Origin of the sequence: Candidatus Dormiibacter sp., from assembly GCF_050999135.1 — a bacterium.
Taxonomy (GTDB): domain Bacteria; phylum Chloroflexota; class Dormibacteria; order Dormibacterales; family Dormibacteraceae; genus Dormiibacter; species Dormiibacter spiritus.
In genome coordinates, this window is sequence record NZ_JBPCPN010000034.1 from 1 (window position 1) to 52,542 (window position 52,542).

Annotated in this window: 60 protein-coding genes, 1 rRNA gene and 2 pseudogenes (1 of these 63 only partly in view); 26 read left to right on the forward strand and 37 right to left on the reverse strand. The window is 67.0% G+C overall.

Features of this window, described 5'->3' with window-relative positions; all coding sequences use genetic code 11:
• A pseudogene (locus ACR2MZ_RS08640) lies at positions 1–182 on the forward strand (hypothetical protein); the annotation flags it as partial.
• A gap of 216 nt (positions 183–398) precedes the next feature.
• Here the strand turns inward: ACR2MZ_RS08640 and ACR2MZ_RS08645 are convergent.
• Both ACR2MZ_RS08645 and ACR2MZ_RS08650 read right to left on the reverse strand, forming a co-directional pair.
• The gene (locus tag ACR2MZ_RS08645; protein ID WP_434004651.1) at positions 399–839 is read right to left on the reverse strand and encodes a DUF3995 domain-containing protein; all 441 of its coding nucleotides are present in this window, start codon (positions 837–839) and stop codon (positions 399–401) included.
• 164 nt (positions 840–1,003) lie between these two features.
• Entirely contained in the window at positions 1,004–1,729 is a 726-nt protein-coding gene (locus tag ACR2MZ_RS08650; protein WP_434004652.1) for a TetR/AcrR family transcriptional regulator, read from the reverse strand.
• Between the two features lie 86 nt (positions 1,730–1,815).
• Between ACR2MZ_RS08650 and ACR2MZ_RS08655 the strand changes: the two genes are divergently transcribed.
• The 5 genes from ACR2MZ_RS08655 (at position 1,816) to ACR2MZ_RS08675 (ending at position 6,871) form a co-directional block, all read left to right on the forward strand.
• A complete protein-coding gene (locus ACR2MZ_RS08655) occupies positions 1,816–2,673 on the forward strand; it encodes an NmrA family NAD(P)-binding protein (RefSeq protein ID WP_434004653.1) in 858 nt (285 codons plus the stop codon).
• 174 nt (positions 2,674–2,847) lie between these two features.
• On the forward strand, positions 2,848–3,276 hold the full coding sequence (locus ACR2MZ_RS08660; protein WP_434004654.1) for an ester cyclase: 429 nt from the start codon (positions 2,848–2,850) through the stop codon (positions 3,274–3,276).
• A 1,081-nt stretch (positions 3,277–4,357) separates the two neighbouring features.
• Entirely contained in the window at positions 4,358–4,765 is a 408-nt protein-coding gene (locus tag ACR2MZ_RS08665) for a cupredoxin domain-containing protein (protein ID WP_434004655.1), read from the forward strand.
• Positions 4,766–4,968: 203 nt separating this feature from the next.
• Positions 4,969–6,243 (forward strand): DNA polymerase IV, encoded by a 1,275-nt coding sequence (gene dinB, locus ACR2MZ_RS08670; RefSeq protein ID WP_434004656.1) that lies wholly within the window; start codon positions 4,969–4,971, stop codon positions 6,241–6,243.
• 157 nt (positions 6,244–6,400) lie between these two features.
• On the forward strand, positions 6,401–6,871 hold the full coding sequence (locus ACR2MZ_RS08675; RefSeq protein WP_434004657.1) for a hypothetical protein: 471 nt from the start codon (positions 6,401–6,403) through the stop codon (positions 6,869–6,871).
• A gap of 147 nt (positions 6,872–7,018) precedes the next feature.
• On the opposite strand, the gene ACR2MZ_RS08680 is transcribed toward ACR2MZ_RS08675, so the two are convergent.
• The 3 genes from ACR2MZ_RS08680 to ACR2MZ_RS08690 form a co-directional block, all read right to left on the reverse strand.
• The gene (locus ACR2MZ_RS08680; protein ID WP_434004658.1) at positions 7,019–7,447 is read right to left on the reverse strand and encodes a hypothetical protein; all 429 of its coding nucleotides are present in this window, start codon (positions 7,445–7,447) and stop codon (positions 7,019–7,021) included.
• Positions 7,448–7,576: 129 nt separating this feature from the next.
• Positions 7,577–9,133 carry a sialidase family protein gene (locus ACR2MZ_RS08685; RefSeq protein ID WP_434004659.1) on the reverse strand — a complete coding sequence of 519 codons (1,557 nt, stop codon included), beginning with the start codon at positions 9,131–9,133 and terminating at the stop codon, positions 7,577–7,579.
• A gap of 810 nt (positions 9,134–9,943) precedes the next feature.
• Positions 9,944–10,276: a hypothetical protein gene (locus tag ACR2MZ_RS08690; RefSeq protein WP_434004660.1), complete on the reverse strand. Its 333-nt coding sequence runs from the start codon at positions 10,274–10,276 to the stop codon at positions 9,944–9,946.
• Between the two features lie 220 nt (positions 10,277–10,496).
• Between ACR2MZ_RS08690 and ACR2MZ_RS08695 the strand changes: the two genes are divergently transcribed.
• Positions 10,497–11,102 carry a hypothetical protein gene (locus tag ACR2MZ_RS08695; protein WP_434004661.1) on the forward strand — a complete coding sequence of 202 codons (606 nt, stop codon included), beginning with the start codon at positions 10,497–10,499 and terminating at the stop codon, positions 11,100–11,102.
• 369 nt (positions 11,103–11,471) lie between these two features.
• Here the strand turns inward: ACR2MZ_RS08695 and ACR2MZ_RS08700 are convergent, their stop codons facing one another.
• Positions 11,472–12,398, reverse strand: coding sequence for a choice-of-anchor P family protein (locus tag ACR2MZ_RS08700; RefSeq protein WP_434004662.1), 927 nt, complete (start codon positions 12,396–12,398; stop codon positions 11,472–11,474).
• Between the two features lie 414 nt (positions 12,399–12,812).
• A complete protein-coding gene (locus ACR2MZ_RS08705) occupies positions 12,813–13,730 on the reverse strand; it encodes a proline dehydrogenase family protein (protein WP_434004663.1) in 918 nt (305 codons plus the stop codon).
• A gap of 133 nt (positions 13,731–13,863) precedes the next feature.
• Here ACR2MZ_RS08705 and rpsU point away from each other — a divergent pair, with 133 nt between their 5' ends.
• Together rpsU and rrf are read left to right on the forward strand one after the other, a co-directional pair.
• A complete protein-coding gene (rpsU, locus tag ACR2MZ_RS08710; RefSeq protein WP_338180933.1) occupies positions 13,864–14,037 on the forward strand; it encodes a 30S ribosomal protein S21 in 174 nt (57 codons plus the stop codon).
• A 42-nt stretch (positions 14,038–14,079) separates the two neighbouring features.
• Positions 14,080–14,196 (forward strand): 5S ribosomal RNA (rrf, locus tag ACR2MZ_RS08715).
• Positions 14,197–14,272: 76 nt separating this feature from the next.
• On the opposite strand, the gene ACR2MZ_RS08720 is transcribed toward rrf, so the two are convergent.
• Positions 14,273–15,586: a lipopolysaccharide biosynthesis protein gene (locus ACR2MZ_RS08720; protein WP_434004664.1), complete on the reverse strand. Its 1,314-nt coding sequence runs from the start codon at positions 15,584–15,586 to the stop codon at positions 14,273–14,275.
• A gap of 67 nt (positions 15,587–15,653) precedes the next feature.
• On the opposite strand from ACR2MZ_RS08720, the gene ACR2MZ_RS08725 reads away from it, so the two are divergent.
• On the forward strand, positions 15,654–16,994 hold the full coding sequence (locus tag ACR2MZ_RS08725) for a glycosyltransferase family 2 protein (protein WP_434004665.1): 1,341 nt from the start codon (positions 15,654–15,656) through the stop codon (positions 16,992–16,994).
• 51 nt (positions 16,995–17,045) lie between these two features.
• Here the strand turns inward: ACR2MZ_RS08725 and ACR2MZ_RS08730 are convergent, their stop codons facing one another.
• Genes ACR2MZ_RS08730 through moaA form a run of 4 tightly spaced genes read right to left on the reverse strand, consistent with a single transcriptional unit; the run spans position 17,046 to position 20,367 of the window.
• On the reverse strand, positions 17,046–17,471 hold the full coding sequence (locus ACR2MZ_RS08730) for a VOC family protein (RefSeq protein WP_434004666.1): 426 nt from the start codon (positions 17,469–17,471) through the stop codon (positions 17,046–17,048).
• Positions 17,472–17,524: 53 nt separating this feature from the next.
• The gene (xseB, locus tag ACR2MZ_RS08735; protein WP_434004667.1) at positions 17,525–17,752 is read right to left on the reverse strand and encodes an exodeoxyribonuclease VII small subunit; all 228 of its coding nucleotides are present in this window, start codon (positions 17,750–17,752) and stop codon (positions 17,525–17,527) included.
• Complete coding sequence (gene xseA, locus ACR2MZ_RS08740; protein ID WP_434004668.1) at positions 17,749–19,341, reverse strand: exodeoxyribonuclease VII large subunit; 1,593 nt, start codon at positions 19,339–19,341, stop codon at positions 17,749–17,751. The genes xseB and xseA overlap by 4 nt, the downstream gene beginning before the upstream one ends.
• Positions 19,342–19,365: 24 nt before the next feature.
• Positions 19,366–20,367: a GTP 3',8-cyclase MoaA gene (moaA, locus tag ACR2MZ_RS08745; protein ID WP_434004669.1), complete on the reverse strand. Its 1,002-nt coding sequence runs from the start codon at positions 20,365–20,367 to the stop codon at positions 19,366–19,368.
• Between the two features lie 63 nt (positions 20,368–20,430).
• On the opposite strand from moaA, the gene ACR2MZ_RS08750 reads away from it, so the two are divergent.
• Genes ACR2MZ_RS08750 through ACR2MZ_RS08760 form a run of 3 tightly spaced genes read left to right on the forward strand, consistent with a single transcriptional unit; the run spans position 20,431 to position 23,197 of the window.
• Complete coding sequence (locus ACR2MZ_RS08750) at positions 20,431–21,204, forward strand: enoyl-CoA hydratase-related protein (protein ID WP_434004670.1); 774 nt, start codon at positions 20,431–20,433, stop codon at positions 21,202–21,204.
• Positions 21,205–21,208: 4 nt separating this feature from the next.
• Positions 21,209–21,982, forward strand: a complete 774-nt coding sequence (locus tag ACR2MZ_RS08755) for an enoyl-CoA hydratase/isomerase family protein (protein WP_434004671.1) — start codon at positions 21,209–21,211, stop codon at positions 21,980–21,982.
• A gap of 12 nt (positions 21,983–21,994) precedes the next feature.
• A complete protein-coding gene (locus tag ACR2MZ_RS08760; RefSeq protein ID WP_434004714.1) occupies positions 21,995–23,197 on the forward strand; it encodes a thiolase family protein in 1,203 nt (400 codons plus the stop codon).
• Positions 23,198–23,308: 111 nt separating this feature from the next.
• Here the strand turns inward: ACR2MZ_RS08760 and ACR2MZ_RS08765 are convergent, their stop codons facing one another.
• From ACR2MZ_RS08765 to ACR2MZ_RS08775, 3 genes are read right to left on the reverse strand one after another with little or no spacing between them, the layout of a single operon-like run.
• On the reverse strand, positions 23,309–24,445 hold the full coding sequence (locus tag ACR2MZ_RS08765; RefSeq protein WP_434004672.1) for a CapA family protein: 1,137 nt from the start codon (positions 24,443–24,445) through the stop codon (positions 23,309–23,311).
• 40 nt (positions 24,446–24,485) lie between these two features.
• Positions 24,486–24,902, reverse strand: a complete 417-nt coding sequence (locus tag ACR2MZ_RS08770) for a type II toxin-antitoxin system VapC family toxin (RefSeq protein ID WP_434004673.1) — start codon at positions 24,900–24,902, stop codon at positions 24,486–24,488.
• Positions 24,865–25,152: a type II toxin-antitoxin system CcdA family antitoxin gene (locus ACR2MZ_RS08775; RefSeq protein ID WP_434004715.1), complete on the reverse strand. Its 288-nt coding sequence runs from the start codon at positions 25,150–25,152 to the stop codon at positions 24,865–24,867. Before ACR2MZ_RS08775 ends, ACR2MZ_RS08770 begins: the two co-directional genes overlap by 38 nt.
• An 84-nt stretch (positions 25,153–25,236) precedes the next feature.
• On the opposite strand from ACR2MZ_RS08775, the gene ACR2MZ_RS08780 reads away from it, so the two are divergent.
• Positions 25,237–25,920: a ubiquinone/menaquinone biosynthesis methyltransferase gene (locus ACR2MZ_RS08780; RefSeq protein ID WP_434004674.1), complete on the forward strand. Its 684-nt coding sequence runs from the start codon at positions 25,237–25,239 to the stop codon at positions 25,918–25,920.
• Positions 25,921–25,949: 29 nt separating this feature from the next.
• On the opposite strand, the gene ACR2MZ_RS08785 is transcribed toward ACR2MZ_RS08780, so the two are convergent.
• The 6 genes from ACR2MZ_RS08785 to ACR2MZ_RS08810 form a co-directional block, all read right to left on the reverse strand.
• On the reverse strand, positions 25,950–27,335 hold the full coding sequence (locus ACR2MZ_RS08785; RefSeq protein ID WP_434004675.1) for a secondary thiamine-phosphate synthase enzyme YjbQ: 1,386 nt from the start codon (positions 27,333–27,335) through the stop codon (positions 25,950–25,952).
• Positions 27,332–27,703, reverse strand: a complete 372-nt coding sequence (locus ACR2MZ_RS08790) for a hypothetical protein (protein WP_434004676.1) — start codon at positions 27,701–27,703, stop codon at positions 27,332–27,334. The genes ACR2MZ_RS08785 and ACR2MZ_RS08790 overlap by 4 nt, the downstream gene beginning before the upstream one ends.
• Positions 27,700–28,338 carry a TetR/AcrR family transcriptional regulator gene (locus tag ACR2MZ_RS08795; protein WP_434004677.1) on the reverse strand — a complete coding sequence of 213 codons (639 nt, stop codon included), beginning with the start codon at positions 28,336–28,338 and terminating at the stop codon, positions 27,700–27,702. The genes ACR2MZ_RS08790 and ACR2MZ_RS08795 overlap by 4 nt, the downstream gene beginning before the upstream one ends.
• A 37-nt stretch (positions 28,339–28,375) precedes the next feature.
• A complete protein-coding gene (locus tag ACR2MZ_RS08800; protein WP_434004678.1) occupies positions 28,376–29,404 on the reverse strand; it encodes an SDR family NAD(P)-dependent oxidoreductase in 1,029 nt (342 codons plus the stop codon).
• Positions 29,397–29,537 carry a hypothetical protein gene (locus ACR2MZ_RS08805; RefSeq protein WP_434004716.1) on the reverse strand — a complete coding sequence of 47 codons (141 nt, stop codon included), beginning with the start codon at positions 29,535–29,537 and terminating at the stop codon, positions 29,397–29,399. Before ACR2MZ_RS08805 ends, ACR2MZ_RS08800 begins: the two co-directional genes overlap by 8 nt.
• Before the next feature lie 101 nt (positions 29,538–29,638).
• Positions 29,639–30,433, reverse strand: a complete 795-nt coding sequence (locus ACR2MZ_RS08810; RefSeq protein ID WP_434004679.1) for an LLM class F420-dependent oxidoreductase — start codon at positions 30,431–30,433, stop codon at positions 29,639–29,641.
• Positions 30,434–30,519: 86 nt separating this feature from the next.
• Here ACR2MZ_RS08810 and ACR2MZ_RS08815 point away from each other — a divergent pair.
• Positions 30,520–30,928 (forward strand): annotated as a pseudogene (locus ACR2MZ_RS08815) (ChaB family protein).
• 9 nt (positions 30,929–30,937) lie between these two features.
• Here ACR2MZ_RS08815 and ACR2MZ_RS08820 read toward each other — a convergent pair.
• Both ACR2MZ_RS08820 and ACR2MZ_RS08825 read right to left on the reverse strand, forming a co-directional pair.
• Positions 30,938–31,546 carry a UdgX family uracil-DNA binding protein gene (locus ACR2MZ_RS08820; RefSeq protein WP_434004680.1) on the reverse strand — a complete coding sequence of 203 codons (609 nt, stop codon included), beginning with the start codon at positions 31,544–31,546 and terminating at the stop codon, positions 30,938–30,940.
• Positions 31,547–31,599: 53 nt separating this feature from the next.
• Positions 31,600–31,770: a hypothetical protein gene (locus tag ACR2MZ_RS08825; protein WP_338180864.1), complete on the reverse strand. Its 171-nt coding sequence runs from the start codon at positions 31,768–31,770 to the stop codon at positions 31,600–31,602.
• Between the two features lie 266 nt (positions 31,771–32,036).
• Here ACR2MZ_RS08825 and ACR2MZ_RS08830 point away from each other — a divergent pair, with 266 nt between their 5' ends.
• Positions 32,037–32,582, forward strand: coding sequence for a hypothetical protein (locus ACR2MZ_RS08830; RefSeq protein WP_434004681.1), 546 nt, complete (start codon positions 32,037–32,039; stop codon positions 32,580–32,582).
• Positions 32,583–32,591: 9 nt separating this feature from the next.
• Positions 32,592–32,930 (forward strand): hypothetical protein, encoded by a 339-nt coding sequence (locus tag ACR2MZ_RS08835; protein ID WP_434004682.1) that lies wholly within the window; start codon positions 32,592–32,594, stop codon positions 32,928–32,930.
• Between the two features lie 9 nt (positions 32,931–32,939).
• Here ACR2MZ_RS08835 and ACR2MZ_RS08840 read toward each other — a convergent pair whose 3' ends face one another.
• Complete coding sequence (locus ACR2MZ_RS08840) at positions 32,940–33,623, reverse strand: HAD family hydrolase (RefSeq protein WP_434004683.1); 684 nt, start codon at positions 33,621–33,623, stop codon at positions 32,940–32,942.
• A 1-nt stretch (position 33,624) separates the two neighbouring features.
• Entirely contained in the window at positions 33,625–34,047 is a 423-nt protein-coding gene (locus ACR2MZ_RS08845; protein ID WP_434004684.1) for a CBS domain-containing protein, read from the reverse strand.
• Between the two features lie 74 nt (positions 34,048–34,121).
• Here ACR2MZ_RS08845 and ACR2MZ_RS08850 point away from each other — a divergent pair, with 74 nt between their 5' ends.
• A complete protein-coding gene (locus ACR2MZ_RS08850; RefSeq protein ID WP_434004685.1) occupies positions 34,122–34,430 on the forward strand; it encodes a hypothetical protein in 309 nt (102 codons plus the stop codon).
• A 36-nt stretch (positions 34,431–34,466) separates the two neighbouring features.
• Here the strand turns inward: ACR2MZ_RS08850 and ACR2MZ_RS08855 are convergent, their stop codons facing one another.
• The 3 genes from ACR2MZ_RS08855 to ACR2MZ_RS08865 all read right to left on the reverse strand — a co-directional run bounded on the left by ACR2MZ_RS08855 (position 34,467) and on the right by ACR2MZ_RS08865 (position 36,774).
• Positions 34,467–34,817, reverse strand: coding sequence for a hypothetical protein (locus ACR2MZ_RS08855; RefSeq protein ID WP_434004686.1), 351 nt, complete (start codon positions 34,815–34,817; stop codon positions 34,467–34,469).
• Between the two features lie 117 nt (positions 34,818–34,934).
• Complete coding sequence (locus tag ACR2MZ_RS08860; RefSeq protein ID WP_434004687.1) at positions 34,935–35,363, reverse strand: hypothetical protein; 429 nt, start codon at positions 35,361–35,363, stop codon at positions 34,935–34,937.
• A gap of 172 nt (positions 35,364–35,535) precedes the next feature.
• On the reverse strand, positions 35,536–36,774 hold the full coding sequence (locus ACR2MZ_RS08865; RefSeq protein ID WP_434004688.1) for a metal-dependent hydrolase family protein: 1,239 nt from the start codon (positions 36,772–36,774) through the stop codon (positions 35,536–35,538).
• 67 nt (positions 36,775–36,841) lie between these two features.
• On the opposite strand from ACR2MZ_RS08865, the gene ACR2MZ_RS08870 reads away from it, so the two are divergent.
• Positions 36,842–37,354, forward strand: a complete 513-nt coding sequence (locus tag ACR2MZ_RS08870) for a nucleoside/nucleotide kinase family protein (protein ID WP_434004689.1) — start codon at positions 36,842–36,844, stop codon at positions 37,352–37,354.
• Between the two features lies 1 nt (position 37,355).
• On the opposite strand, the gene ACR2MZ_RS08875 is transcribed toward ACR2MZ_RS08870, so the two are convergent.
• The 3 genes from ACR2MZ_RS08875 to ACR2MZ_RS08885 form a co-directional block, all read right to left on the reverse strand.
• Positions 37,356–38,753 carry a pyridoxal phosphate-dependent decarboxylase family protein gene (locus tag ACR2MZ_RS08875; RefSeq protein ID WP_434004690.1) on the reverse strand — a complete coding sequence of 466 codons (1,398 nt, stop codon included), beginning with the start codon at positions 38,751–38,753 and terminating at the stop codon, positions 37,356–37,358.
• 78 nt (positions 38,754–38,831) lie between these two features.
• Positions 38,832–39,227 carry a hypothetical protein gene (locus ACR2MZ_RS08880; protein ID WP_434004691.1) on the reverse strand — a complete coding sequence of 132 codons (396 nt, stop codon included), beginning with the start codon at positions 39,225–39,227 and terminating at the stop codon, positions 38,832–38,834.
• A gap of 82 nt (positions 39,228–39,309) precedes the next feature.
• The gene (locus ACR2MZ_RS08885; RefSeq protein ID WP_434004692.1) at positions 39,310–40,050 is read right to left on the reverse strand and encodes an ATP-binding protein; all 741 of its coding nucleotides are present in this window, start codon (positions 40,048–40,050) and stop codon (positions 39,310–39,312) included.
• Positions 40,051–40,115: 65 nt separating this feature from the next.
• On the opposite strand from ACR2MZ_RS08885, the gene aroC reads away from it, so the two are divergent.
• From aroC to ACR2MZ_RS08905, 4 genes are read left to right on the forward strand one after another with little or no spacing between them, the layout of a single operon-like run.
• A complete protein-coding gene (aroC, locus tag ACR2MZ_RS08890; protein WP_434004693.1) occupies positions 40,116–41,270 on the forward strand; it encodes a chorismate synthase in 1,155 nt (384 codons plus the stop codon).
• Positions 41,271–41,297: 27 nt separating this feature from the next.
• Positions 41,298–42,188 (forward strand): CoA transferase subunit A, encoded by an 891-nt coding sequence (locus ACR2MZ_RS08895; protein WP_434004694.1) that lies wholly within the window; start codon positions 41,298–41,300, stop codon positions 42,186–42,188.
• Positions 42,181–42,957, forward strand: a complete 777-nt coding sequence (locus tag ACR2MZ_RS08900) for a CoA-transferase subunit beta (protein ID WP_434004695.1) — start codon at positions 42,181–42,183, stop codon at positions 42,955–42,957. Before ACR2MZ_RS08895 ends, ACR2MZ_RS08900 begins: the two co-directional genes overlap by 8 nt.
• Positions 42,954–44,174, forward strand: coding sequence for a GNAT family N-acetyltransferase (locus ACR2MZ_RS08905; RefSeq protein WP_434004696.1), 1,221 nt, complete (start codon positions 42,954–42,956; stop codon positions 44,172–44,174). The genes ACR2MZ_RS08900 and ACR2MZ_RS08905 overlap by 4 nt, the downstream gene beginning before the upstream one ends.
• A gap of 31 nt (positions 44,175–44,205) precedes the next feature.
• Here ACR2MZ_RS08905 and ACR2MZ_RS08910 read toward each other — a convergent pair whose 3' ends face one another.
• Positions 44,206–44,982 (reverse strand): enoyl-CoA hydratase/isomerase family protein, encoded by a 777-nt coding sequence (locus tag ACR2MZ_RS08910; RefSeq protein ID WP_434004697.1) that lies wholly within the window; start codon positions 44,980–44,982, stop codon positions 44,206–44,208.
• Positions 44,983–45,022: 40 nt separating this feature from the next.
• On the opposite strand from ACR2MZ_RS08910, the gene ACR2MZ_RS08915 reads away from it, so the two are divergent.
• Complete coding sequence (locus ACR2MZ_RS08915; RefSeq protein WP_434004698.1) at positions 45,023–46,510, forward strand: aldehyde dehydrogenase family protein; 1,488 nt, start codon at positions 45,023–45,025, stop codon at positions 46,508–46,510.
• 522 nt (positions 46,511–47,032) lie between these two features.
• Here the strand turns inward: ACR2MZ_RS08915 and ACR2MZ_RS08920 are convergent.
• Both ACR2MZ_RS08920 and ACR2MZ_RS08925 read right to left on the reverse strand, forming a co-directional pair.
• A complete protein-coding gene (locus ACR2MZ_RS08920; RefSeq protein WP_434004699.1) occupies positions 47,033–47,416 on the reverse strand; it encodes a TraR/DksA C4-type zinc finger protein in 384 nt (127 codons plus the stop codon).
• A 129-nt stretch (positions 47,417–47,545) separates the two neighbouring features.
• Positions 47,546–47,878 (reverse strand): SCP2 sterol-binding domain-containing protein, encoded by a 333-nt coding sequence (locus ACR2MZ_RS08925; protein ID WP_338181760.1) that lies wholly within the window; start codon positions 47,876–47,878, stop codon positions 47,546–47,548.
• Positions 47,879–47,954: 76 nt separating this feature from the next.
• Between ACR2MZ_RS08925 and ACR2MZ_RS08930 the strand changes: the two genes are divergently transcribed.
• A complete protein-coding gene (locus ACR2MZ_RS08930; RefSeq protein WP_434004700.1) occupies positions 47,955–48,941 on the forward strand; it encodes an MBL fold metallo-hydrolase in 987 nt (328 codons plus the stop codon).
• Here ACR2MZ_RS08930 and ACR2MZ_RS08935 read toward each other — a convergent pair.
• From ACR2MZ_RS08935 to ACR2MZ_RS08945, 3 genes are all read right to left on the reverse strand, one after another.
• The gene (locus ACR2MZ_RS08935; protein ID WP_434004701.1) at positions 48,910–49,797 is read right to left on the reverse strand and encodes a DegV family protein; all 888 of its coding nucleotides are present in this window, start codon (positions 49,795–49,797) and stop codon (positions 48,910–48,912) included. The genes ACR2MZ_RS08930 and ACR2MZ_RS08935 overlap by 32 nt on opposite strands.
• Positions 49,794–50,492 (reverse strand): helix-turn-helix domain-containing protein, encoded by a 699-nt coding sequence (locus ACR2MZ_RS08940; protein WP_434004702.1) that lies wholly within the window; start codon positions 50,490–50,492, stop codon positions 49,794–49,796. The genes ACR2MZ_RS08935 and ACR2MZ_RS08940 overlap by 4 nt, the downstream gene beginning before the upstream one ends.
• A 122-nt stretch (positions 50,493–50,614) precedes the next feature.
• On the reverse strand, positions 50,615–51,115 hold the full coding sequence (locus ACR2MZ_RS08945) for a bifunctional nuclease family protein (protein WP_434004703.1): 501 nt from the start codon (positions 51,113–51,115) through the stop codon (positions 50,615–50,617).
• Between the two features lie 162 nt (positions 51,116–51,277).
• Between ACR2MZ_RS08945 and polA the strand changes: the two genes are divergently transcribed.
• Positions 51,278–52,542: the 5' portion of a DNA polymerase I gene (gene polA / locus ACR2MZ_RS08950; RefSeq protein WP_434004704.1), read on the forward strand. 1,426 nt of this gene lie beyond the right edge of the window; the window shows 1,265 of its 2,691 coding nt (coding positions 1–1,265); the start codon lies at positions 51,278–51,280; its stop codon lies off the right edge, out of view.

Consider the following 52,542-nt stretch of genomic DNA (forward strand, 5'->3'; position numbering starts at 1 on the left):
TGGAGGAGTGTTGGCGGCCCACCTTCGCCCGCTCCCTGGTGCCCCGCTACACCGCCCTCCGGCGCGACCTGGCCGACTACCTCGGCTATTACAACTACGAGCGTGCCCACACCGGACGACGAAGCGCCGGCAAGACGCCGGCAGAGTCGATCTATGGTGCTAGGAAGATGTGCCCACGATGAGGTCCACCTGTCGCGTTATCTCGGAAGCTGTTCAGGTTAGCCCACCCTCACCGGGCATTTCATCGGGCGGGTCTTATGGGAATGACTCCTCCGAACCGGCCAGGGACGACAGCCAAGGCCGATCAGTACCGCTAGAGGGTTCCCGCAGCGGGACGGCTCTTATGCGAGGTCAGTGGGCTGCGGTCGCTCTACCGCGTGAGGCGAGCAGACCGATCATCAGGGCCGCACCCCAATCGAGAAACAGCGGATCCCACAGTAGGCGTGGCCAATCATGCCGGGCCGGTCGAAGCCGGACTCGGGTTGGATGACATCGGCGAGCACCAGGTTTCCCACCGCGGTGTTCAGACCACCCCAGCCCATGAGTAGAAGGGCGCCCAGCCAGCACGTCCATCGTGTGACGCGCCGGGCCGGCCAGCCCGACCGGGCCAGCGCGAGCGGAGCCATGGCGGCGACCAGCTTGACCGCGCCAATTGGGGCGAGCAGCCACTCCCGTCCTCGAAAGCCCTCTACCAGGGCTGTCCCCAGCGAGGACACGAGCAACGTCCCACCCGCAGCCCAGTAGAGACTGAACCCCGCATGGATCACCCCGAACGCGCTGGCTGCGACGAAACCTCCGGGCACACGCCTGGTGGTTGAGGCAACGCCACTCATTTTCATGGGCTCATGCTCGCTGACGTAGGTACGCGGGCGGCATCCGGTACCTCCCGGACCCAGACCCTGACCTGCCGACGCAGAATGCCCATGTCTCGTAGCCCGATCCGCTTGCGGCACAGGCGGCATGAGCACCTGGCGTGTCGCGCGCCCGATCGCGCCTGTCGCCGTCAGAGGTTTGCCGACATAGCTTTGATTGCGCGGTCGAGCCACTCGGCCAGGAGTTGGCGTTCGGGGTGGCTGAGCATGTCGAGTTGGGGTGCGATGGCTCGCAAAGCGACTGCGGCCTCGATCGGTGCTTGATGTGCGGGTTCTGGCGTGTCGGCAAGTATTCGGGTGAGTACGGCCTGAAGGATGCTCGGGGCGAGATCGGGATCGCGTTGATCGGGCGGGGTCGACAGCAGCGTGTGGATGGCTCCGATTCCGGCGGCCTGGATGAGGTCGACGGCGTGGTGTTCGCTGACGCGTAGCCGGCCGGTCAGTGCGATCCGGCGGATGCGGGCCTGGAGAACTTGTTTGCCGGATCGGGCCGCCGGCGAGTGCCTCACGCGATCCGGATCGCTCAACAGCCGGAATAGGGCCGGATTGGCGAGGCCGAAGTCAATTTGCATGGTCCAGCCATCGCGCAGCTCCTCGACTGGGTCGACGTCGGCGGCCGAGGCTGCTTCGACGATCTCGGCCTTCGCGGACACGTAGGTGGACATCACGTGTTCAGCCACCGCTTCGAGCAGGCCGTCCTTATCGCCGAACAGCCGGTAGATCGTGGGTGCCTGCACACCCGCACGCTCGGCGACGCCGCGGGTGGTGACCGCCACCGGTCCCTCTTCCTGCAGCAGGCGTGCAGCGACATCGACGATCCGAGCCCGGGTGTCCCGCCTGCTGGTCGCTCTGGTCACTTACCAACGATAACGCATGACTGCTTCCCGTGGTATACCATCGATACGGTGCGATTGATTCCGTCGATAACACAGGAGGTTGACCGATGATCATCATCACTGGCGCAACGGGCGCCTTGAACAGCGCCACCGCCGATCACCTGCTCACTCGCACGCCGGCCAGCGACGTCGCCGTAGCTGTCCGCGACCCAGCCAGGGCCCGCCGCTTCGCTGAGCGTGGCGTCGAGGTGAGGCGCTGCGACTACGCCGACCTCACGTCCCTGCCTGGCGCGTTCGACGGCGCCGACCAGCTGCTGCTCGTGTCCTCGAACGACCCAACGGGGGACACGGTCGAGCTGCACCGCGCCGCGATCGATGCGGCGGTGAAGGCAGACGTCGGACGGATTCTCTACACGAGCCACCAGGGGGCCGCACCCGACACCCCGTTCTTACCGGGGCGTCACCACTTCGCCACCGAGCAGCTGCTCGCCGAGTCCGGCATCGCCTGGACCTCGCTGCGCAACGGGTTCTACGCACACAGCCTGACGTGGCTGGCCGGACCGTGGCGCGAGACCGCTGTAATCGCTGTGCCCGCTGACGGGGCGGTGTCGTGGACCGCGCGCGAGGACGCCGCCGAGGCTGCGGCCGTCATCCTCGAGTCCGACGGCGCCTACAACGGCCCGACGACGATCACCGCGAACGCCGCGCCCACCTTCGACGAGATCGCCACAATGGCGGCCGAGCTGACCGGACAGTCGATCAAGCGAGTGGTGCTCGATCCGGAGGACTGGGTTGCCACGCAAATCGCGGCAGGTCAGCAAGAGTTCATGGCGCGCTTCTCGCTCAGCATGTACCAGGCCGCCAACGAGGGCTTCTTCGCCGCAACCGATCCGCTGCTCGGCACACTCCTCAGCCGCGATCCGCGAACTGTGCTCGACGTGCTCGCCGCACCGATCACCCATTAGACGTACGCACCCGCACGGCCACGCGGGTCCGTCCGACAGGGGGATCCGCTTGCGACGACGATTTGGCGGGTGCCGCCGGGCGCCTGGACGGCTTGATCATTCTCGCAAGCGGATCCGCTTACGGGACTGGCTGCTGCCCGCTGCGGCAGTGTCGGTCAGCATGTAGGGGTGGGGTTGGAGGAGAACAAGGCCTTGGTACGCCGGTACTACAACGAGGTGTTGACCGGCCGGGACCGGAGACTCCTTGCGCAACTGCTCGACCCGTCCTTCGTCAGCCATGTGTCTGGCGGTCCGGTCGTCGGCATTGAGGTCTACACCGCCGCGGTGGAGGCGACCCATGGTGCATTCGCGGACCTCGTGGTGACCGTCGAAGACCAGGTCGCCGAGCGGGACAGAGTCACCACCCGTTGGAGTGCGTCGGCCACCCATACTGGCAGTTTCGCCGGTGTCGCTGCCACCGGACGTCCGGTCACCGTCACGGGCATGCACTTCCATCGCATTGGCCAGGGTCGTATCGTTAAGCACTGGGAGGAACTCGGCCAACTCGGCCTCCTGCGACAGATGGGCGTTCTGGGCTATCCGCACCACCCACGGACGTCGTGAGGCGTGGCACAGATTCAGCCGCGTTTGGGTCTGCCGGGTCGACGTGCCGGCCTGCCGTTGCACCAACGGGGGAGGCCATCTCCAGTTTGTCAGCGCGCCATCACTTAAGGCACTCACAGCGGCGTTGATCCGCCGTCGGCTGACAGCTCGAGACTCCTCATCTACCGTACTGTCAGGCCGCGATGCCACGAGTGCTGATTCTGGGTAGTCCGGGAAGCGGTAAGTCTAGGCTTGCTCGTTCACTGTCAGCCTCAACCGGTGTCCGTGCAACTGACCTTGATGCCGTCGCCGCCATTGCATACAGAACCGGTCTGCGCCCACGACCTGTTGGGCCCCTCGTCCGAGAGGCCGCGCGGCTCGCCGGCCAGGACACCTGGATCGCCGAGGGAGTGTTTATCGGATGGACCGAGGCTCTGCGCGATCGAGCCAGCCAGGTGGTCGTCCTCAAGACGCCTTTAGTGCGCTGTCTCTGGAGGGTCGTTCGTCGCCACCTTGCGGCTGGCCTTCCCAATCAACATGGCGGTGTCGTGAGGCTCTTCCAATTCTGTTTCGAAATCGTGGATTATCACCGGAACCGAAACCCAGACGTTAGCTGGCCGGAGAACCCGGACCGCACGACTCTGGTCGCGACGTTGCGCTTCGCGTCGAAGGCTAATGACCGTCTGGCCGTGTTAGCGACACGGCACGACATTGACGAGTGGATGCGAGACATTACTGCACAGTCGACAGTGGGGCCTTGTTAGCCGTCAAGGGTCCGAGTGCGGCAGCCACGACATCTACGGCTTCCCAACCAGCCGGCCTCGTGGACGAGATCCTGCGTAACAAGGGCGATGGAGCGCTTCGTGGGGCTCTTCCTCGGCTTCTCGGCGATACAGCCGGTCGGCCTCATCCTCTCACCCGCCCCCGGGGGGAGCGAGAACGTGGCGCACTCAGGTCGAAACAGCAGCAAAACAGGGGGACTTATCGCGGAGCGCTGCTAGCACCGCCGAGCTCCGCACCTCGGACGGGGTATGAACTTTCCTGTAACCCCGGCTCGTATGAATAGGCAGACGCTGGCAGCCACCGTATCCAAGGAGTTCTGATGCACCGATTTCTCCTGCTGCCCCTTGCGGTCCTCGTCATTGCCGCATGTGGCAGCGGTTCGTCAGGGTCAGGCACCGCGGGCACCTCGGCGCCGTCCGCAACCACGTCGCCAACGCCCACGGCGCAGGTCGTGACGATCCACGAGTCCGAGTTCAAGCTTGACCCCGCGCTGGTGACCGTCAAAGCCGGCACGGTCACGTTCAACCTGATGGACGACGGCAAGTTCCCGCACGATCTGCACATTGCGCCCAAGGGCACCACTAATGAGGTCGGTGCGGCTCAGCGAATGACGGCTGGGGGCACGACCAGTTTCACCGTCACGCTCCAGGCGGGCAGTTACGATATGTGGTGCGCGGTTGATTCGCACCGGCAACAGGGGATGCAGGGAACCATCACCGTCACCTAAGCTGGGTCGCGGCCGCCACGGTAAGGCAGTCCGGGTCGGGGCGCGCGGCCGGGCCGAGCCACAGGACGAACTCCGGGGGCGGCTCTTCGCGGTCGGGCCGGTCACATGGTCGTCCTCAAGGATGCGCCGAGCGATGGGTTTGCCTCCCAGCGCCGCCCGCTGAACCCTGGTGCTCGAACAAATGTTTGGCTAGACTGCGCGCGATGGCCCGGGCTGGCGAGGCGACGATCCTCCACGCGGACCTCGACGCCTTCTATGCGTCAGTCGAGCAGCTGCTCGACTCCTCGCTGAGCGGCAGACCGGTTGCGGTAGGTGAGGGAGTGGTCCTCGCCGCCTCTTACGAGGCCAAGGCGTTTGGGATTCGAGCCGGGATGCCAGGCTGGATGGCCCGGCGGCTGTGTCCAGACCTGCGCTTCGTCGGCGGCCACTTCGATGAGTACCAGCGCCTCGGCGATCAGGTCATCGACGTTCTCCGCGACTTCACGCCGCTGGTCGAGCGGATCTCGATCGACGAAGCCTTCATGGACGTTGCTGGGACTGAGCACCTGTTCGGCTCGCCCGGGGAGATCGGCGCGGCGATCCGCAGGCGGGTGCGGCGTGAAATCGGGTTGGCCGTGTCTGTCGGCGTGGCGCGAACGAAACACCTCGCCAAGATCGCCTCGCAGACAGCGAAGCCGGATGGTCTGGTCCTGGTTGAGCCCGACCGCGAGCTCGAGTTCATGCGTCCCCTGCCGGTTGAGCTGATGTGGGGCGTCGGGCATGTCACGCTTGCTCGGCTGACCAGCGTGGGCATCCGCACCATCGGCGACCTGGCTGCTACTTCAGATCCCGTGCTGAGGCGCATGCTCGGTCGGGCAGTTGGGAACAAGCTGAGATCGTTGGCCACCAACACAGATCCTCGCCGAATCGAAACCACCCGGCAGGTGGCATCGGTCGGAGCACAGTCTGCGCTTGGCCGCCGGCGGCCCACGTCCGGTCTGCTTCGGTCCACGCTCGGCTACCTCGCCGATCGTGTGGCGGGCCGGCTGAGGGCGGCGGGTCGATCTGGGCGCACCATCACCGTCAGGGTGCGCTTCACGGGGCTGCGCTCGGTCACCCGGTCCCTCACGTTGTCCAGCCCCATTTCCGCTTCACTCACCCTTACCGAGCTGTCCGCCGAACTGGCATGGGCAGCTCTTGCCGACCATCCGCGCGAGCACGAGATCACGCTCCTGGCTGTGTCGGTCTCGCAGCTGGTGGACGATTCCATCCTCCAACTCCAGCTGCCCCTCGGCCTGGGCGTTGATCGAAGCCGGCCGGGAACCGCCTCAGGTTCGGCACGTTGGGCTGTCGACCGAGCGGTGGACGCGATCCGAGACCGGTTCGGGCGGGATGCGGTGGGCTACGCGACTGTCATGTTCTCCGAGGGCGGACGGGTGCCCGAAGCGTTTAGACAGCTGGCCGAGCGGTCGGGCGGCCGTCTGGGTGGCCAGGGCTAGCTGGATCTACATTGGCCAGACTCGCGCCAGCGCGCGAGCGTCGACCCGGCAGACGGCGGGTGTCAGCGATCACCACGACCCGCCACCCAAGGAAAGTGCCCGCAGGGCAGCTCGGGGCTGTGACTCCGTGGACAGGCGGGTCGGCAAAATGAGGGGGATGGACCTACGAGCCAGGGCGCTGGCCTCTGCCAGCCTGTTTGCCCTCCTGGCACTGGTGATGCAGTTCCTGCTGGGCATGGCCGTCAACCTATTCGTGACGATCCCTACCAGCCACCCCGGCGCTAAGCCGCCGGAGTACTTCGGCGGCGTGGTGGCCAGCGTCACCTGGGCAGTGCTGCAGGGGCCGCTGCTGCTCCAACTCCACGCCGGCTTCGGGCTGGTGCTGGTTGTGGGCTCCGTCTACTTGCTGATCCAGGGCATCCTCATGAGGCGGGGGAGCCTGGTGACGGCGACAGTTTTCGGCTTCATCGGCACGCTCGGCGCGGGCTTCAACGGGGGCAGCTTCCTCAATTACAACGAGAACTTCAGCTCGATGTTGATGGCGGCAGGCTTCGCGGTCGCCGTCGTGGCCTACCTGTTCGCTCTCTACCTATCCCTTCAGGTGTCACCGGCTCGGCAGGTGGTCTGAGACCGGCGGGGGCTGCGGGTCTAAGCGCACCAGTCGCACGGTCGCTACCGGTAGATCCAGAAATCGCCCTAGACAAACCGCAAGGATCAGTAGCGGTACCCCATGTCTTCCATCACAGAGGTGCTCGCCCCTGGCCTGGAGGTGGGGCTATTGCTCTGGGTACTGGCCGGGATATTCTCCCAGGTACGCACGCATCACTCCGGGATCGGTCTGGGCCCTCCTCAATGCCTCGACTCCCTGACCCTTGAGTAAACCGATGCGGTAGGTCCGACGACGAATCGCCGCGGGCAGGTTCTCCTGGGGTGTCTGCGGCGCCTGGCTCACACTTGCGGCCGCTCCTGCAATCCGATGGCCCACTGCAGTTGGATCCTCACCCGGCCTGAGGACGACTGTCAGGAACGGGGGCCCATTCGGGTCGGGGGTGGGAGCGCCCGGAGGCACGTAGGGCTGGCTCGAAGGCGCTGAGTTCTGCGAACCAGTCATCCGGCTGGGCGAACCACAGGATGTGGCGGTGACCGCCGCAAGAACCATCAACCAGGCAGCCAACGCCCGCAGCCGCCGCACCGAAGCGGTCACTGATTGCAAGTTAGCCGGCGGGCTATCGCACATGATCGGATCCGCTTGCCCTTCCCCCAAATGCTACGCCTGCGGACGGTGGATGGGCCCCGCCCCTGTGGCGGAGCCCATCCCGAGTCAGAACCCGGTTTACCTGGCTGTAGCCGAAGTGTGCAGGGTCCGAGGGTGCGCGGTCGACGTGTGCGCGATCTGCGGAGCTGCGGATGAGAGCGACCCACCGCGCACTGCTGCGACGTCCTCGGGGACTGTGAACATCGCCTCATGGAAGTTCTGCGGTCCGGTACCCGCCACAGCTCTTGCGAATACAGGGGTTGCGGTGCGGGCAGCAGGTGCGATCGAGGTCGAGATGTAGTCCCCGACCATGCGACCCTGAGTGGTCAGGGGCAGCCAGCTCAGCTTCATCGGGCCAGCCAAAGTCTCTGGCGCACTCCAACTGTCGCCTCCGTTGGTGGAGGTGATGAAGCCGACCTCGAGCTGGCAGGTCGCCTCAGAACAATTGGCCTGGGGGTAGAAGTAGTAAGTCAGCGCCAGGCGGGCGTGGGCGCTGGGCGAGCTGCGGTCTACAGCGAGCCCCGGTATGAAGTAGTCGGCACCGCTGCCGACGCGGTTCGTGGGGACTCTGTGGACGGGTGACCAGACCAGGCCGTTGTCCGAGGTGCTGAAGATGATGTCGCTCGAGGAACACTGGCCCTCGAAACGGCAGTCGGACCACGCTAGGTAGATCCTGCCCGACCCGTCGATCTCCGCAGTCGGCAGCGGCAGGCCGGCGCGAATATTACCGTTCGGCACGTGAAATTCGGCTGCGGAGATGAAGGTCGAACCTCCCCAGCTGAGACCTCCGTCCGTGGAGATGAAGTCGGCCATCACGCCGGCGTTGAGGTTGATGTAGGGAACGACTACCGCGCCGCTCGGCAACACTATCGGTTGGCCGCCGATGCCGCTGGGCTGATCCACCGGGGTCTTGGGTGCGCCCCAAGTCAGCCCCCCATCGGTGGAAGTGCTCATCTGCTCCAGGTCGAGGACGGAGTTGTTGTCGTATTCGGTGTAGCAGTTGCCGAAGAACTGACTGGTTGGAGTGTTGTCGCAAACAGACCAATTCTTGTCCAGGAACTGCTGCGCGGTGGTCCCACGCACGTCCACGGGCACAGGGTTGCTCCAGGTGAGGCCGCCGTCGGTGGAGCGGCTGACCAGGAGATCGACACCTGGGCCGCCGCCGGGGCCCAACAGACCGAGATACGAGATTATCCAGACGTCATCCCGGGAGTCATAGGCGACTGAAGCGTCGCTCACGGAGAAGTACTTACCCCTTGGCGTTGAATTGGCAGTGGTACCCGGCAAGAAGCCGTGCTGCCAGGTCAGTCCGGCGTTGAGGGAGGTGGCCCAACCGATGTTGCTAGCACCCCCGTTGAAGACCCGGCCGACCTGAAAGGTTGAGACGACGGTCTTACCGAAGGCGAAGGTATCCGGTTCAACCTGCGTCCGGTGTTGAGCCTGGGGGTTCGTGTACGGATCACTACTGATCTGGACCAGTTGATCGGCAGCCGCAAACGCGGGGACGACCGACACCAACCCAACGGTGGACAATGCGGCCAACAAACCAAGGGCGCGTCCAGCCCATTTTGGTTTGGCTAAGGCGCCGACGACTTTGAACGAGCGGACCACACCAAGCGTTGGAACTTCAGTCATGCATTCCTCCTCGTCCTGCCACCCGGCCGGCAATGCTTCGCTCGCAGGACTCGTAGGCGACTGGCGGATCCGACCCTGATTGGTGACACCGCCGGCATAGCCCACCCCTCGACTGCGCCGCGGAAGCGGCCCTCCCTGCAACAACTCATATTCTGGCGACCGGATGGCCGGCCGTCAAGCTGCCGCTGCGCTAAGCCGTAGTTCGCCGGGGCCACCGTCTGCGTACGCTGGCGCACGCGCCGGCTCGCCACGACCGGCAACCTCAGTCGACCTGAGCGCCGCAGGTGATGTTGATGCAGTCGCGGTCATTGCCCGAGCCCAGTTCGAGGCCGCGAACATCCCGACATTCCCCAACGTCCTCAAGGGTCGCTGCGCGGTTCAGCATCGTCCGCGCTGGATCGCCTCCGCAATCACCGCTCGCTCAGCCAAGGGTTCCGGGATCGACTCCGGCACGCCGGCGGTCTGCAGTGGCACCATGCGAATGCCATATGGCCCGAGCTCGCAGGCCAGGTTCTTTCGGAGCGCTTCCGGGACCTGCAGGGCCTACACGACGAGTAGATGCCTCAGAGCTGCTGGACGGTCTAGAATTGCGCCTGCATCGACAAGGCTGATCCGACCGTCGTGTGTTTGGCGACTCGCAGCCACATGTGGGATGGCCCAAGCAAGAATAGGAGTACCGATGGCTAAGCAGAATCGAAGGAAGTCGGCTAAGAAATCGACCAGTGGGAACCAGGCCAAGGTAATCGCTCAACTGAGGAAGGAGGTAGACAAGCTCGCGAAGCAGCGCAAACGGGTCGACGAGCTCAGTGCTCAGATCGACCAGCTCAAAGCAGCCGCCATCGCTACAGCTGAGCAGGCCAGCACGCTGGCGGCTGAGGCAACCAAGAGCGCTGGGGCGGCGACGGCCGGATCCGCCGGCTCGACGCCCAGGCGAGGCACCCCCCGCCGAACGGTGGCAGCCCCCAACCGCCAGTCCGCCGATGGAGCCTCGACGGCTGCCGCCGGACGCACACGACGAACTGCGCCGGCTAAAACCGCGACACCCCGCACGGCGCGCCGGCGCACGCCGGTTGCGGCAGCTGGCGGCACAGTGACTCGCAGGCGACGAACTGCCGGGTCAGCGCCGGCGAATCCAGCCGCCACTGCGAGCGAGCCGCAGTCGGCTTCAACCTCCGCAGACCACTTGCCAGGAGGCCTGTAGGCTTCCGTCGATCGGCGGCCAAGGAGTTAGCGACTGACCGCTGAGGCAGCGGCACAACGCGGCAGCGTCAGTGAATGCAGGGTCGCCTCTCCAATTGCGAGCCGTCAGGACTAGCGCTGGGCGGCATTCGTGCGTGCCACGCGCTCTAGATGGGAGGTCAACATGGACCAACAGGGCCGGGAGCAGGCGTTCATGAGCGCGCTCGTGACACAGCATTTCGACCTACGCTCCGCCGCCAGCGCCACCATCAGCGAGAGCAGCAGCCGTGCGTCCCTCTACCTCTTCTCCCTCTCGAGCGCGCTCGTGGCGCTCGGGTTCACTGCTCAGCGGGCGGAGGCATTCACCATATTCGCTGCCGCCGTTCTGCCCGCAGTCTTCGTGCTTGGGCTCTTTACGTTCGTTCGCGTCTGTGACACCGCAGTCGAGAACGTGATTGCCTTGCGCTCGATCGTCCGCATCCGTCGGTTCTATTCGAGCCTGACACCAGAAGCTGGTCGCTACTTCGACGTTGGTTCCCGAGCCGATGACACGGAAGCCGTTATGGACGCCATGGCGACCAATCGGTCCTGGGTCGGAGTCCTGTTCACGACCGGGACGATGATCGCCGCGCTGAACAGCATGGTCGCCGGCGTGGGCGTGACATTGCTTCTAAACGCCACCCTGCAACCCAACTCTTTGTTCATAGCGGTGGGGACCGGCGTCGCGCTGGTGCTGGTCGTCGCTGCCATCGTCTACCAGTGGCGTCGATTTCTCACGCTTTTCGCGTAGTGCCAACTGACTCCGCCGGACAGGAAGACTCTGGGTCAGTTCTTCAGCTCCAGGTCCTGCTCAACGAGGGCCGGCGGGCGGCCTGATCGGCCGCTGGTCCACGCCTACCGGTCCGTCAGTCAACTAGGCGGCCCCCTGCGAGACGTAGCGATACCCTCCGGGAGCTTAGAGCCATTGTGGGTCGGCCAGGGCCTGCCGTGACGCGGAGAAGATGCCGCTCGTCGCATCAGCCCCAACTGGTTGCGCACCAAGCAGCAGTCCGCTGTTGAAGAAAGAGGTCGCGAGCGACCGCAAAAGAGGCCACCGGAGACGAACCGAGCCCAGCAGGCACAAGCCTGCTGGGCCCAGCGGTCATGGCGATTGGGCTGATCAGTCGATCAGATGCGACGACCTGCGGCGCCAGACCAGAAAACCAGTGCTGGTGGCGGACACGAGCAGCAGAACGGCGACAGCCAGCAATGCGGTGCCACCGCCATTGACCGGAGGCTGACCGGGGCCGGCTCCAGTGACCGGGAGACTCGGGGGTGCGGTCGGGGTTGCTGTGGGTGCGGGAGTGGGCGCAGGAGTGGGCGCAGGAGTGGGCGCAGGAGTGGGCGCAGGAGTGGGCGCAGGAGTGGGCGTAGGAGTTGGCGGGGGAGCCGCCGTGCAGGCCTCATCGCTGTGGGCCTGAGAGATGGTGATCGTCCCTCTGATAACAGCGTTCAGCAGGCCGGTGACGGGGAAGTCGACTACGAGAGCGCTGACAGTTCCGGCACTGTCGGTGGGGGGAGTGCCGGATCCTCCCTGGGCGTTCAAGGTCACGGTGGCGATCAGCGCGCCACCGACACCCAGAACAGGAATCACTGTGTTGGGGGCGGGGTTAGTCGGGATGGTCACTGTCACTGTCCCGATGCGGAGCGTGGCTACGCTGGAAGCCAGCGTCGGCACACCGCAGTTGACAACGCCGGAATTAGCGTTCAGAACGGTGGCAGCAAGCAGGCCGGTCGGGAATGCTCCTCCTGGGAGGAGCGTGACGGCGGCGACCTGCGACGTGGACGTAGCCGTAGTGCCGCCTCCATTCGTCTGCTCAAGAACTACGTTGACAGTACCGAGGCCCGCGGGCAGGGTTACTATGCCAACCCCCCCATTCAACGTGCCGCCCGCAGGCGGTAGCGCACCCGTGTAGCTAATCAGCTGATCAGTGACGGCGACAGTGCCGCCTACGAGGCTGACTCCGGTCAGGCCGACCGCGTACGCGTTGCCCGAATAGGAGGTGACCGCGGCTTGAGCCGGGATAGCAGCAAACGACGCCGCCAAGAGCCCAACAACTGCCGATAGGCCGAACAAAGGAAGACGGCGCCGACTAAGACTCGATCGCACTGGCAGTACCCTCAATGAGAAGCGGACGTCGGCGCCCTTCCCCCCATCCGGGAGGATAGCACACCTGTCATGCGCGGATGTCATAGAGACTGGGCGGATGTCCTAAGACATTGCGCGAACGACCTGCCGACGATTTTCATTCACGAGCGCTTTGGCCACTTCTCCCGCCGGCCCAGCGGCCGGCTAATGCATTGGCCGGGGAAAGCCGCGGAGCTAGAAACCAGCACGACATGCTGCGAGGGAAGAATTGGCGTAGCCGTGATCTGCCCTGGCCGCGGAATCTTTCAGAGGTTCTGGACTGAAAGCAGCGTCCGTGCCTATCGCAAGGTTTCTGAATCAGTAGTAGCCGCATCAGCGGCTCGTGTCGGTCGCGCGTCCGATCAGGCTGAGCGCGATTGAGGTGGCAATCTGGGGATTCTCCTGCAGCCGGCGCAGGGAGTAGGCGTACCAGTCGCCGCCGTAGGGCACGTAGATGCGCACGCGATGCCCGGCGGCAACCAGCCGCCGGCGGAGCGGCTCAGCCACCCCCATCAGCATCTGAAACTCGTACTGGTCCCTGCCCCGCCCGTGATGTCTGACGATCTCGAGCGAGCGCTCCGCCAGCCAGCGGTCATGGGTGGCGATGCCGACATAACAGGCCGCCTGCAGCAGGCGATCGAGCAGCCGCAAGTAGGCGATGCGGATCTGATCGAAGTCCTGGAGGGCTACGGCAGGTGGCTCCTGATAGATGCCCTTGCAGAGGCGGACCGAGATTCGCTCCCGCAGCAGTCGCTCGATGTCATCAGGGCTTCGGCGCAGCCGGGCCTGGATGACGGCGCCGACGTTGGCATGCTCGTCGTGCAGCTCGTGGACGAGCTCCAGCGTGCTGGACGTGAAGTGGGACTCCTCCATGTCGACTCGCATGAAGCGGCCGTGCTCGGCGGCCGCGGCTGCCACTTCGCGCAGGTTCTGGAGGCAGACCTCGCGGTCCACGGCTAGCCCGAACGCCGTGGGCTTGACGGAAACACCGGCCGGCAGTTTCTCCTCCGCGAGGCGCTGGATCGCCTCCCTGTAGGCTGCCTTGGTGGCAAGTGGCTGTTCCCGGCTGGTAACGTGCTCGCCGAGCAGATCCACTGTCCCCAGGCAGCCTCCGGCGCTGAGCCGGCGGACTGTGGCAAGGGCGTCCGCCAGAGTCTCGCCGGCGATATACCGTTCGGAGACCCGCCGCACAATCCCGCGAGGCAGCAGCGGCACCGTGCTGGCCATCGCGCGGTCGAGCAATCGAGGCATGCCTGAAAGAGGTTAGCGCCTGGCCCCGGCGGCTTGCTTCGGGCGGGAGCGTGCAGTATCCTGCAGGACGTGCCCAGGCAGCCGCTCAGGCGTGCGACGGGCCCAATCAAGAGCGAAAGGATGTGATTAGTCGTTGAAGGTAGTCGTCAAGGATCCAGAGGAGTTCGAGCAGGCGCTGCGCGAGTTCCGCCGGAAGGTCCAGGAACAAGGCCTGGTGCGTGAGATGCGCCGTCGGGCGCATTACGTGCCGCCCGCCGAGGCCCGCAAGATCAAGAGCCTCCGCGCCCGCCGCCGCCGCTCCCGCTAGCAAGCCCTCTGAGCGCGGGACCGAGAGCCTATAATCGAGTAGTTCGGTGGCTACGGCGGAGGGGAAACACCCGTTCCCATTCCGAACACGGCAGTTAAGCCCTCCTGCGCCGATGGTACTGCCGCGGTAACGCGGTGGGAGAGTAGGTCGTTGCCGAGCATCTAAACCCCGTCGCCCGCGAGGGTGGCGGGGTTTTTCGCCACGGCCTCAGTCGCCCTCCGCGGTGACCAGCGCCTCAGTCGTCCTCCGCCGTGACCATCTCTGGCCGCAACCCAGGCAGAAGGAGCAGCCAGCGCAGCGCGAGCGCGCCCAGTAGGAGCAGGACGGCTGTCAATACGTCCCCCACCACCTGACCGATGCCAGCGTGAAAGAGTGTGATCAGCGCGGCCTCCAGCGCACAGGCGGCGGCCAGAATCGGGATGAAGACCCGATCGTGGACGGCCATGAAGAACTGGATCAGCAGGTTGTCGAGGCTCAGCCCGAGACCAATCAGGCCCACTAGGACGAGGTAGGGAAGGCCCTCCTGGAGGCCCGGGCCAAACAGTGCCAGCACGAGCCAGCCGAAGAGCCAGAACCCTCCGATGGCGCACACCCCCAAGAGACCCATGATGCCGCCGGACATCAACAGCAGGCGGCCGGGGTGATTCTTGCTCGCCACCGCCTCCACCACCCGGGGAAACAGCACCTGGCTGACGCTGAGCGTGAGGAAGTAGACGATGGTGCCCAGCTTGTTCAGGACGCCGTACACCCCTGCCGAGTGCTTGTTCAGGAAGTGGGCTGAGAGGACCACGTCCACGTTGTAGAGAAGCAGGATGCCTGCGGTACCGGCAGCTGCTGTGAGGGCGAAGTGGACCATGGTCCGCAGCTGGGCTTGCTCCGGCGCCAGCCGCAGCACATTGCGCAGCGAGTACAGACCAAGCAGGATGCCCCAGGCGGCCCCCGCGACCAGGGCCAACGCCGCCCCGTTGACGCGGAGGCCGAGCACAAGCAACAGCGTCAGGCCGCCCGTTCTGACGGCGAGCTCGCTGGCCAGGTTGGCCGAGAAGCCCGTGAAGTGCTGACTGCCCTGGAGCAGGCCGCGGGGAATGGCGAGGTAGGAATAGGCCACCATGGCCAGGGCGGTCCAGAGCAGCGGCAGGGGCGAATCGAGATTGAGAAAGCGAGCGGCTGGTCCAGCGAGCAGCGCAGCGCCGACCAGAAAGAGCAGTGATGGCGGAGCCAGGACCAGTGCTGCGCGTCGGGCGATGTAGGGGAGACTGCCGGGGCGGCCCTCAGCCTGAAGGTGCGCGGCATAGCGGGCCAGGACGACGGTCAGGATCTGGTAGGCGGTCGTGCCGACAGTGAAGACCGCCACGATGGCGGCGACCTCGCCGTACGTGCGCGGACCCAGATACCGCGTGGCTATCGCGTGGTAGACGAAACCACCTATTCCGGCGCTGAACCCGCCGAGAAACAGGATCAGATTCTGGCGGACGAGCCGGCTGTGGCGCAGGCGGTCCAGCCGCGGTATGGGAGACCGGCGCGTGATTGACTCGGTGGGGAGGCTCACGCGGAGTCAAGAGTTTACCCACGCCGCCGAGGGCTAACCCGACGGCCCCTGGTTATCCTTGGCGGGCATGTCCGCGGGTAAGCCGCTTGTTTCAGCCATCGTCGTCGCCCAGAATCAGCGAGCGCGGACGGTGGCCTGCCTGCAGGCGTTGAAGGACACTGCCGACATCCCGCTGGAGGCAATTCTGGTCGACAGGTCGTCCAGTGACGGGACAGTTGAGGCCGTTCGGGAAAGGTTTCCGATCGTCAAGATCGTCCGCCGACCGGCCGACAGCAGCTTCGGCGTGGCCGGCAACGCGGGCCTGGCTCTGGCGGAGGGTCGCTTCGTGCTCCTACTCCAGCCGAGCGTCACAGTCGGGCCGGGCTGCGTCGGCAAGTTGGCCGACTTCCTGCTCACCCGACCTGACATGGGGGCAACTTGCCCGCTTCTGGTCGATGAGCAGGGCGAGCTCGACCTGGAGGCTCGACGGGCTTTTCCGACTCCGGCGCGCAACGTCGGCGCCGCCACGGGCCTAAACCGCGTCTTCCCCAACAGCCGCTTCGGGGGCGGCCGGCCGGGCGGTGGCGGCGAGGCTCATGAGATAGACGCGGGCAGCTCCGCCTGCCTGCTCGTGCGCCGGGCGGCGGTCGACCGGGTGGGCTTCCTCGACTCCGACTACGGCCAGGAGGGAGCGGACCTGGACCTCTGCTACAGACTCAGGGCTGGCGGCTGGAAGATCTACTTTGTGCCTCAAGCGCACGCGATCCGAACGCCGTTGAATCTGCCCAAGACTGAAGTGAGGAGCGAGCTCTGGGCCCGGCACCGGTCACTCTGGACCTTCCACCACAAGCACTACGCAGCCAACCTCTCGGCCTTTCCCAATGGGGTCGTGTGGCTGGCAAACTGGGCTCGCTGGCTGTATGAGGTAGTTCGCTTGGAGCTGAACGGCCAAGTCCAAGCGGCCCAGCGGCGGCAGGCTGAAGGGCGGAGTTCACAGGAGCGCGCTCCCCAGCCCCAGCCGCAGCCGCCGGCGGCGATTGCCGGGCCGACGGTGCTCGCCGGGCCGACGGTGCTCGCCGCACCGGACTCGCCACCGTCAGGAGCTCAAGCGGAGTCACCACCGTCAGCAGTCCAGGCAGTGGCCGCCGGCCTGCCCCAGGGGCGATCAGATTCTTCGCCCGTGGCTGCAGTGCCACCGGTCGCATCGAGAGGCGAGGCGGGTCGAGCACAGGTGCCGACCGCACCCCTCAGACCGGCTGGGAGACGGACTGGTGGGCGGTACAAGGCGCCCGACCGCGCCCAGACCGGCGGTTCGCCGGTGCCCCGGAATGTCTCGGAGCAGGCTCCGCACGGGCCCGCCGTGGAGCCGGCCGACGAAGCATGGCCGGAAGGGCGGCCGCCGGCGGATGACCTGCCTGCCGGGCTCTAGCCTGCTAGCCGAGAGTGCTGGTCGGGGTGACCGCGAGGATCTAAAGAAACCTCACCTGGCCTTGGTCCAGATGTCGCCGTCTTGACCTCGCCGCCCCTGGGCGATCTCGACCGAATATCCGTCGGGGTCGAATCCCCTCATCACGCGCTCCCAGGGTTCGTCGTGCGGCGGCTCGTCAAACGTCATGCCCCTGGCGGTCAGTTCCTCGTAGAGGGCGTCGAGGTCATCGGTAGTGAACTCGATGTGGATCGCCTTCGTCTGGTTCGAAGTCATCTTCTTGGCGCCTTTCTTGCGCGCCTGCTCGACTGAAAGCAGCCCGATGGTCCCACCGAGCTCTCCGCCAACCTTGATCAGGGCGAATGCCGGCCCCGGGTGGTAGGCCACTTCGAGCCCCAGGGTTCCGCCGTAGAACTCGACCGACTTCGCGACGCTGGCGACGGTTAGTGTCAACCCCTCTAGGCGCAGCTTGTCTTGCATCCCAAACCTCCAACTGCACTAACTGGTCAAGGGGTCCAACCGACCTTCTAGGATCAGAACGCGGTCTCGTCTTTGGCGTCCTCTGCCGGGGGGACCGGGCGCAGCTCGATCCGGCTCTTCGCCTCGCTCAGCCGCTGTTCGCACACTCGGAGGTAGACACGCGCCTCGTCCACGGCCGTCAGGGCGTCCTCCAGAGAAAGGTTCCCATTCTCGAGCGCCTGGAGCTTCTCATCGAAGAGCGCCAGCGCCCTCTCGTAAGGCAGTTCCTCTGGGCTCGTCACGGCTTAACCTCATCCACTCGGGCGGCCAGGGAACCCGCCGCCAGCCTGACCGAAATGGGGGCACCGGACGCCGTTTGTCGGGCCGAAACAAGTACGCGGCCTGAGGCGTCAGTGGTGATGCTGTAGCCGCGGCTCAGCACAGCTTCGGGACTCAGAGCCTCCAACCGGCGCCGCTGCTGCTCCAGCGCCTGGGCCGAGCGTGCCAGCCGGTCGGCGATGCTCCGGTCGACCCGCTCCTGGCCGCGGCGGGTCGCCACCGCCGCGGCCCTGGCGTCGACTGTCTGACGGCAGGCGGCCTGCAGCCGTTGTCGTCGGTCAGCCGTGGTGGTAGCCCGGACCGCCAGCTGTCGCGGCGCTGCTGCCGCCAAGCGCTCCTGGCGTCGGGCCAGTTCGGTCTCCGCCCGCAGCAAGCGGACCCCTAGGAAACGAACCACGCGAGCGATGCCGCCGCGCGCGGCAAGGGCCTGGAGGCTGCCGCTCAGCGTCGCCTGGGCCATCCGCTCGAGGCGCGTCAGTTGATCTCTGAGGTGCCGGTCTCGGAGCTCAAGCTGCCGCGCGGGGCTGACCGCAGTCAGCTGCCGGCGGCAGCTCTCGAGGCGCTGGAGGCGTGGCTGCAGCGCAGCCGCCGCCAAGCGCTCGAGGCGATCACTGCCCTGGCTCACCTCCCGCACCCGCGCCTCGAAAAGCGCGTCCAGATATCGCTCCAGGCGCAGCCGGCTTCGTTCGAGGTCGGCTGAGAGCCTGGCCTTATCGGGCACCACGCGATTTGCCGCCGCGGTGGGCGTCTGGCACTCAACATCAGCCACCAGATCGGCCAGCGTCCGGTCCGAGGTGTGCCCGAGCGCGGTTACCACCGGTAGCCGAGAGCGCAGGATTGCCTGCACGATGGGCAGGGTGTTGAACGGATAGAGGTCCTCAAAGCTGCCGCCGCCCCTGGCGACCACCACGACCTCGGCCCGTGCCTCCTGGTTGCAGCGATCCAGCGCTGCGGCCACGCTGCCAGCCGCCTGACCGCCCTGCACCTGCGCGGGATAGACAAGGATCGTCATCTCCGGAAAGCGCTTCTCGATGGTGACCTGGAGGTCATGGATCACAGCCCCGCCGGACGAGGTCACCAAGGCCACAGCCCGCGGCAGAAACGGGAGCGGCCGCTTGCGTTCGAGGCGAAAGGCGCCCTGCGCTTCCAGCTTCCGCTTCAGGGCGTCAAGCTCCGCGTGCATCCGGCCGATGTCGTCGTACTGCACCCAGGCCGCGACGAACTGCAGCTTGCCGAATCTGGGCGAGAACTGCAGCCGTCCGCCGACCAGGCAGGTCTCGCCGTTCTTGGGCAGGGCGTTGAGCGCGGGTGCAACAGCGGCGGACAGGAACACTGACAGCTGGGCCAGCTCGTCCTTCAGCGTGAAGAAGTAGTGGCCATTCGACTGGTTGAGGCCGCTAACCTCACCCTTGATCAGGATCGGGTGACGCCACTCGCCGATCTTTTCTCGGATCCTGTCGGCCGCCCGGCCGACTGTGATCCAGCCGAGTGCCTGCCAGTACGCATCGGGTTGGCGGTAGGTCGGATCGCCCTCAAAGAACGGCAGCGCCATGCTCTGGACCCTCTGGACGGGAGCTCAGCCGCCGATCTGCGACATGCTCTTGGCGGGCGCCTGGTAGGAGCTGTCAGAGATGTGCAGCGCCCCCCCTTCCTCCTTCTGCCAGACAGCAGCCTCGATCACGCGCGCCAAGCTGTCATCCGACGCGCCCTGGCGCATCAGATCGCGCAGGGGCGTCTCCCGCATTGAGAAGAGGCAGGTCCTGAGCCCGCCCTCGGCCGACAGACGCAGCCGGTTGCAGGAAGAGCAGAAGGCGTCCGAGACCGAGGAGATAAAGCCCACGCCGCCAGGCGCTCCATCAGCGAACTTGAAGCTCTGGGCGGGAGCTGCCTTGCCCTCTTGGGCAGGCACCAGCGGGAAGAGGTCCTCGATCTGCTCCTGCAGGCGGCGGTTGGGCACCACCAGGTCGCTGTTCCAGCGGCCCTGGCCGTCGAGCGGCATGTACTCGATGAAGCGCACCTCGTAGCCGCGCTCGCGGGCCAGCCGGGCGAAGTCGAGCACCTCATCGTCATTGACGCCGCGCATGACCACCAGGTTCAGCTTCAGCGGTCGTAGTCCCGCCTCCTCGGCCGCTGCCAGGCCGTCCATGGTGCGCGCAAAAGCATCCCGGCGGGCGATTTCGGCAAAGCGGTCGGCGTGCAGCGTGTCGAGCGACACATTGACCCTCTTCAGTCCGGCCTCGCGGAGCAACTTCGCCTTCTGCCGCAGCAGCACGCCGTTGGTGGTCATGGTGATGTCCAGGCTGGGATCGAGTGCGTTGAGCATGGCCACCAGCTCCTCGATGCGCACCCGAACCAGTGGCTCGCCGCCGGTCAGCCGGATGGTCCTGACGCCGTAGCGCTGGACGAAGATGCGCGTCAGCCGGTGAATCTCCTCGAAGCGGAGGATGTCCTCCCGAGCCAGCCAGCGCAGACCCTCGGCAGGCATGCAGTAGACGCAGCGAAAGTTGCAGCGGTCGGTGACCGAGATCCTCAGATCGTCAGCGACCCGCCCGAAGCTGTCACGCAGTGCTGCCGGCACGCTGGTGATGATACGTGCGCCTCTCAGACCGAAGCTGAAGCTGTAGGCGATACAGTCGAGCTCATGGATTACGAAAACCTGCTGGTGGAGCGCGAGGGCGCTGTCGCGGTCATCACGCTCAACCGGCCGAAGGTGTTGAATGCGCTGAGCCCGGCGCTGATCGCTGAGCTGACGCAGGCCCTGGACGCTTTCGACAGCGATCCACTGGTGGGCGCAGCCGTGCTGACCGGCGGCCCCAAGGTCTTCGCCGCCGGGGCCGACATCGCCGACATGGCGGATCGCACTCCCGTCGAGCAGGTGCAGCGAGACCAGACAGGGCGGTGGAGCAAGGTCACCTCGTTCGGCAAGCCGCTGATAGCGGCGGTGAACGGTTATGCGCTCGGTGGCGGCTGCGAGCTGGCACTGATGTGCGATCTCATCATCGCCGGCGACAGCGCCCGCTTCGGCCAGCCGGAGATCAACCTGGGCATCGTCCCCGGCGCCGGCGGCACGCAGCGCTGGCCGCGGACCGCCGGTAAGTACGTGGCCATGGAGGTGAACCTCGGCGGTCAGCCGATCAAAGCACAGCGCGCCTATCAGCTTGGCTTGGTGAACCGGGTGGTTCCGGCCGAGGTCACCATCCGCGTGGCCGTCCAGCTGGCCCAGCAGCTGGCCGCCAAGGCGCCCCTGGCAGCCAGGCTGGCAAAGGAGGCGGTCAACCAGTCGCTGGAGCTGCCGCTCAAGGAAGGGCTGGCGGCCGAGCGCAAGAACTTCTACTTCCTTTTCGCCACTGAAGATCAGAAGGAGGGCATGCACGCCTTTCTCGAAAAGCGCCAGGCGGAGTTCAAGGGCAGATGACCGAATGAGCGAGCGCACCGAGACGCAAGCCGTGCTCGAGTACGAGGTGAAGGACGGAGTTGCCTGGCTCCGGCTCAACCGGCCGGAGAAGCGGAACGCAGTCAATGCCGAGCTGCGGGCGGCTCTGGCCGAAGCAGTTCGGCGAGCGGAGCGCGATTCCCAGGCGCGGGTGGTTGTGCTCATCGGCAGCGGAGAAGCCTTCTGTGCGGGTGCCGACGTGGTGGAGTTCCAGGAGGGCGCCAGCGCGGCCGAGCGGATTCGGGGGGAGTACGAGAGCATCCTGCTCGGGCTGCACGAAATGCCCAAGCCCACCATCGCCGCCCTGAACGGTGTCGCGGCCGGCATTGGAATGTCGATGGCGCTCTGCTGTGACCTTCGCTATGCGATCTCGAGCGCCTATCTGCGGGAGGCCTTTGTTCACATCGGCCTCACTGTGGACGGCGGCGCCAGCTGGCTGCTGCCCCGCCTGATCGGGGCCGGCAAGGCCCTCGAGCTCATGTATACAGGCGACGACCTGCCGGCCGAGGAGGCTGAGCGGCTGGGTCTGATCAACCGCATCCTGCCCGCCGACCACCTGGAGAGCTACGTCGCGGACTTGGCGGCTCGCTTGGCGACCGGACCCACGCAAGCCCTGGCCGCCATGAAGCGCTCAGTCAACCATGCAGCCAGCACGACGCTCGAGGAGGCGATCGACTTCGAGTTCCTGCTCCAGGGCGTGATGATGGAATCCGACCAATTCCGGCAGCGGGTTCGCGCCTTCGTCGAGCGCCGCCGCTAACTTATGCCAGCCCTGCAGGAGGCAGTGGTGGTGGCGTTCGCCCGAACGCCGATGGGTCGCTACGGCGGCCAGCTGAAGTCGGTGCGGCCGGACGATCTGGCGGCCCTGGCGCTCGGCGCTGCGGTGGGGCGCGCCAGCGTCGCGCCAGCCGAGGTCGACGACGTCATCCTCGGCTGCGCCAACCAGGCGGGCGAGGACAACCGCAACGTGGCTCGCATGGCGGCTCTGCTGGCTGGCTTCCCGGTCGAGGTGCCGGGGCAGACGGTGAACCGGCTCTGCGGCTCAGGCATGCAGGCCTGCATCAGTGCCGCTCGAGAGATCCAGTCCGGCAGCGCCTCAGTGATGGTCGCCGGCGGCGTGGAGAGCATGACGCGGGCGCCCTGGGTGATGGCCAAGCCGGAGGCTGGCTTCCCCCGCGGCCCGCAGACCGCCTTCGACACCTCCCTGGGCTGGCGGCTGGTGAACCCGAAGCTGGCCGAGATGTACGGCACGCTCCAGATGGGGGAGACGGCGGAGTGCGTGGCGGCCAGGTACGGGATCAGCCGGGAGGCGCAGGACGAGTTCGCCCTGCGCAGCCACCAGCGGGCGGTGGCCGCCCAGCAGGGGGGTGTCTTTGACGCCGAGATCGTTCCGGTCGAAGTACCCCAACGGAAAGCCGCTCCGCAGCTGCTGAGCCAGGACGAGGGACCACGGGCTGATGCATCGCTGGAGGCGCTGGCCCGTCTGCCGGTCATCTTTTCCAAAGAGGGAACGGTTACCGCTGGCAACGCCTCACCGCTCAACGACGGAGCGGCAGCTCTGGTGCTGATGTCTGCTGCCGAGGCGGAGCGACGTGGCCTGAAGCCGCTGGCCCGCCTCGTGGCAGCGGCCGCGGCAGGGGTGCACCCGGACTTCATGGGCATCGGCCCGGTGCCGGCCACGCGCAAGGCGCTGGCCCAGGCCGGTTTGGCAGCGAGTCAGTTGGACCTCGTGGAGCTGAACGAGGCCTTTGCCAGTCAGGCCCTTGCCTGCATCCAGGAGCTGGGCCTCGAGCCGGAGCGCGTCAACGTCAACGGGGGCGCGATCGCCTTGGGGCACCCACTCGGCTGCAGCGGCGCCCGCCTGGTCGGCACGCTGGTCAGCCAGCTGCAGACCCGAGCGAAGCGGTTCGGGCTCGCCACCATGTGCATCGGCGTAGGCCAGGGCATCGCCTCAATCTGGGAACGGGCCGGCTGAGGGACGGTACGGTCGGATGTGGAGCAGGCCGCAGGCTCCCACCAAGCCTGCTTCGTGGGGTGGCTCTGGGGCGGGCGGATCCTTCAGATTCGGCTGTCACGGGCCACAAGCTCAGCTGGTCGGTTCCCCCTGGCCCTGGGCCAGCTGGACGCTGGCGTCTTCCATCGTCTTGAGCACCTTCTGGCTGCGGTCGGGATCCGCCCACTGTGTCTGGAGGGCGGTGTCGGTGTAGGTCGGCTTCCAGGACGCGGCGACCAGCTTGTCGTCGTAGAAGGTGTAGGTCCCGATCACGCTGGTCCGGGTGTCCTCGGAGCAGTAGGTGCGGTAATCGCTGCCGATGCCAGGGAAGCAGTTCACCTGGTCAAACACATAGTTGCCGTGCGCATAGGTGATGAGGTGGCCGTGGTAGACCTCGACGCCCTGGACCCAATGTGGATGGTTACCGATCACGAGGTCGGCTCCGGCGTCGATGGCGAGATGACCCAGCTCGATCGGCTGGTCGGGGGCGATGCCAGGCGCGACCATCGGCTGCCGCTCATATTCCTTGCCCCAGTGGAACTGCACCACTACTATCTGGGCCAGCTGTCTGGCCTGCTGAATCACGGCCTTCAGCTGAGCTCTGTCCACCGAACCGTTCTCGACAGCCCGGCAGCCAACAAAGGCGATCTTGAGGCCCCTCACGTCCAGCACCACCGGCGGCCCCAGATCGGTGGTCACCTGCATGCCGTTCTGCTCCAGGAGCGCCTTGGTCTCAGTCACCGGCCGGCCGCTGTTGACGTGGTTGTTGGCCACGTTCACCACCTTGGTGCCGATCATCTGCAGCCCCTGGGTCCAGCGGGGATCGCCGCAGAAGTTGAGGCTCGGACGCCCGTCCGGCACGCAGCCCTGGAGCAGCGGCGACTCGAGGTTGATGTAGGTCACATCGGCGTTCTTCACGAAGTCGGCCGTCGGGCGGAAGGGCCACGCGTAGTCGCCCCGGCGGCTCGCCTCCAGGTTGACCAGCCGGGCCGGGATTACATCGCCGGTGGCGATCAGCGTTCGGATGTGCGAGGAGGTTCCCGGGGGGCCGCCTTGAGCGTGGAACAGGCCGGTCAGGGTGAGGGGCGCCTGCGGCGTCGGTGTGGGGGCCGGCGTGGCAGTCGCCCGAGTGGCGGCCGTTGCTCTGGGGGTCGGGCCGCTGGTCTGCCCGCCCCCGCACGCGCATGTCGTTAGGAGCAGCGTCAGGAGGACCAGCGCGGAGCTCCTCATGGCGGCCAGCTTAAGGCCAGGGTTGACGAGGAGCGGCGTCCTAACGCTCCACCACATCGACCAGGGGCAGCGAACCCAGGCGGCTGTCGGTGGTGACCAGCCGCAGCGAGAGTGAGGCCGCCAGCTCGACGTACAGCGCATCCGCCAGCCGCAGCCTTTGGCGCCTGGCCCAGGCGCCCGGCAGCAGTTCACTCACGGGATGACGTTCGAGCGGTGCCGCGGCCAGGTAGGCGAGCATAGTCTCGACAGCGTCGGCGTCAAGCTCGCCAGCCCGATGCAGGCGGGCCAGAGCGGAAAGCGCTTCCGCGTCGGTATGAGCGGGGACGTGCAGCTGGTGGCCGGCCAAGCGGGCCGCCACCGCCTCACCCAGGGCCTCACCCAGCAGAAGGTCGATAAGCGCGGAGGCGTCGACAACCGCCTCAGGCATGCTTGGTCGGAAGCTCGTCTCGAATCGCATCCAACGCGCTCAGCGCGCTCTCGTGCGTCGCCAGGTGGGGAGGCGCCGGCCGCAACCTGGCCAGCCAGGTGTCCGTGGAACGAGCGGCAAGGGCGCGGCGGATGGCTTCCTGGGCGACCGCCGACACGCCCAAGCCGGCCCGCCTGGCCTCTTCGGCCAGCTCGTCCGGAACGTACACGTTCAGCCTGGCCACCACACACACCCTACACACGTACCCGGCGGCCTTCCCGCACCTGACCAGCCGGTCCATTGGGCTCTGGACCGTGGTCGCGGCGCCGAGCCGTGCCACCGGCCGTGCCCCTACATTGAGGCGTGCTCTTGTCAGCGCCGGACTATGGCTGAGCGGGACCCTGTGGCGGTCCAGGCAATGTTCGACCGCATCGCTCAGCGCTACGACCTCAACAACAGCCTCCTCTCCGCAGCGTCCGACGCCCGCTGGCGGAGAACCACCGCGAAGGCGGCCCGGTTGGGTCCGCAGGCTCGAGTGTTGGACGTCGCCTGCGGCTCCGGCAAGCTGGCCGGCGCTCTGCAGCGGCGGGCGGCGGAAGGCTTGGTGGTGGGGCTGGACTTCTCGGCCAACATGCTGCGAGTGGCAGCTCGCAAACAGCCGAGCGTCTCCTACCTGCGCGGCGACGGGCTGAACCTGCCCTTCGCCGACCAAGTTTTCGACGCCGTAACGGTCGGCTTCGGCCTCCGCAATTACGCGGACCCGCTCTTGGGCCTGCGTGAGATGCGCAGGGTCGTAAAGCCTGGCGGACGGACGCTGGTGCTGGAGTTCGTGAGGCCGCCGCGCGGCCTTATCGGAGCGCTCTACCGACGCTACCTGCGCCATGTGCTGATCCCGGTCGGCGGCTGGATCTCAGGCGAGCGGCAGGCCTACAGCTATCTCACGGACACCGTCGACACCTACCGCACCCCTGAGGAGCTGGTCGAGCTCGGCCGCCAGGCCGGCTGGCGGGAGGTGGAACTGAAGCTGCTGACATTTCGCACTGTGGGGCTGCTCAGCGGCAAGGCCTGACCAGAGCCCCGACGAACGGCTGCAGTGATTTAGGCCACGCGGTCGACAGTGGCTTCCGCGAGCGAGATCAGCGCCGGGCGCACTCCGTTCAGGTCGACCTGCTCGAGCTCTCGCACCGCGGCTGAGACCAGCCCGCGGGCCTCTTCGGAAACGCGCTCCAGCGCGCCGCTCTGCCCGACCAGGCGCTGGATTTCCGCCACCTCCGGCTCACCGAGGGTGCCGTCCAGCAGCTCCTTGACCCGAGTTCCAAACCGATCGTGCTCCGTCGCATAGATCAGCGGCAGGGAGACCGCCCGCTCGCGAATATCCTGACCCGCGGGCTTGCCGGAGGTCGAGCTGTAATCGAGCAGGTCGTCACTCATCTGAAAGGCGATGCCGAGCACCTCCCCAAAGCGCTCCAGTCGCTGGCACACGTCCGCCGGCGCGTTGGCGAGCTGAGCGCCGGCCCGGCAGGCGGCGGCGAACAGAGCTGCCGTCTTGCCTCGCACCACCCGCAGGTACATCCCGTAGTCGCCGGGATAAACGCCGCGCAAACGCACGTCGTCGATTTGCGAGAGGCAGATTTCCTCCATCGCCTGGGAGATGGTCGCGGTGACTGTCTGATTGCCCAATTCCGCTATCAACCGCGTCGCTTTGGCGAAATAGTAATCGCCCACGGCAATGGCACGCTCGGGCCCCTCGGCCGAGGCCACGCTGGCCCGGCCCCGACGCGTGGCGGCTTGGTCCACGTAGTCGTCGTGCACGAGCGTCGCATCATGGATCAGCTCAACCGCCGCCGCAAGCTGAGCGGCGCGAAGAGGATCATGATCGGGGCCGAGCCGGGCCGAGAGCATGACCAGCCGCGGCCGCACGCGCTTGCCGCCCGCTTCCACCAAGCGCTGCATCGGCTGACGTACGAGCTCCATGTCGACGAGCAGCTGACGGCTCAATTCCAGTTCGACCAGCTCTTGATCGGACTCCCGGCCGCGGCTGGCGTCGAACACACCCTCCAGCTGGACAGCTACCTCCCGCTGTCGGGGGCCATCCAACTCCACGGCGAACACTGACTGCCAGCGGCCCAGCACGAGCCGGCCGTTTTCGACCAGAATCGTGCACGAGGGCTGCAGCAGGAGCTGCTGGCAATGGGCTTGGCCGTTGCGCGGCTCGTCGGCGAGGATGCCGACGCGGCGGGCGAAGTCATCGTGCTCATACGCGCCATGCCGGGGCGAGAGGCGCTCGAGCATCGCTTCCAGGTCGGCGAGCAGCAGCGGCTCGTTCTCGTTCAGCGTCAGGCCCAGCGTGGTGTGCAGGGACTGGATGAAGATCCGCCCTTGCGTCAAACCCGAGGCGGTGACCTCGGCCTGGAGGCGACCGGTCAGATCGAGGAAGTTGATCTCCCGAGTGCTGGCGAAGGCAAGGCGCCGGGTGCTGATCATCGTGAATTGGCCAGCAGCTCCAACAGTTGCTGGCGCACCGGTGGCGACTTGAAGCCACCGGCGGCGCTGGCGGCCGTGCGCTCTACCACGCGGGCAAACCCGACCTGGAGAGCCTGATCTCGGGTCTCCGCCAAAAGGCGGGAGGCGCGGGCGAGGCAGAGGTCGCCCAACAACAGCTCCGGGGGCGGCGCCGGCTCTCCGCCCAGCTGCTGCAGAGCCACTGCCCGCTCGACCAGCGTCGCAGCCAGGGCAGCCAGATGGTCGGCCTCGCGCCGGTAGAGCCGGTAGGTGTCCTTCAGGTCGCCCTGCCAGACCTGCTCCAGAGCGCTCAGATCGGCCTCCTCCAGGCGGAGGCCCGCAGTCGTCATGCCCTCTCCTCGCCGGCCGCCGCGTTTGGCGCAGGGACCGGCTCGACCAACGACCGGGCCAGCTGGGGAAACGCCTGCAGCGTCCGCAGGCAGGTCTCGTCGTCCCGGGTGACCACGTAGTAGAGACCGAAGCCGAGCACCGTGTTCAACACCAGCGGTACGACTATGTCGCGGTCCACGCTCAACCTGACGCGGCCGTCACGCTCGAGGCGGTCGATCTGCTCCTGGATCACGTCGCGGTATCGGGTGAAGAGCTCAGGCAGGTAGGCCTGCAATCGTTCGGTGCGGGGAGCCTGAACCATCAGGTCGAACGCTGCCAGCTGCATGTCGCCCAGGCTGCGCAGCGTTCCCCAGATCGACTCCACCCCGAACTGCAGCACCTCGAGCGGATCGTTCACCTGGTTCAGCGCCGTGCGCAGCTCCTCCACCGAGCGGTCGGTGAGATAGCGCCAGGCGGCAACCAGGAGCTCTGACTTGTTCGGGAAGTAGTACTGCAGGTTGCCGATCGCGATGCCGGCGCGATGGGCAATGGCGCGGACGCTGGTGCCAGAGTAGCCGGCGTCGAGCAGGGATTCAGCCGCTGCGCGGATGATCTGCTCCCTGACGCTGGTGCCTTCGGCAAGCCCCTGGGTCATACGTATGTACTACTCTAGCGCCAAGTCTCCGGCGCTGCTAGGGCTGGACTTGGTTGAAGCGGTGAGCCGCGTTTCGCGATAGAGCCGTTGCGAGATGCAGGGCGGCATTCGGTTTTCTCTGCTCCAGCTCGCGCCCGCTGCTGGCTGGGCTGGCCTGTGCTGGCGCCGCCGGCAGCACGCGTGCCACCAATGCGAAGGCACGACTGACTGCGGCAGGGGCGACCCCGTTCACGCGCACAGCCATCTTGGCCGGGAGGGAAAGGATGACCTCCGCGGCGCCGCGCCGGGCGGCCGCGACTATCTGCCGGGCGGCCCGCTCCGCGTCCATCGAGATTCCCGGCAAGCTGGCGCCGAGGGCGAAGAGCGGGTAGTCGGCGTCGGCCTTGAACTTGGCGTTAAGGTGCGAGCCCGTTCGCATGAGCCCGGGAACAACTGTGGTGACCGCGATCCCTTCGTGGGCGAGCTCGGCGTGCAGGCCCTCCGAGAACCCAGCAGCGGCGAACTTGGCAGTGCTGTAGGCGCTGAGATGGGGCACGCTGATCTTGCCGCCGATGGACGTGACGTTCACGATGTGGCCGGCGTTCCGGCGCCGCATGCTCGGCAGCACGGCGAGCGTCGGCCGGAGGACTCCCCAGAACATGATGTCGAGTGCCTCCCGGTAGTCGGCCTCGGTGAGAGCCGCCTGGGGGCCGACGTGGATGACGCCAGCGTTGTTGACCAGCAGGTCGACTGCACCGAGCCGTTCCTCCACCTGCTGGATGAGGTGCTCAACCTGCTGCTGGTCGCTGACGTCACAGGGAAGGGCCACTACCTGGACTCCCTCGGTGCTGAGCAATTCCTGGGCCCGGCCCAGCTGGTCCAGGTCCCGCGCGCAGATGGCGACGCGCCGGCAGCCCTGCCGGATGAGCTCGCGTGCGATGAGAAGGCCAAGGCCGCGGGAACCGCCGGTGATCAGTGCCGTGCGGTCGCTCAGGTCCAGCAGCTCCCGCTGGCGCCGGGCGGCCAGAACCGCCAGGCCGACACTCGCCCCGCCCAGCCCGACAACGAGGCCTGCGGCCTTAGCCATTGACCACCTGGCCGCCGTTGGGGTGCAGGATCTGGCCCGCCATATACGAGGAGTCGTCCGAAGCCAGGGGATCCATGGCATGTTGTCGATCAGGCTGGCGCTGCTTCTGCGGCGGCATGGTCTGCTCGGTCATCGTTTCCCCCTGAGAAAAAGCGCCTCTGGCGCTGGAACTACTTGTGACAGCGCTCCCCTGCATGTTAGGGAGCGTCGTCCGCCAAAAGTCCTGCTGCTACGTCAGGATTGGGCCGACGCCGCCTCTCTGTCCGACTGGCGCAGGCGCTCACGCAACTTGGCTATCGGCTCGATCGAAAACGGGTGCCGCCACTGGACTATCAGGTGTCCGGCGCCGGCGGCGATGAATCCGCTCGGGTCGGCGACCTGCTCAGGTTCGAAGAGCACCGATCGTTCGATCTCTCGCGGATCCCTGCCGAGCTTCTCACACCAGCTGTCGAGAATCGCCAGCTTGCGCTGGAACACCTCGAGATCGTTGGTCACCGAGTTCCACATGTCCGCGTAGGTGGCCACCAGCCGAAGGGTCACCTTCTCGCCGCCGCCTCCGATGAGGATCGGAAGCCGGCCCAAAGGCGGCGGATTCAGTTTGCCGAGCCGCGCCTTGATCCGCCGCAGGGAGTCCTCAAACGCGCGCAGCCGCTCAGGGGCCGTGGCGAAGTCGTAGCCGTACTCCCGATAGTCGTGCTCGAACCAGCCGGCGCCGACACCGAGCAGCGTGCGGCCCTGGCTGATGTGATCGACAGTCCTGGCCATGTCAGCCAGCAGGTCGGGATTGCGATAGGTATTGCAGGTGACGAGGATGCCAACCTGTGCTCGCTGGGTGTCAGCGGCCATGGCGGCAACGGTTGTCCAGCCCTCGAAATGAGCCCCTTGCTGATCCCCATAGAGCGGGAAGAAGTGATCCCAGGTCGTGATGCTGTCGACGCCCAACTCGTCAGCAGCTCGCCAGGCTCGCCGCATGTCGGACATGGTCGTGTGTTGGGGATGGAGCTGGACACCGAACTTGACTTCACTCATGGCCGGAACGCTACAGGCGCCGGCAGACGCTTCGCCGGCCGGATCGGCCAGTCAGGCTGCGCCGGCACGCTAAGGTTGCCGGCAGCATGCCGAGAAGAACCGCCAAGCAATCGGGCGCTGATGAGGAGCTGCCCTCGACGTTGAAGCGCTCCGATACCAAGGCCCAGCGGACGTTCGTGGAGACTCATGCCAGCGCTGAGGAGCAGTACGGCGAAGGGGGAGAGGGCGTATCGCACTGCCTGGTCAGCTGTGAAACACACCCACGAGAAGGTAGGCGATCACTGGGAGCCCAAGGCGGAGCCGGGGCCGAGCGATCCCCAGGCGGCGCTCAGTGGGGAGCAGGCGCGCCGCGGTGAGAGAGAGACCTTCGGCGGGGTGGACGTCCTCGGCCACACGCGCCAGGAGCTGTACGAGCGGGCGCGTTCGCTGGGCGTCGAGGGGGCGTCGCGGATGGGTAAGGAAGATCTGGCCCGGGCGATCCAGCGCAAGCAGTGAGCCGCCCCTTCAGCCGCCAGAGATCACCGTCGCCGCCACCCGGAGGTCTTTGACGAAGGCTTGGTAAGCCAGCCGGTAAGCCTCTTCATCAGGGGCCCGCAGGATCGAGGAGGGGTGTACGGTGCCGAGGCCGGGAAGGCCGAGCACTGTGCTCAGCATCTGGCCCCGCTGGGCGAGCACTCGGAAGGAGCGCCCAAAGAGGGCCTGCGCGGCTGTGGCGCCCAGCGCTACCAGCAGCTGCGGTCGCACCGCCGCCACCTCCGCCTCCAGCCAGGGGGCGCAGGCGCCAATCTCAGCCGCGTTCGGCTTCTGATGGAGCCTCCGTTTGCCGCGAGGAACCCACTTGAAGTGCTTGACGGCGTTGGTCACGTAGGCGTCCGGGCGGGCGATACCGACCTCCTCCAGGGCTCGGTCCAGGAGTGCTCCGGAAGGTCCGACAAAGGGCCTGCCCTCCCGGTCTTCATGATCGCCCGGCTGCTCTCCCACCAGCAGCAGGCGAGCCGCCGGCTCGCCTTCACCGAAGACAGTCTGCGTCGCGTTCTGCCAGAGATCGCAAGCCCGACAACCTCGGGCGGCCGCGCGCAGTCGGGGAAGCGGCAGACCTGAAGGGTCTTCCATGAGAAAAACGGCCTCCGGCGATCAGCCTGAGGCCGCCCGGCATCCGATGCGCGCTAAGTGATCTGGCCTGACTGCTTCAGGTCGCGAGCGAGGTCGTGGATATTGTCAGCCGTTTGCTCCACCTCGAGATCGTGATTGCTGGCCGCCGTCTTCAGGTCGTCCAGCGTTATGTCGCCCGGCTTATGACGCTCGTTCGGTTCACCGCAGCCGCAGCTCATGCACATGTGTGTCTCCTCCTCACTTTGACGCTGACCAAACTTTACAGTCACGATATCAGCCTGCAGGGTTCGCTGCAAGAAGCGGACGGTTACCGTCGAGGACAGCACGTTATGCGAACGTGATGGCAGATGGTCTCGAAGCGGTGGCAGATCCTTCCACCATCCATGACTCGAAAGAGAAGTGCTTCCTCCCGCTCGCGTACCCTCACTGGACGATTCACGTCTCAGCACCACGCTCGCCGGATGCGGGCAGCGGAACATAAGGAGGGACCATGGAGCGGCCTGAAGAAGAGAGGCGACCGGGGCTGGAGCCTGAGGGCGCCGAGCCCGTGCCAGACGAGCGGCAGGGCAGGCTCTGGCCAAAGCCCGGTGGCGAAGCCGAGCCAAGAGAGCCTGGTTCTGAGGAACGGCCAGGCGCGGTAGCGGCCGCGAAGGCGCGGCCGGCTGACGACCGGGATGCGATGACGGGCGCGGCCAAGGCCCGGCCGGCCGGCAGCGGGGCCGTGCCAGCCGAGGCGCGGCCACAAAACGAAGCGGCCGAGCCGAGCGGTCCGGGGACGCCGGCGGTGAGCGAGTCCGACAAGGATGATCTGCGCCGCCGCTGGGACAGCGTCCAGGGGTCCTTCGTGGACGATCCGCACGCTGCGGTGCACGAGGCCGACGCGCTCGTCGGTGAGACGATGGATCGGATCCGGCAGGCCTACGAGCGCCGGCGGGCCGGCCTGCGGGAAGCGACGGACAGATCCCGCGACACTGAAGGGCTGCGGCTGACCATCCGCGAATACCGAGCCTTCCTGTTCGACATCCTGCACCGCTGAGCCGACGCGATGAGTAATCAATTTGACGAGAGCCTGTCGGAAACAGAGGTTGCGTCTGAAGCTGCTGCCACAGATCCGGCTTTGGACCCAGTTCTGAGTTCGGAAGAGCAGGAGTACGCCGAAGACCTGCGGTGGGCGGAACCCAACCCCCCGCAAACTGTGGTGCGCACTGACGATCCCAACACCGCGGTCGACCTCGGCTACATGGAGGATCGAGAAGCCGAGCACGACGTGGAGGAACTGCGCACGGGCGTCGAGGCCAGAGCCGTCGATCCGCTGGAGGCAGACCGCGAGCATGAGCAGAGGCCGGGCCCGTCGGCCGGCCCGCTGCCGGGGGGCGCGCCCTAGGCCGCTACGTCAGTTTGGGGCTTGGATCAGCTGCGTCCAGCCCCGGAGGTCGGCCAGCAGCTCGGCCGGGTCCTCGTAGACGCGAACGGCCCCCGCCTCTTCCAACTCAGCGCGGGATGTGCCGCCGCAGACTACCGCCACGGCCGGCAGGCCGCAGCGACTGGCGGCCTTCAGGTCCCAGACCGAGTCGCCCACGACCAGTGCCTGACCAGCGTTCAGCCCGGACTGCTCGAGCGCGGTCTCGAAGATGTCCGGCGCCGGCTTGCTGGTGGAAACTTCCTCGGAGCTGACCACGCGATCGATCGTGTCGTCGGCGTCGATCTTGGCCAGCAACCGCTTCAGCTCCTCCGGCTTGGCGGAAGTGGCGAGAATCACCTGCAGCCCCTGGCTGTGCAGCGAGCGAAGGAGCTCGGAGACTCTGGGAAAGGCCCGTGCCTCGTCACCCAGTCCGCGGTAGTGCTCGGTGTGCTTTTCGCTCAGCTCTGGTTGTTCACGCCCGATCAGAGCCGGGATGAGTTGGTCGGAGCCCATTCCGACAGCGCGATGGATCCTGTAGGTCTCGACCTCACGACCGGCCTCCCGGAAGGTTCTGGCCCAGGCCAGCGTGTGCAGGTAGGTGGAGTCGACCAAGGTGCCGTCGACGTCGAAGATGACGCCACAGCGCCGCTGTCCTTGGTTGCTCCCGGCGTCCACTTCAGCGGTTGGGCTCGGCTTCGCTGATCTGGCCGAGAGCGGAGCTAGGGTCTCGCTCCACGGCGAGATCCCCGATCGAGACGATGCCCAGCGGCCGGCCGGCCTCGTCGAGCACCGGCAGGCGGCGCACTGCCCGCTCCTCCATCAGCTTCACAGCCTCCTCGACGGGTTGGTCCATTCTGAGCGAGGTGAGGTCGCGGCTGCTGATCTGAGCCAGCACGGTCTGGCCCGGGTCCTGGCCCTCCGCCACGGAGCGGATGACTATGTCGCGATCGGTGACGATCCCGACCACCGTGTCGTTGTCCAGCAGCAGCACATTGCCGACATCGTGGTTGCGCATGGCCAGGGCCGCTTCGACCAGCGTGGTGCCGGCCTGCAGGGCCAGCGGCTTTTCGGTCATGACGTCTTTGACGGTTCGGGACATGAAGGCTCCTTTGTCGATGGGCCAATGTTGAGTGAGTCGCTGTCAGGCTACCAGCCCTCTTCGGCGCCGAAAGCTTGCCAGGGCGATTGTTCGTATCGGCGCTGGAAGTGGGGAAGACGGCCGGGGAGGCGGCTCACAACGAGGCGGTGGCGACGGCCCGTGAGGCGGGGCTGCGCTACGTCTCCGACAGCGATGAGGGGATCCGCCGCGAACGTCGGGAGACGGCTGGCGATGCCTTTTCCCCGACGCGTCAACAAAACCATCTACGGGCGCTGAATGAGGCCGGTCAGCCCACGATCGCCGAGCTGGGCGATCTGTTTGGGGTCGGTCGACCTGGTGGTCAAAGCCAAGGGCCGGCTGCGTGGCAAGCAGCCGAAAGCTAGGTACTCGGACCGCAGACGTCGATGCTGACCTCGGAATCAGGATCTGACGGGGAGCCACCAAGCTGGGTGTAGTACCTCACGCCAGCCGCCGTCTCGCCACTCGTAGGTCAGCTCGGCCCCGTCCAAAGCGCGGCCATCGTCGATCGCTAATCGGGTGACGGCGACGGCCTCGGTGGTCAGATGAGATTCGGCCACGTCTGTTGAATCTCCTTGACCGGTCAAGAGTGGGACCATGAATGCGACCACCGCCCAGCCGCCGGTGGGCGGTCGAACGATGAGGGACGAAACCTTGCCCAGCAGTATGGGCGTGAACTCGAATCCAGGCTGCCGGCGCAGCACCTGGTGTTCGGCGTGCTCGGTCACGGGCTCGAAGATCCGGCTATTCACGTCAGACCGAATGCCTCATCGGCCACCGTACCCCAAGGCCAATCCCGGGAGCGGCAGAGACGGCAAATGCGTCCAAGGACAGCGGCAGCACGAGTGCAATCAACTTGAAAGGCATGCTTAGGACCACGACCTCCGGAAGAAACGCGGCACCTGCAGGAGCAGCAGGATCGGCAGCGCCAGATCCGCGATGACGCTGTTGCGGAGGATGGCGCTGTCATAGCGGCCGAAGGTGAAGGTGTACCCGACATCGGCGACCAGGACTACCCAGCAAGCGAACCAGGCCCAGCGCTCTCCCTGGCGGAAGGGGATGGCCACGATGATCAGGAACAAGAGACCGAAGACCAGCTCGTGGAGCGCGTAGCCGGTTTCCAGCAGGGAGACATACCTGGTCACTCCGGTTGACGCGGCCGTGGCAGCGGTCCAATCCATGCGCGCCACGGCGGCGAAGGCCGCCCGGTGGTCGGAAGGGACTCCGTTGGCTCGGATGCCGATCAGATCGAGGATCGAGGCGAGGACGGGCAGCAGGCCAAGGATCAGGAGTAACACCCAAGCCGCCTTTGAATACAGCGGCTCTGCTCGAAGGCTTGAGGCTCTCCGCGCAGCCTGCGGCTCACTCGCTACCAGCTGGGAGCTGTGGGGTTGTTTGCTGGGCCCAACGCCGGACATTTCCGGCTCAGGCTAGCGAACCAGATCTTGTGGGCCGTTTAGCGTAGTCCCGCTAGACCGGTCGCGCCTTAACCACCTCGCCGCCCTTCACGACCAGGTGCACGCTGGCGGGATCGGCCAGCAGCTCCAGCCGTTGGAGCGGGTCGCCCGGCACGCCTATCAAGTCAGCGTAAGCGCCCGGCTTCAGCGTCCCCACCTGGCCCTCGAGGCGCAGCACCCTGGCGGCCACCGTCGTGGCGGTGCGCAGGCAGTCAGCGGGCGGCATGCCGAGCTCGCGCAGCAGCAGGAACTCCTCGCCCATGGTCCCCTGCAGGCCAACGCCAGTGTCAGTGCCGAAGGCGATCTCCACCCCGGCCTCGATCGCACGCTTGATGCTGGCGTCATGGTCGGCACCCACGTCCTGCGCCTTGGCCGCCGCCCAGGCCGGCATGCGGCCCGCCTCGGCGTGGCGGATCACCCAGCGCGGCGCCACCAGGGTCGGCACCAAAGCTTGACCGCCCGCGCTGAACAGCTGCAGCGCCTCATCGTCGATCCAGATGCCGTGCTCGATAGTCGCGACGCCGGCGCGAAGCGCGTTCTTGATCCCGGCGGCCGCCTGGGCGTGGGCCATGACGCGCCGGCCTTGCGTGGCCGCCTCGGTCACGGCAGCGGTGATCTCCTCGGGGCTGAACGTGGCGTGGTGCGGCGAGTCGCCGGGCGAGAGCACGCCGCCAGAGGTGCAGAGCTTGATCCAGTCGGCGCCCTCGCGGATCAGGTGGCGAACGCGCTGGCGCATCGGCTCGACGCCGTCGACGACCGGCGGCGGGAGGTCAGGCGTCGGGTTCCAGTTGACGGTGACGCCGCAGGGAAAGTGGTTGTCGGCGTGGCCGCCGGTCTGGCTCAGGATCTGAATCGCAAGCACCAGTCGAGGCCCGGGAAAGAGGCCGCGTTCGACGGCCAGCCGGACCCCGTTCGGGGTGCCGCCGGCGTCACGCACAGTGGTGAAGCCTGCGTTGAGCGTCTTACGGCAGGAATCCACCGCCTGCAGGACCACCAGGCTGGCCGGCGCGGCGAGGCGCTCGCCGAGGTCAAGCCCGGTGCCGGGGAAGCAGAGGTGCACGTGGCAGTCGATGAGGCCCGGGAGCAGAGTGAGGCCTTCGGCGTCAACGACGACCGCGTCGCGCGGCACCTGGATCTCTTCCCGCCGCCCCGCCGCGACGACACGACCGTCGTCGATGAGCACAGTGGCCGGCCGGAGACCTTCTGCGGTCTCGGGGTCCAGCAGGGCGTCGGCATGGACTGCAGTGGGCATCGGGTCAATCTAAGCCAGATGCTCGGCGGCCGGGGCGCAACTTCTCCCAGTTCGGCAAGAATTGACCGTGCGAGTGGACAGGGTGCGCGATCTGCTGGCCAGGCTGCACGCACGGCCGCGGCGTCGTCTGACCCTGCTGGTGGGATTGGACGGCACTGACGCCGGGGGCCGCCCGCAGCTGGCCCAGGCGCTGAGCGAGAACGATCCCCATCTGAAGGTGGTGTCCCTGTCTCAATTTGTCGCTGAGGGAGACGAGGGCTCGGTGGACTGGCGCCGCCTCCGCAGCCGGGTGTTGCTCCAGCTTGTTCGCGGGTCAGCGGCGGAGTTTGAGGATGCCAGCGGCCACCCCCAGCACCTGGCGGCGGGGGGCATGGTGCTGGTGGAAGGCCTGGGGGCCTGCCGCCGGCAGCTCGCGTCCAGCTACGACTACAGGATCTGGGTGGAAAGATCCGGCGAGTCGAGATCTCACGAGGTAGAGCTGTACCTGGCTGAGCACGCCGCCGACCGCTCGGCCGACCTCCGGGCTGATTGCTCGGATCTGACGCGGCTGCGCGAGAGGGGCGAATTCCTCCAGCTCTGAATCAGTCCGGCGCGGCGCGTACCTTCTGCCAGGCCAGGCGCACGTCGTCCAGGCTGGTCGCCAGGTTGCCGATCGAGATCCGGATCGCGTAGCGATCTCTGACCCGGGTGTGGGAGACGAATACCGTGGCGTCGCGGTTGACAGCTTCGACGATCGCCTGGGTCCGGGCGTCCCCTTCCCGGTGGGCGAAGCAGACGGTGCTGAAGGGGACAGGCGCCAGCAGCTCGAAGTCGGCGTCGTCCCGAACCCAGGCTTCCAGCTGCTGGGCCATTGCGAGGTGCGAGGCTATGACCCGGCTGGCTCCCTCGAGGCCGAACGCCCGCAGCACGAACCACAGCTTCAGGCCCCGGAAGCGCCGGCCCAGGCTGGTGCCGTAGTCCATCAGGTTGCGCACCTCATCTCCTTCGCTGGTGGTGAGGTAGTCAGGCACCAGGCTGAAGGCGTTCTTCAGCACCTCGGGTCGCCGGCAGTAGAGGACGCTGCAGTCCATCGGTGTGAAGAGCCACTTGTGAGGGTTCATGACCAGGGAGTCGGCCCGGTCGGTACCCGCGAGGACGTGCCGGTGCGACCGCAGCACGGCCGCGGCTCCGCCATAGGCGGCGTCGACGTGGAGCCAGAGGCCCTCGCGCTCGCAGATGTCGGCGATCGCCGGCACGGGATCGATCGAGGTGGTTGAGGTGGTGCCGACAGTGGCCACAACCGCGAAGGGCTGCAGGCCGACGGCGCGATCCTCGGCGAGCATGTGCTTCAGCTCCGAGACTTCGAGCCGCATCTGCTCGTCGACCGGGACCTTGCGGACGCCTTGCTGACCGATCCCCAGCACGATGCCGGCTTTCTCAACCGACGAATGCGCCTCGGCCGATGTGTAGAGGCGCAGGCGCCTGCCATCGACGCCCTGGCTGCGGGCGCTCAACCCCGCGGCCTCCCGGGCTGCGGCCAGGGCGTAGAGGGTGCTGGAGGACGCGGTGTCGTTGATCAGGCCGAAGAAGTCGGCGGGCAAACCCATTGCCTGCCGCAGCCACGCGCAGGCGACTTCCTCAACCTCGGTTGCGGCCGGAGAAGTGCGCCAGAGCATCGCGTTCACGTTCAGCGTGGCGATCAGCAGCTCGGCCAGGATGCCTGAGGTGGAGCCGGTGTTGGCGAAGTAGGCGAAAAAGCGAGGATGGTTCCAGTTTGTGATGCCCGGGAGCACTATCCGCTCGAAGTCGGCCAGTAACGCCCGCAGCGGCTCTCCCTGCTGCGGCGGCGCTGCCGGCAGGGCGGAGCGAATGTCGCCCGGAGCCGCGGCGCTCAGCACCGGCCGGTCGCGTACCTGGGAGAGGTATTCGCAGGCCCAGTCGACAGCCTGGTGAGCGACTCGGGCGAACTCGCGGAGGTCCTCTTCCGGTCGTTCGGGCATGGGCGGCATTGTGCCGGATGCTGTCAGTTACTGACCGAGACGGCAGCCGGTAAGCGCCGCGTCGGACCGCCTAGGACGCTAGGCGGACGGACCGTCCAAGACGGTCGCGATCCGCGCGGCACGGTCCCGCAGCCGCCCGTGGATCCAGAGCCGGCCATTCGCCTCGCCGCCGCCCATTCCGCCCGAGACGACGCCATCCAGTGGCCTGCGCTCGTGGTAGACGTGGGCCATGCTGGGGTCCTTCCACTGCGCTGCATCGATCTCCCGCAGCAGACCGTCGAGGCGCTCTTCCGAGCAGCGCACGTCTCGCGCCGGCACTTTCAGATAGATCTGGCCGCCGTCGTCTCCCTCCAGGACCACTATGCCATCGGGGTCGGCCGGCGCTTCGGCGAGGCTGCGGTACGACAGGTAGCCATCACCGTGCACCAGGCTTCGAACGCCGCTCTCGTGAGGCTCCAGCCGGCGGGACCGCATATCTCAAGTGTCGCTGAACCGACGGCGACCGCAATAGCGGCGGCTGGATCGGTCACCGGCGGGGCGGCGGGTGAACATCGGCTTAGGGGACCCGCAGGGACTCCTTTCGAACCAGGAAGGAGGCGCCACCCGGAAGGCAAAGGAGCGCGGCGCTTCTCTGATCGGTCCCCCGGTCGTGAGAGGACCTCCGCTGCTGCCGGGCGGTCAGCCGCGGACAGTGAAGCGTGCTCTCAGTCGGTGGGCGCCGACCAGTTCGGCGTTGGCGCGGTCGCTGCCCAGTGCCCATTCCCGGGCTTTCGGCCGCTGTCTTGCCGTATGCCCGGTGGCGGGAGATCAGACGCCGGACGCGTTCGGACTCCGGGCACTCCACGTACCAGCTCTCGTCGAGCAGTTGCAGCACCTGGCCGAAACCATGACCGGGAAGCAGGAGGTAGTTGCCCTCGGTGAGTATCAACGGCACTTCCGCTACCACGCTGATCGCATCGGCCATTGTCTCCTCTCGGCCGCGGTCGAAAGCGGGAGCAGTGATCAGCTCGTCCGGTCGCTGCCGGCGCAGACGGCGCAGGAGTTGGCAGTAACCCGCGGAATCGAAGGTGTCGGGCGCTCCCTTGCGCTGCCGACGGCCCCGCCGCTCCAGCTCCGAGTTCGCAAGATGGAATCCGTCCAGCGGGACGCAGACAGCCCGGCCGTCCAGGTCGGCGACCAAGCGCTGGGCCAGATGTGACTTGCCGCTGCCGGGCATGCCCGCGAGGCCCAGGACGCGCCGCCCCGCCGCTGCCAGGCTGCGAGCTCGCTCGAGGGCCCCAGCGTAGTCCAGCGTCATCACCTTCGATCGTAGAAGTCACGCGCGTAGCGAAGAATGAGCCGGGGCGGCCCTATTCTTCGGTGATGCTGCGTTGGTTCACGGCCGGGGAGTCGCATGGCCCACAGCTAACGGTGATCATGGAGGGCGTACCGGCGGGCCTGGAGCTCTCCAGCGCGCTAATCCGGCGCGACCTGGCCCGGCGCCAGGGCGGCCACGGCCGCGGCGGCCGGCAGCAGATCGAGACCGACCAGGCGCGGCTGGTCGGGGGTGTCAGGGGCGGAGTGACGCTTGGCAGTCCGGTGGCGCTGGTGCTGGAGAACCGCGACCACGCCAACTGGACTGCCGAGATGAGCCCGGAGAAGGACGGCTTCCAGCCCCGGCCGGTCTCTCGCCTTCGGCCGGGCCACGCTGACCTGGCCGGGGCCATCAAGTACGGCCACGACGACGTCCGCAACATTCTCGAGCGCTCCAGCGCCCGGGAGACCGCCTCCCGGGTGGCGGCGGGCGCCGTGGCGCGCGCCCTGCTGGACCGCCTGGGGGTGCGTGTCTTCAGCTTCACGCAGTCCATCGGCGCGGTGGACCTGGGCTACGAGCTGCTGGATCCATTGAAGCTGAGCGAGGAGCTGATAGAGGCCTCACCAGTCCGCTGTCCGGATCCGGCTCTGAGCGACAGCATGGTCGCGGCCATCGATGCTGCCGGTGACCGAGGCGACACCCTCGGCGGGACGTTTCGCGTGGTCGCGACAGGACTGCCCATCGGGCTCGGCAGTCACGTGCACTGGGATCGCAAGCTGGACGCCCGCTTGGCGATGGCGATCATGAGCATCAACGCAGTGAAGGGGGTGGAGTTCGGCGGCGGCTTCGAGGGCGCGAGTCGACCGGGCTCGGCGTTCCATGACGAGATCGACTTCCAGGACGGCCACTACCGGCACCTGAGCAACCGCGCGGGTGGCCTGACGGGCGGCACCACCAACGGTGAGCCGATCGACCTGCGCGTGGCGCTGAAGCCGATCTCGACCATGAAGAAGCCAATGCAGTCGGTCGATCTGCGGACGCACGAGAAGGTTCAGGCGCACTACGAGCGCAGCGATGTCTGCGTGGTGCCGGCCGCCGGAGTCATCGGCGAGTCAATGGTCGCCCTGACGCTGGCCGACGCCTTCCTGGAGAAGTTCGGCGGTGACTCGGTCGCCGAGCTACAGCGCAACCTGCGGAGCTATCTGGCCGCCATCGACGCCTGACCCGCTGCCGCGGCTAGCGTTGACAACATGTCTCAAGTCATGTCCCTGGCTCAGGCGGTCGAGCGCTTCGTGCCCGATGGAGCGGCAGTTGCGATGGGCTGCTGCCTGGAGCCGGCGATTCCCTTTGCCGCCGGGCACGAGGTGATCCGGCAGCGGCGGCGAGATCTGAAGCTGATCGGTCCCATCTCCGATTCGCTCTTCGACCAGCTGATCGGCGCCGGCTGCGTGGCCGAGGTGGTGGCGGCCTGGGTGGGCAATGTCTCGGAGGGCTTGGGCCACTGCTACCGGCGGGCCGTCGAGAGCCGGGACCCACGGCCGCTGACTGTGCGCGATCACAGCAACTTCTCGATCTCACTGGCTCTCTGGGCGGCCGCCTGGAACTCGCCCTACATCCCCACTCCGACCCTGCTGGGCAGTGACATCCTGAGCGGTCAGGCCGCGCTGGAGCTGGTCGACGGCAGCGTCCGCGTCGGAGCGGTCAGGCCCGATGTCTGCGTCCTCCACGTCCAGCGCGCCGACGCCGGCGGGCGAGCGCACACCTGGGGCCCGCTCGGCGTGGCCCAGGAGGCGGCGCTGGCGGCCGACGGTGTAATCCTCACCTGCGAGCAGCTCGTGGAGCCAGAGGTGATCCTCTCCGATCCGAGCCGGGTACTGGTGCCGGAGACGAAGGTGGTGGCGGTGGTGCACGAGCCGGGCGGCTGTCTGCCCTCGCCATTGCCCGGCTACTGGAAGCGCGATCACGCAGCCTTTCGCGAGTACGCTGCGCTCTCGCGCACAGCTGAGGGCTTCGGGCGCTGGCTGCGCGAGTGGGTGCTGGACGTCCCGGATCGAGCAGCGTACCTGGCCAAGCTGGAGCTAGACCCCTTGCGAGTCACCCGCCGGCTTCTCGCCGAGCCTGCCGACTACGGCTATGAGTGAGCGCTTCACTGCGCAGGAACTGATGGTCGCCGCGGCCGCCCGCGAGATCCGCGACGGCGACCTCGTGTTTGTAGGCATGCGGCTGCCCGTCCTGGCCTATGGGGTCGCCCGGAACACGCACGCGCCGAACGCGCGAGCGCTGTTCGAGCTCGGCCTGCTCCGGGATCGGCCGGCCAACGCCTTCCTAGGCACCATGGGCGACCCACCCAACGTGGCCGGATCCCTGTGGGCCACCGGCACGTCAAGCACCATGGCCCTGATGGCACAGGGCGGCGTCGACCTCGGCTTCATCGGAGGCGCGGAGGTTGACCGCTTCGGCAACCTCAATACCAGCTATATCGGCCCTCCCGCCAGGCCGCAGCTGAAGCTGCCGGGGAGCGGGGGAGGCGCTGACATCGCGATCCTGTCCCAGCGCTGGGTGACGCTGATGAGCCACGAGCGGCGCCGCCTGGTCGAGCGAGTCTCGTATGTGACCTCTCCCGGGCACGGGGATGGCAGCCCCGGCTGGCGGCGGCGGCATGGTCTGCTGGGCGGCGGGCCGGCGGCCATTGTGACCACCCTGGCGGTGCTCCGCTTCCCTCCTCAGGGCGGCGAGGCTTACCTCACGTCGGTCCACCCCGGCGTGGAAGTGGCGCAGGTCCAGGCGGCCACAGGTTGGCGGCTGCAGGTGGGGGAGAGCTGGACCATGACTGAGCCGCCGAGCTCCGAGGAGTTGGCCCAGATCCGCCGGCTGGACCCGGACGGGTTCTGGACCAGGAGGAGCCAATGAGGGAGCTCAGGGTCTTGCACGAGGCTGAGCTCGCCGCTTACGTGATCCAGTGCGGGGAGACGTTCGGAGGCTCGACGCCCAAGCCAGAAGTGGTGAAGGAGAGAGCCAGGCGGCTCGAACGGGAGCGCTGCTGGGGCTACTTCGACGCCGGCGAGCTCTTTGCCACCGCCGGGGCTTACAGCCTCCAGCTTTCGCTGCCTGGGGGAGTCGCGCTGCCCACCGCAGGCGTCTCGGCAGTCACGGTTCTGCCCACCCATCGCCGCCAGGGCGCATTGACCGACATGATGCGCCAGCTGCTGCGGCAGGCCGCCGAGCGGGGGGAGCCGATCGCCGCACTCTACGCCTCGGAGGGAGCCATCTACGGCCGCTTCGGCTTCGGCATCGCCAGCTATCGAGCTGACCTGGAGCTGGCTCGGGACCGCTCAGCGATGACGATGCAGCCGCAGCTGGGCGGCATCCAATACCGCCAACCCGCTGCCGCTCTCGATGTGCTCATGGACATCGAGCGTCGCTTCGTGCTGAGTCAACCGGGCGCCATCGCCAGGCCGTCCTCGTTTTGGGAGGAACTGCTGGCCGATGATGAATCCGATCGGGGCGGATACAGCAATCTCTACCTGGTCTTGCAGGCGCCCGGCTCGGAGCGAGCCGGCTTTGCGCTCTTTCGCAAAGACATGCGCTGGACAGTCCACTCCCCCGACGGCCGGCTGCGGGTGGTAGCACTACAAGGGCTCGCGGCCGGCACCTATGCAGCGCTCTGGCGCCACCTACTTGACATCGACCTGGTGAGCCGGCTCAGCGCTCCGAGCCAGCCTGTTGACTCGCCCCTGCGCCATCTGCTTCGGGATCCGCACGGGCTCATCCAGCAGGTCTCGCCGCAGCTCTGGCTCAGCCTGCTCGACGTGCCCCGGGCCCTGGCCGGCCGCCGCTACCTGGGCCTGGGCAAGCTCACACTCGAGGTGAAAGCCGGCTACTGGCAGGAGAGCGAAGGAGTCTTCGCTCTCGAAGGTGGCCCCGACGGCGCGGAGTGCTCCCGAACGTCTGAGAGCGCCGACCTCGTTCTGCCGACCCAGTCGCTGGCAGCTGCGTACCTGGCGGGCACGAGCTTCACCAGCCTTCAGCGCGCCGGGCTGGTCGAGGAGTGCCGCCCAGGCGCCCTGGCGCAGGCCGACGCCATGTTCGGCTGGCCCCTCCAGCCCTGGTGCAACATCGGCTTCTGACCGGTTGGTCTCGGTCCCCTGGCGGGTTGGTTCAGCGGCCCTTGAACTGGGGTTTCCGCTTCTCCAGGAAGGCGCCGATCCCCTCCGCGGCATCCTCGGAGACGAAGATGCGGCTGATCGCCTCCCGCTCGATCGCCAGGCCCAGATCCAGCGGAGCGGCATAGCCGAGAGAGGCCGCTACCTTCGCCCGACCGATCGCCTCGCTGGCGCCCTCGGCGATCCGGCGACAGTACTCCACAGCCGCCGTCCGGCAGGCGGCGGCGTCCTCGTACAGGCGGTTGACGACGCCCACCTGCTCGGCCTCCTCGGGACCGAACTGGCTGGCGCTGAAGATCATGTCCATGCCCCGGGAAAGGCCCACCAGGCGAGGCAGGCGCTGGGTGCCGCCCGAGCCCGGGAAGAGTCCCAGATTGGTCTCCGGCAGGCCGAGCTTGTAGCCGCCGCGAGCAGCGAAGCGAAGGTCGCAGGCAAGCGCAAGCTCGAAACCGCCGCCCAGCGCGTGACCGGCGATCGCCGCCACGAAGACCAACGGCGTCTGCTCGAACTTGCGGAAGACCTCGTGGGCCAGGAGTGCTGTCATCGCCCGCTGATGGGCCGACCCGGCCTGGAAAGCCGCCACGTCGGCGCCGGCCGAGAAGAACTTCTCTGAGGCGCTGGCCAGGACCCCTGCGCGGAGGTCATCGTCGTAGCGGATGTCGTCGATCACCGAGCCCAGCTCGCGGAGGAACTCGTAGTCGTAGCTGTTGGCGGGCGGCCGGTCGAGGACGATCACAGCGACCGGCCCCTCTCGCTCGAGTCGTACTGCCATGGCAAGCCTCCGATGTTTGATGACGGGCGGCGGAATAATGGTGTCTTATCCGGCGACCGGCGTGATTCCTGACGAACCAAGCTTGGGGGAAACGACAGTGGCAACCATGATCATCGAGAGCGAGCGCACGGGCGCCGCTTCAGGCCAGACGTACGAGGTTCGCAACCCGTCCACCGGTGAGGTGGTGGACCAGGTGCCCAGCGGCGGCCCTGAAGACGTCGATCGAGCCGCCCAGGCGGCGGAGAGGGCGCAGAAGAAGTGGGGCAAGATCGCTCCCGCGGAGCGCGCGCGCATCCTGCATCGGGCGGCCGAGCACATGCTGGGCAAGGTGGAGGAGATCGCCCCCCTGCTGACAGCTGAGCAGGGCAAGACGATCCTCGAGTCCCGCATCGAGGCCCAGCGCTTCGGCGAGAACATAGCCTGGTTCGCTGACCTGGCGGACAAGATCCACGGGCAGTATGTGACTCTGCCGGACCCGCGCACCTATGGCCTGGTGCTGCGCCGGCCAATCGGCGTGACGGGCGCCATCGTGCCCTGGAACTTCCCCCTCACGCTGGCTGCCAACAAGGTGGCGCCGGCGATCGCCGCCGGTAACTGTGTGGTGCTGAAACCGTCCGAAACCACTCCGCTGTCGACGCTGGCCTGCGTTGAGGCGCTGATCGAAGGCGGCTTGCCCGAGGGCGTGGTGAACGTGGTCCTGGGCCATGGCTCCGGCCCGGCGATGGTCGAGCACCCGCTGATCCGCAAGATCGCACTCACCGGTTCGTCGCCGACCGGTCGCAAGGTGATGGCGGCGGCGGCACCACAGCTCAAGAAGGTGGTGCTGGAGCTGGGCGGCTCCGACCCCTGCATAGTGCTCGACGACGCCGACCTGGACGAGGCTGCCAAGGCGATCTCTGTCGGCCGCTTCTTCAACTGCGGTCAGGCCTGCCTGGCGATCAAGCGGCTCTACATCCAGGAGGGGGTCTTCGACGAACTGCTGGGGAAGCTCATCGCCCGGGCCGGCAAGCTGAAGCCCGGCGACGGCATGGACAAGAGCTCCCGCATGGGGCCTATGCATTCCGAACAGCAGCGGGCTGAAGTGGAGGCCCAGGTGCAGGACGCTCTCGACCGGGGAGCCCACGCGGTGTTCGGAGGCGACCGGCCGCAGGGCGAGGAGTACGCCAAGGGTTGGTTTGTCAATCCGACGATCCTGGTCGACGTCAGCGATGAATCCCGGATGGTCACCGAGGAGGTCTTCGGGCCTGCCCTGCCGGTGATGAGGATCAAGGACCTGGACCAGGGCCTGGAGCGGGCCAACAACTCGCCCTTCGGTCTGGGCTCCTCGATCTGGACCGGCAGCATGGCCGCCGCCCACCGCGCGGTGCAGGAGCTGGACGCCGGCTACACGTGGGTCAACGCACTTCAGATCGCCCATGACGAGCTGCCCTTCGGCGGCACGAAACAGTCAGGCTTCGGCAAGGAGCACGGTCTGGAAGCGTTCCACGAGTACACCGAGCAGAAGGCGGTCGTCTACGGCTCGCTCTAACCTGTCCTATCCTCGAGTAGACCAGGCACTCGCCTAACTCTCGGCCTGTCGTCGCGGGTGCTGGAGGGAGCCTAGATCCTATTTCAGGTTGTTGCTGCTGTCGTAGGTCAAGGTTGGTAGGAAAATGCAAGCGGTCAGGCATGGCCGCAAGGCCCGTCGTCCTTCAATGCACTGGGCCGTGGCTAGCGTTGACAAGCGCCATATCAAGGATGAGTCTTTATCGCCAGGGTCATACCAATACCTAGGCCCAATATCGCACCTGCTGCGGTGGCTAGGACCAGCATCTGGCGACTCATTCGGAACGCGCGGAATCCAGTTCGCGACCCAGCATCTGGATCACTGGGTACCACTGACCTGCCCAAGAGCACTCCGAAGAGGGAAGCGGCAGCGAAAGGAATGGCCAAGAGCAGCCAAACCGGACGATAGAGGGCCAGCAATGACACAGTTGAGTTTCCCTTTACCTTCCGCACTGAACAAATTTCGGCTGAGAATCCTTGGCCACCGGACCGGGCGGAGACGGCCTCAGGCGGGGGCCACGTTGGTCCTGTCGAAGCGGGCTTGGCAGTCGACGCAGCGGGTGGCCTCGGGCCGGAAGCGAAGGCGCTCAGCCGGAATCTGCTTGCCGCAGTCCTCGCAGACGCCGTAGGTGCCCTGGTTCATCCGGTCCAGCGCGTGTTCGACCTGCTCCCGGTTCTCCTCCAGAAGCTGGACCAGGTTCTCGCCCACCTCCCGATCGCTGAGGACTGACGCGAACTCCGTGTCTTCAGGATCCCGGGTGACCACATCGCCGACCGTCTCTGCGATCGGCCGGCCGAGCCCCGCCTCCTCCTCGGCCTGAGAGGCAAGCGCAGACAGTGCCTCGGCCTCGGCTTCCAGCCGCTTTCTCTCCACGTCCGTGTCTGCCATCTTGTCTCCTCTGTGCCAACCTGCTGCCCCTTTGGGGCAGGCAACGCTATCAGGTTTCGACCGACGACAAGCTCGTCGTATTCCCTTTTGGGGCAGAAGGGGGCTGGCGGCCGGCGGCCGGGAGACTTCCTAGGGGCGCTTGAAGAGCGAGGCCATTTTCATCGCCAGGCCCATGTCGCCCTTGACTTTGAGCTTGCCGCTCATGAAGGCGGAGGTGGCATCCATCGTGCCGGTGGCGATCTTGACATAGTCGTGGCCGTCCGCAGTCAGGGTGAGGTTCGGGTTCTCGACTGTGCCCTCGTGGGAGGTGGCGGTCTGATCGGCGATCTTCACCCACCACTGGCCGCCCTGATCGCCTGTCAGGTTGAACTGAACGTTGGCATTGGCGTTCCCGGCCTTCTCGGCGCGGAAGTACTCGGGCAGCTTGTCGAAAACCTGCTGCGGGGTAAGCTCCTCAGTCATTGACTCCTCCATTTATGACGCTTCGCGGCATTTTGCCGGAACCATGTTATACGGCTGCAGCCGCTGACCAAGACAGATGAAGGAGCTCACCGAAGTCAGCAGCGGCGTGTTCGAACTCAGACTGCCGATCCCCTGGGAGGATGGCCGCGTCAACTGCTTTCTTCTCCCGCGCGGGGAGCGGGTCGATCTCATCGACTGCGGCATGAACGGGCAGGACTCGCTGGCTCTGATCCGAGCCGCTGCCAGGCAGGTCGCCGGTCCGGAAGCCAAGATCGGGCGGCTCGTTGTGACTCACATCCATCCCGACCACTACGGCGGCGCCGGCGAGCTGACCGAGCGGGACGGCGCCCAGCTCTTCCTGCACCGCCTGGAGGTCCCGATGGTGCACCCTCGCTATCTCGAGATCGAACAGCTGGTCCAGGAGGTCGGCCATCATCTCCAAGTCCACGGCGTGCCGCCGGCCGAGGTGGCCGAGCTGAAGAACGCCTCTCGCGGCATCAGGCAGTACGTCGGTGTGGCTGCCCCGGCGCTGCAGCTGGACGGCTCGGAGACCCTCCACCTGGGCACCAGGAGGCTGCGCGTGGAGTGGACGCCCGGTCACTCGCCCGGCCACATCTGCCTCTTCGACGGGGAGTCAGGCGTCCTCTTCGCCGGCGACCAGCTGCTGCCTGACACCAGCCCCAACATCGGCCTCCACCCGCAGAGCACGCCCGATCCTCTCGACGACTACCTCGCGGGGCTGCGCCGGCTGACCGCTCTCAAGCCCCGGCTGATCCTGCCGGCCCACGGCCGGCCCTTCGACTCGGTGCTGCAGCGCGTCAGCGAGCTGGAGGCCCACCACGCCCGGCGGAAGAGACAGATCCTGGCTCTGATCGGAGTGGAGGACCTGAGCGCCTGGTCGGTGGCGACCCGCGTCTGGGGGCGCCGAGCGGACCTGATCGACCGCCGCATGGCGCTGCAGGAGGGCCTGGCCCACCTCCAGTCCCTGAGCCAGGAGGGCCAGCTGGAAAAGCTGGCCGAACCCGGGCGGATTACGTGGCGGCGGCCGTCCTCAGGTCCCTGAGGCCGAGGGGAAAGAGCGCCGCCGGGTAGAAGCCGACGCCCACGGTGCCCGGGCCCGCGTGAGCGCCCACCACCGGCCCCAGTGGCGAGACGAGAAGCGATTCGCTCCGGCCGGCGAGAGCGTCAGCCACCCGCTGCGCAGCGTCTTCCGAGCAGGCATGGCCGACGATGGCGCAGCAACGCTCTTCGCCGGCACCGGCCAGCTCGATCAGCCGGCTGAGGGCTCTCTCCCGAGTTCGAACGCGCTCCAGCGGAGCCACCTCCCCCTCAGCGATGGTGAGCAGCGGTTTGACCTGCAGCACCGAGCCGACGAGGGCACTGGCCCGTCCAATCCGGCCGCCGCGGCGCAGCTGCTCCAGGGTGCCGACCAGGAAGTAGACGTGGGTCTCACTAGCGATCTCACCGACCTTGGCGGCGATCTCTTTGACGGACCGGCCGTCGGCGGCCAGCTCGGCCGCGGCCAGCACCACCAGGGCCAGCGGCATGGAGACCAGGCCTGTGTCGACCACCGTGACGCGGTCCGTCATCTGCGCCAGTTCGGCGCCCTGGACGGCCGCCTGGTAGGTGCCACTCAGCTTGGCCGAGATGTGAAGCGAGAGCACCTGGTCGTGATTAGAAAGAGCCTGACGGTAGGCGTCAGCAAACATGCCAGGCGAGGGCTGTGAGGTGGTGGCGATGGAGCCTGAGGCAGCTAGCCGCCGGTAGAACTCCTCGGGCTGGATCTCGACACCGTCCAGGAAGCTTTGGCCGCCCACTGTGACTGTCAACGGGACGACTGTTACCGACAGCTGATCTCTCAGAGTGGGCCGTAGATCGGCAGTCGAGTCTGTCACCACCGCCACCCTTGCCTGGGTCATCGCGCCGCCTCCGGCGTGGACTGGGAAGGCAGAGTGCGGGCCGCCTCGATCAGCGCTGCCAGCGGGGCGTCGGAGCTGCGCTGGAAGGCCTCCAGCCGACCGGCCAGGGCGGTCACGGCGCCGGTCACCGAGTCAGTCAGTCGGCTCCTACCCAGCTGAATCAGTTCGGCGCCCAGCCCCATGCCGGCCAGGGTTTGGATCTTGGCCGCCGGCACGGCTGCGCTGTCCAGAACCGCCCGCACAGCCGCCCCGGCGTCCCTGCCAGCCCGGCCCAGGCGCGCCAACCAGAAGCCCAGCGCGAGGGCGGGATCGCCGCCGGGGAGAGCCTCGGACAGATAGGTGCGCACAGCCACCGCCTCGTCGGCGATGCCGGCGAAGCGCTCGAACGCCGCCCGCAGGCGGTCGACCAGCTCGCCGGCCGGCTGCGGCAGGGTGGGGCTGAAGAGGATCTTGGAGCGGCCGCCCCGGCGCTGATCGGTCGGGCGATCACTGCTCGCCAGGGAGTGGGTGCGTCGGGCCAGTCCGGCGTTCTCCAGCTCGCGCAGCAATCCGTACGCGGTCCAGGCGGAGATGCTCATGGCGCTGCCGACGGCTGAGTAATGAACCGCCCCGGCGTTTTCCGCCGCCAAGCGACGGAGAACAGCCAGCGCCTCACTGCGGCGCGGGGTCAGGCCGAGCTCAGATCCATTGGCCAAAAGACCCAAGAACCATAGCGCAGCTCGACCGCTGCGTCAGGCGGGGGCCTGGCAGCGCATCGGCCTTCCGCACCGAGGCGCAGCCGCCCTCAACTCGGCTGACGCTCAGCCTGCCTGTCGACTCAGCTGCGCGACGGTCCCCGGCCGTGGGCGCCCGGCTCTTCAGGGAGATCGGGCAGATCCAGGTTGTTGACGAGATCCCGGAAGACCGCCAGCCGGTCGGGCTCGAGCTCCTCCGCCTCTTCGTCCTCGTCGTCCTTCTGAGGGATGACGCCCGCCTTCTCCAGGACCTCGGCCGCCACGTAGATCGGGCACTCATAGCGAACAGCCAGTGCGATGGCGTCGCTCGGCCGCGAGTCGACGTCCAGTTTCCGGCCGTCCTGCAGGAGGAAGAGGCGGGCGTAGAAGACCTGGTCGGCCAGGGAGGTGACCACTATCCGGCTCAGCTGGACGCCCAGCCCTTCGAAGCTTGACTTCATTAGGTCGTGAGTCAGGGGCCGGTCAGGAGCGACCCCCTGGATCTTCATGGCTATGGCGTTGGCGAGGTCGTTGCCGATCCAGATGGGGAGGTAGCGCTCGCTCTCGCGCTCGCGCAGGATCACCACGTGCTGCTGCGTCGGCATGTGCACGCGGATGCTGTCGACCGTGACCTCGATCAGATCGTCCGTTCCTGCACCTCTTGGAGCAAAGTCTAACCCCCGGGTGCCTCTCTGCCCGGCTCCGCATCTGCCTGAGAATGAGCGGGTGCCAGCCCTCGCCCCCGGCCACCCTGCAGTGGTCGGCTGATGGCACCTAGGGGCAGGCGCGGCCGCCTGGTTCTGATCGACTGCCACAGCCTGATCTATCGCGCCTTCTTCGCGCTGCCGCCCATGAGCACCTCGGCCGGCGTCGTGACGAACGCTGTCTATGGCTTCACCTCGATGCTGGCCATCGTGCTGGCCAGCCGGCCCGAATACGCCATCGCCACCTTCGACATGGGCAAACCCACTTTCAGGGTCCAGGAGTACGCGGCCTATAAGGAGGGTCGCAAGCCCATGCCGGACGACCTCCGGGTCCAGTTCGATCTGGTCCGCAGGGTGCTCATGTCGCTGCACATCCCGATCTACGGCGTGGAGGGCTTTGAAGCAGACGACCTGATCGGCACGCTGGCCCGGCAGGCCGAGGCGGCCGGCTTGGCCGTCACCATCGTGAGCGGCGACCTGGACTGCCTGCAGCTGGTCAGCGAGCAGGTGGAGGCGCTGGTGCCGCGGCGCGGCATCACCGACACCACGATGTACGGACCCGACCAGGTGCGGCAGCGCTACAACCTCGAGCCGAGCCAGCTCATCGACTACAAGGCGCTGCGGGGCGACACCTCTGACAACATCCCGGGCGTCCCCGGCGTCGGTGAGAAGACAGCTTCGCAGCTGGTCCAGCAGTTCGGTTCGGTGGAAGCACTGCTGGCAGGACTCGACCAGCTCAAGCCCGGCCGCATCCGTGCCGCCCTGGAGGCGGCAGGCGAGCAGCTCGCGCTCAACAAGCGGATGGTCACCATCCATCGGGACGCTCCCGTCGAGCTGGAACTGGAGCGGGCGCGCTGGCTGCGCTTCAACTACGACGAAGCCCGGGCGGTGTTCGACGAGCTGGAGTTCAGGCAGCTTCTAGCCCGTCTGCCGCTTCCGGATCAGTTGCCGGTTCAGCCCACCCTCAGCTTCGAGCCGGTGGCGGAGACGGGGGTGATTCTCGCCGGCCCCGACGATCTACAGGAGCTGCGCCGGCGCCTGGCGGCCGCCCCTCAAGTGGCGGTCTACGGGCTGTGGGACGGTTCCGCCCGCTCCGGTCCCCTGGCCGGTCTGGCCCTCGCCGCTGGCGAGGACGCCTGGTACGTGCCCACCGAGCTGGTCGGCGACATCAGTGCAGCAGTGGCCGCCAAGCCCCTCGCCGGCCACGATGTGAAGGAGACCGACCTGGTGCTGGAGCGCTTCCGGCTCGCTCGCTACCAGTGGCGGTCAAGCACGTTTCTCGCCGCCTATCTGCTCGGCGCGGGTTCCCGCGACCCACGCCTCGAGGA

What these genes read in the sequence shown, in the direction of transcription:
- ACR2MZ_RS08705 (WP_434004663.1), bottom strand. Translation starts at nt 13,730, where the DNA reads ATGCCTCGATTGCTCGACCGCGCGATGGCCAGCACGGTGCCGCTGCTG.
- ACR2MZ_RS08920 (WP_434004699.1), bottom strand. Translation starts at nt 47,416, where the DNA reads ATGGCAGACACGGACGTGGAGAGAAAGCGGCTGGAAGCCGAGGCCGAG.
- ACR2MZ_RS08685 (WP_434004659.1), bottom strand. Translation starts at nt 9,133, where the DNA reads ATGACTGAAGTTCCAACGCTTGGTGTGGTCCGCTCGTTCAAAGTCGTC.
- ACR2MZ_RS08645 (WP_434004651.1), bottom strand. Translation starts at nt 839, where the DNA reads ATGAAAATGAGTGGCGTTGCCTCAACCACCAGGCGTGTGCCCGGAGGT.
- ACR2MZ_RS08795 (WP_434004677.1), bottom strand. Translation starts at nt 28,338, where the DNA reads ATGACCCAGGGGCTTGCCGAAGGCACCAGCGTCAGGGAGCAGATCATC.
- ACR2MZ_RS08895 (WP_434004694.1), top strand. Translation starts at nt 41,298, where the DNA reads ATGTCTCAAGTCATGTCCCTGGCTCAGGCGGTCGAGCGCTTCGTGCCC.
- ACR2MZ_RS08765 (WP_434004672.1), bottom strand. Translation starts at nt 24,445, where the DNA reads ATGAGGAGCTCCGCGCTGGTCCTCCTGACGCTGCTCCTAACGACATGC.
- ACR2MZ_RS08910 (WP_434004697.1), bottom strand. Translation starts at nt 44,982, where the DNA reads ATGGCAGTACGACTCGAGCGAGAGGGGCCGGTCGCTGTGATCGTCCTC.
- ACR2MZ_RS08810 (WP_434004679.1), bottom strand. Translation starts at nt 30,433, where the DNA reads ATGAGTGAAGTCAAGTTCGGTGTCCAGCTCCATCCCCAACACACGACC.
- xseA (WP_434004668.1), bottom strand. Translation starts at nt 19,341, where the DNA reads ATGGCGCTGCCGTTCTTTGAGGGCGATCCGACCTACCGCCAACCCGAT.
- ACR2MZ_RS08935 (WP_434004701.1), bottom strand. Translation starts at nt 49,797, where the DNA reads ATGACCCAGGCAAGGGTGGCGGTGGTGACAGACTCGACTGCCGATCTA.
- ACR2MZ_RS08835 (WP_434004682.1), top strand. Translation starts at nt 32,592, where the DNA reads ATGAGTAATCAATTTGACGAGAGCCTGTCGGAAACAGAGGTTGCGTCT.
- ACR2MZ_RS08695 (WP_434004661.1), top strand. Translation starts at nt 10,497, where the DNA reads ATGGACCAACAGGGCCGGGAGCAGGCGTTCATGAGCGCGCTCGTGACA.
- ACR2MZ_RS08945 (WP_434004703.1), bottom strand. Translation starts at nt 51,115, where the DNA reads ATGCCGACGCAGCAGCACGTGGTGATCCTGCGCGAGCGCGAGAGCGAG.
- ACR2MZ_RS08655 (WP_434004653.1), top strand. Translation starts at nt 1,816, where the DNA reads ATGATCATCATCACTGGCGCAACGGGCGCCTTGAACAGCGCCACCGCC.
- ACR2MZ_RS08785 (WP_434004675.1), bottom strand. Translation starts at nt 27,335, where the DNA reads ATGATCAGCACCCGGCGCCTTGCCTTCGCCAGCACTCGGGAGATCAAC.
- ACR2MZ_RS08790 (WP_434004676.1), bottom strand. Translation starts at nt 27,703, where the DNA reads ATGACGACTGCGGGCCTCCGCCTGGAGGAGGCCGATCTGAGCGCTCTG.
- ACR2MZ_RS08885 (WP_434004692.1), bottom strand. Translation starts at nt 40,050, where the DNA reads ATGACGCTGGACTACGCTGGGGCCCTCGAGCGAGCTCGCAGCCTGGCA.
- ACR2MZ_RS08830 (WP_434004681.1), top strand. Translation starts at nt 32,037, where the DNA reads ATGGAGCGGCCTGAAGAAGAGAGGCGACCGGGGCTGGAGCCTGAGGGC.
- ACR2MZ_RS08845 (WP_434004684.1), bottom strand. Translation starts at nt 34,047, where the DNA reads ATGTCCCGAACCGTCAAAGACGTCATGACCGAAAAGCCGCTGGCCCTG.
- ACR2MZ_RS08930 (WP_434004700.1), top strand. Translation starts at nt 47,955, where the DNA reads ATGAAGGAGCTCACCGAAGTCAGCAGCGGCGTGTTCGAACTCAGACTG.
- ACR2MZ_RS08925 (WP_338181760.1), bottom strand. Translation starts at nt 47,878, where the DNA reads ATGACTGAGGAGCTTACCCCGCAGCAGGTTTTCGACAAGCTGCCCGAG.
- ACR2MZ_RS08780 (WP_434004674.1), top strand. Translation starts at nt 25,237, where the DNA reads ATGGCTGAGCGGGACCCTGTGGCGGTCCAGGCAATGTTCGACCGCATC.
- ACR2MZ_RS08665 (WP_434004655.1), top strand. Translation starts at nt 4,358, where the DNA reads ATGCACCGATTTCTCCTGCTGCCCCTTGCGGTCCTCGTCATTGCCGCA.
- dinB (WP_434004656.1), top strand. Translation starts at nt 4,969, where the DNA reads ATGGCCCGGGCTGGCGAGGCGACGATCCTCCACGCGGACCTCGACGCC.
- ACR2MZ_RS08750 (WP_434004670.1), top strand. Translation starts at nt 20,431, where the DNA reads ATGGATTACGAAAACCTGCTGGTGGAGCGCGAGGGCGCTGTCGCGGTC.
- ACR2MZ_RS08865 (WP_434004688.1), bottom strand. Translation starts at nt 36,774, where the DNA reads ATGCCCACTGCAGTCCATGCCGACGCCCTGCTGGACCCCGAGACCGCA.
- ACR2MZ_RS08775 (WP_434004715.1), bottom strand. Translation starts at nt 25,152, where the DNA reads ATGGACCGGCTGGTCAGGTGCGGGAAGGCCGCCGGGTACGTGTGTAGG.
- ACR2MZ_RS08725 (WP_434004665.1), top strand. Translation starts at nt 15,654, where the DNA reads ATGTCCGCGGGTAAGCCGCTTGTTTCAGCCATCGTCGTCGCCCAGAAT.
- ACR2MZ_RS08875 (WP_434004690.1), bottom strand. Translation starts at nt 38,753, where the DNA reads ATGCCCGAACGACCGGAAGAGGACCTCCGCGAGTTCGCCCGAGTCGCT.
- ACR2MZ_RS08730 (WP_434004666.1), bottom strand. Translation starts at nt 17,471, where the DNA reads ATGCAAGACAAGCTGCGCCTAGAGGGGTTGACACTAACCGTCGCCAGC.
- ACR2MZ_RS08900 (WP_434004695.1), top strand. Translation starts at nt 42,181, where the DNA reads ATGAGTGAGCGCTTCACTGCGCAGGAACTGATGGTCGCCGCGGCCGCC.
- ACR2MZ_RS08800 (WP_434004678.1), bottom strand. Translation starts at nt 29,404, where the DNA reads ATGGCTAAGGCCGCAGGCCTCGTTGTCGGGCTGGGCGGGGCGAGTGTC.
- aroC (WP_434004693.1), top strand. Translation starts at nt 40,116, where the DNA reads ATGCTGCGTTGGTTCACGGCCGGGGAGTCGCATGGCCCACAGCTAACG.
- ACR2MZ_RS08880 (WP_434004691.1), bottom strand. Translation starts at nt 39,227, where the DNA reads ATGCGGTCCCGCCGGCTGGAGCCTCACGAGAGCGGCGTTCGAAGCCTG.
- ACR2MZ_RS08805 (WP_434004716.1), bottom strand. Translation starts at nt 29,537, where the DNA reads ATGACCGAGCAGACCATGCCGCCGCAGAAGCAGCGCCAGCCTGATCGA.
- ACR2MZ_RS08755 (WP_434004671.1), top strand. Translation starts at nt 21,209, where the DNA reads ATGAGCGAGCGCACCGAGACGCAAGCCGTGCTCGAGTACGAGGTGAAG.
- ACR2MZ_RS08825 (WP_338180864.1), bottom strand. Translation starts at nt 31,770, where the DNA reads ATGTGCATGAGCTGCGGCTGCGGTGAACCGAACGAGCGTCATAAGCCG.
- ACR2MZ_RS08820 (WP_434004680.1), bottom strand. Translation starts at nt 31,546, where the DNA reads ATGGAAGACCCTTCAGGTCTGCCGCTTCCCCGACTGCGCGCGGCCGCC.
- ACR2MZ_RS08675 (WP_434004657.1), top strand. Translation starts at nt 6,401, where the DNA reads ATGGACCTACGAGCCAGGGCGCTGGCCTCTGCCAGCCTGTTTGCCCTC.
- ACR2MZ_RS08770 (WP_434004673.1), bottom strand. Translation starts at nt 24,902, where the DNA reads ATGCGATTCGAGACGAGCTTCCGACCAAGCATGCCTGAGGCGGTTGTC.
- ACR2MZ_RS08905 (WP_434004696.1), top strand. Translation starts at nt 42,954, where the DNA reads ATGAGGGAGCTCAGGGTCTTGCACGAGGCTGAGCTCGCCGCTTACGTG.